We start from the raw sequence: 57,671 nt of genomic DNA, 5'->3' as shown, positions 1-57,671 counted from the left end.
CCGAGCTGCGGCTGCACCTCATCGAGGGCCGCCGCGAGACCTGGCTGCACCACGCCGTCACCGAGTCCGAGTACCTCGGGCGCTCGGTGACGCTCGTCGACCCGTCGTCGCTCGCCGGGCTGCTCGCGCCGCCGCAGCGCGACGGGCTCCTGCAGGCCGTGTGGCTCCTCCTCGGCGACTCCAAGACCAGGGCGCCGAGCGCCGCGATCACGCTGACCCTCGGCCCCGTGGCCGCCGTCACGCAGTCCATCGCCTCCCTGGCCGGCCGCAGCGTCGAGGTCCCGATCGTCGTGTCGACCACCGGCATCCGGCGCAACCGGGTCACCCCCGCCACGTGGAGCGCCCTCGAGCGCGTCGGCGAGTACTCGGCCTCGACGCACGAGTCCAGCCTCCGGCTGCGCATCCACTGCATCGTCGACAACCCCGCCGAGTCGTGACCGCACGCGACAGGGCTGTCTGCAGCTCGACCAGTCCGTCTAGCATGGACACCACCTCCTCAGAAAGAAGGACCGCCCCGTGACGACTCCCGACGACCGCATCCGTCTGGCCCTGGTCGACGACCACAAGATGCTCCTCGGTGCCCTGAGCGAGTGGATCCGGGGCGCGGCCAGCGACATCTCCATGGTCGCCGCCGTCGCGTCCTGGCCCGAGCTGCTCACCCACCCTGAGTTCCCCGTCGACGTCGTGCTGCTCGACCTCGACCTCAAGGACAACATCCCGATCTCGCTCAAGATCAACACCCTGAAGACGACCGGCGTGAAGACCGTGCTGATGAGCACCTACTCCGAGCCCAACGTCGTCCGCGAGGCCCTCGCCGCCGGGGCGCTCGGCTACCTCGTCAAGAGCGAGGACGCCGAGATGATCGTCGAGGCGATCCGGGCCGCCGCCAAGGGCGAGTCGTACATCTCGGCCGAGCTCGACCTCGCGCTCAACGCCGCCGAGATCGGCGGGGTGCCGAAGCTCAGCGCGCAGGAGCGCCGCGTCATGGCCCTCTACGGCGGCGGCGAGCCGGTCAAGGCCGTCGCCTACCAGCTCGGCATCAGCGAGGAGACGGCGAAGAGCTACCTCAAGCGCATCCGCGAGAAGTACCGCGTGGCCGGCTACGACGTCGGCACCAAGGTGGCCCTGCGGAAGCGAGCCATCACGGACGGCATCCTGCTGCAGACCGACATGCCGGCGCAGACCAGCTTCTAGCCACGACGTGACGACGGCCCGGCCCCCTCGAGGGTGCCGGGCCGTCGTCGTCGGCCGCTAGCGCCCCTGCACCACGAAGACGGACCCGGTGTCGGTGTCCTCCTTGTGGTCGGCCTCGCTGGCGGCGGCGCAGAGCGCGGCCTGACGCGCGTCGCCCGACCTCTGCAGCCGGAAGCTGATCACGGTGAGCACGACGCCGACGAGCGCCAGCGCCACGCCGACCCAGCCCGGGGCGGCGAAGCCGAAGCCCGCCGCGATGACGGCCCCGCCGAGGTAGGCGCCCGCGCTGTTGCCGAGGTTCATCGACGAGTGGTTCAGCGCGGCGCCGATCACCTGGCTCTCGCCGGCCACCTCCATCAGGCGCGACTGGACCGACGGCCCGATCATCGAGCTGACGAGCCCGAGGAAGAACGTGGTCACGAAGATGCCCACGATGCCGTCGACCGACAGCGCGTACGCGACGAGTGCGGTGATCAGCCCGACGAACCCGACCGTGAGCGCGGCCTTGAGGTTCTTGTCGCTGGCCCAGCCGCCGATCACGTTGCCGATGGTCATGCCCACGCCGACCCCGACGAGCACCCACGGCACGACGCTCTCGTCGACGCCCGCGCCCTCGGTCACCGCGTTGGCGATGTAGCTGTAGACGGCGAAGAACCCGCCGAAGCCGATGGCGCCGATGCCCATGACGAGCCACACCTGGGGCTTCTTGAAGGCGCTCAGCTCCCGGCGCATCGAGGCGGACGAGTCGCCCTCCATCCGCGGCACGGCGAGCGCGACGGCGACGAAGGTGAGCGCGAAGATCGCGGCGACGGCGAGGTAGGCGGCGCGCCAGCCCTGAGCCTGGCCGAGGGCCGTGATGGACGGGACGCCGATGACGTTCGCGATCGTCAGGCCGCTGAGCACGAGGGCGACGCCCTTGCCCCGGTTGCCGGGGCCCATGATGGTGGCCGCGACGATGGAGGCGATGCCGAAGTAGGCGCCGTGGGGCAGGCCCGCGAAGAAGCGCGCCCCGAGCACCCAGCCGAACGTCGGCAGCACCGCCGACAGCACCGTGCCGACCACGAACAGGGCGAGGAGCCCCATCAGCAGCTTCTTCTTCGGCAGGTGCGACGACATCGCCGCGATGGTCGGGGCGCCGACGACGACGCCGAGCGCGTAGGCGCTGACGAGCCAGCCCGCCTGGGCGATGCCCTCGTCGGACGACCGCGCGTAGAGGCCGGGCAGCAGGTCCTGCGCGATGTTCGGCAGCAGGCCCATGGCCACGAACTCGGTCGAGCCGATGCCGAACCCGCCGAGCGCGAGGGCGATCAGGGCGAGGGTCTTGCGACGGGTGGTGAGGACGATCACGGGCGGCTGCCTCCAGGTCGAGGGGCGAGGTGCGGATGCGGTGGGGCAGGGTGCTCGCCGTCGAGCTCGTGCGCTGCGGGCCCGCGCACGCGATCGCATCGATTCGATGACCCCGGACGGACCCGAGCGACGAGTCTACGGGCAGCAGGCGCGACCTGCCCCGCCTCTTCCGCGAGGTGCCGGACGAGCGATCGCGTACCCGTCGGTATCGATTCGGACACGACGTCTCCGTCTCGGCCCGCCGGGCCGCTCCCCTGCCCTAGTGTCTGGTCGTCCACCTCGGTGCCGATCCGCGGCGCGGGAGGACGAGACCCCCGACCACTCCTCCCCCGAACGGACCCCGTGAAGATCACGAAGCCCCTCGCCCTCGCCGTCGCGACCCTCGCCGCCGGCAGCTCCCTCCTCCTCTCGTCCGGCGCTGCCTCCGCCGCCGGCGCCGACGCCGACGCCGACGCGACCACGCAGTACGTCAACGACGTCGCTCAGATCCAGGACTACGACTTCGGCGGCCAGGTGGCCGCGGGCACGTGGGTGGCCGACATCGAGTCCACCACGAAGGAGGACGCCTTCACGTTCGGCCCCGACGGCCTCTCGACCGACGGCACGACCGGTGCGTACCTGCTCACCGGCACCCGCGCCTCGGTGCCCGTCGCATCGCTCGCGGAGCTCATCGCCGAGGCCGACTTCGTCTCGACCGGCACGGCGAAGTTCGGCTTCGTCATCCAGACCGACGGCCCGGACCTGCGCTTCAGCACGGCCACGGGCACGACGGGGCTGGAGGCAGACGCCACCTACGGTCTCGGCACCTCGGACGGCGGCGCGATGACCGCCGACCAGATCGAGGAGGACTACGCCGGCACGGACGCGACCGTCAGCGCCTACGGGTTCCTCCTCAGCTACCCGGAGCGCACCCCCGCGACCGTGTCCAGCATCACGGTCGACGGCGTCACCACGCGCTTCACGCCCACCCCGACCTTCACGGTCGCCCCCGGCACCGTCCCCGCCGCGGCCCTCCGCACCACGGGCGTCGCCGTCTCCGCCACCGGCTTCCTGCCCGGTGAGACCGTCTCGACGGGCTACGGCACCGGCCGCACCGGGAACGCGCTCGACACCACGTTCGTCGCCGACGCTGACGGCGCCGTCACCGGGACCCTCGTCGTCCCCGCCGACGCCGCGGGAGGCGACTACACGCTGACGCTCCTCGGCACGACCTCGGCGCTCCGCCTGCAGGCGGCCCTCGTCGTCACGGCCGACCCTGCGGCCCCTGCTCCGGCAGCTCCCGCCGCGGGTGCTGCGCCCTCGGCCGTCGCCCCGGTCGCGACGCCCGTCCGGGCCACCGCCTCCTTCACCGGCTGACGCGACCCGCGCCCGGTGGCACGCCTGTCGAGCCGCTCGCGACCCCCTGTCCTCCTCGAGGGCAGGGGGTCTCGTCGTCCGCCCGAGGAGCTGTCCGCCCAGGACAGGCCCTGGCCGAGGGTCTGCTCCCGACCGCGCGCACCAGCAGGTCTCCCCCTCACGGGCCGACCCTCACCGGCGCGCGGCCGCCATCGCTCGGCGATACCAAGCCGGGAGGAGGAACGGGGGCAGCATGAAGGCCCCGACGACGCCGAAGAGGCCCACGCCCATCCCGACGAGCTGGAGGACTCCCCCGACCGACTCGTTCCCCGCGACGCCGATCATGCCGCCGCTCCCCGCCACGATGATCCCGAGACCCGCCCACGCGACGCCGAACGGCCAGTGCAGGAACGTGTGCGTCGACCAGCTCCGCCAGACGCCGCTGTAGGCGAGCAGGCCCACGACGAGGAGCACGACCCCCGGTGGGACGAGCGTCACGAGGCGTGCTGACCCAGCGCCTGCTCGAGCCGCTCGACCTTGCCGTCGAGCTCGCCGGTGCGGCCCGGGCGGATGTCGGCCTTCAGCACCAACGAGACGCGCGTGCCGTAGCGGCCGACCGCCTCCGTCGCTCGCTTGACGACGTCCATGACCTCGTCCCACTCCCCCTCGATCTCGGTGAACATCGAGGAGGTGCGGTTCGGCAGCCCGGACGCGCGCACGACCGCGACGGCCGCGGCCACCGCCTCGTGCACCGAGTCGCCGTGCGCCTCGGGGTCGAGGGACCCGGCGGACGAGCCGCCGCTGGGAGACACGGAGAAGGCGACGATCATGCGGTCATCCTCGCACCGTCAGGGCCGGGACGGCACCCTGCGCCCTGGACACCCGTAATTTGAGAGGGATGCAGGCGTCCGAGGCCAGTTCTGCCTGCTCCACGTGACTCGCGAGAGCGGATCCGTCTCGCTTTGCGGCGGCAGCTCGGAAATGCCGACCGGCGAGCCTCCTATACGTGGATATCCGGGTGCGGCGTGGCACGCCCGGCCTGATCTGTCGGGTTCTGCAGCGTTCTGGCTGCCTCAGCTGGATCCCCTGCCCGCCCAGACGACCCGGCCCGCGCCGACGACCCGACGCGCCACAGCTGCACGAGCGCGACGACGAGCAGCGCCACCTCGCCGAGGTTCCGCACGGTGATGAGCACGAGCATCCACGGCTCGACGCCGAGCAGGGCCTGGTACTCCCACGGGTAGATCACCTGCGTGAGCGCGGCGATCCCCACGGCCAGCACCGCCGGCACCGCCGCGGCAGGCACGGCACGGGCAGGCCCGGCCGCAGCAGACCCACCCGCCGCCGCCGCGCCCCCGCGCCGCGCCAGCACGAGCCAGAGCACCACCGGCGGCGCGAGCCAGGAGACGAACTGCGGCGAGCCGACCTTGTTCGTGACGATGAGGGCCGTGACGAAGGCCAGCGACAGGGGCGCGAGCAGGTTCACGGCCGACGCGCCCCTCCGCACGGCGCGCAGCCCCAGCAGCAGCACGAGCAGCACGACGAGCCCCATGAGCACGGTCGTGAGGCGAGCCGCGGTGCCCACCCCGTCGCCCTCGACCTGGTACGTGAGGATCTGGTGGTCGTAGTAGACGAACGCCCCCGGGATCCCGGCGGCGGCCCGCCACAGCCAGGCGGTGGCGGTGGGCGACTCGACCTGCAGCCCGCGACCGGCCTGCTCCCCCACGAAGCCGAGCACGGTGGCCCCGCTGCCGAGCACGAGCGAGATCGCGACCACGGTGACGGTCGTCGCGACGGCGCCCACGACCACGTCGCGCCGGGCCCGGCCGCGCAGGGCCACGACGGCGGCGACGACGAGGGCGGCCGGCCACACCTTGATCCACGCGGCGACCGTCAGCAGCACGGACGCGGCCGTCGGCCGCGACGAGAGCAGCAGCAGCCCGACGATCGCGAACGGCACGGTGACCGCATCGATGCGCCCGACGGCGATCGGCCCGAGCGCGAGCAGGAACAGCAGCCACCACCAGGCCGGTGCGACGTGCCGCCGCCCGCGCAGCCCGCCGGTCAGCACCGCGAACGCGCCGGCGTCCAGGAGCAGCACGATCGTCAGCCAGGCCTGGCCGTAGTGGGCGTCGCCGCCGACGCGGGCGAGCAGCATGGGCACGGCGGCGAGCAGCGGGTAGACCCACGGCCGGTCCACGCCCACCCAGTCGCCGCCTCCCACGCCCTGCTGCATCCAGGTGCGGTAGACGCTCCACACGTCGCCCATCGGCTGGTTCGGCCCGGTGAGCGCCGCGTGGCCGACGACGAGGTGGACGATCACGAACGCCGACCAGAGCACGGCCGGGTGGGCCGCGACGCGTGCGGGCAGGCGGCGGGAGGCGCCGTCCGCGCCGGGTGCACGAGGAGGTGCGGCGACGGTCATGCGGGCAAGGCTAGCCGTCCGGCGTCACACGAGGCCTCGGTGCCGCCGCGCGGGACCGCGGACGGATATCCTGCCCCTCATGCCCCGCACCCGTCCCCGTCTCGCGGCCGCCGCCGTCTCCGTCGTCGCCGCCGTCGCCTCCCTGTCGGCCTGCGCCCCCACGTCCGGCTCCGGCGGGTCCGGCGACGGCCTCGTCACCGAGGGCAAGCTGACCGTCGCGACCGGCGAGCCGGCCTACAGCCCGTGGGTCGAGGACGACGACCCGACCACCGGCCAGGGCTTCGAGGCCGCGCTCGCGTACGCCGTGGCCGACCAGCTCGGCTACGCCGAGGACGACGTCGTCTGGGTGCGCTCGACCTTCGACGAGGCGATCGCGCCCGGCCCCAAGACGTTCGACCTGAACCTGCAGCAGTTCTCGATCACCGAGCAGCGCGCGAAGGCCGTCGACTTCTCGTCGCCGTACTACGAGACGCGCCAGGCCGTCGTCACCCTGCCCGGCAGCGCGGCCGAGGGCGCGACGAGCGTCACCGACCTGCAGGGCCTCGCCATCGGCGCCCAGAGCGGCACGACCAGCTTCACCGCGGCGGAGAAGGTCATCGACCCCGAGGGGGGCGTCCAGGCGTACAACTCCAACGACGACGCCAAGGCGGCGCTCGAGGCCGGCCAGGTCGACGCGATCGTGCTCGACGTGCCGACCGCCACCTACTTCGTCGAGGGCGGCGTCGTGCTCGGCCAGCTCGCCGCCGAGGACGGCGCGAGCGACGAGCTCGGCATCGTCCTCCCGCTCGGCAGCGCGCTCACCGGCGACGTCACCGACGCGGTCGACGCCCTGCGCGCCGACGGCACCCTCGACCAGCTGCAGCAGGAGTGGCTGGCCGACTACGACGTGACGGAGCTGTCGTAGCCCGCACCGCGCTCGCGGTCGACGCCCACCCCGTCAGCGACCTCGAGCTCGGCCGGCGCGCTTTCCGGCGTCGGCAGTCGGGGCGCTCGGTCGCGATCGCCGCCGTCAGCACGATCGCCTTCGCGGCCCTGGCCTGGTGGGCCGTCACGAGCACGCCCGGCTGGGACAGGGTGCGCTTCAGCTTCTTCGACGGCCCCACCCTCGTCGCCGCCTGGCCGCGGGTGCTCGAGGGACTCTGGCTGAACGTGCGGGTGCTCGTCGTGGCGCTGGTCGGCGTCGCCGTGCTCGCGACCCTGCTCTCGGCCCTCCGCACGCTGCGCGGCCCCGTCTTCTTCCCGGTGCGCGCCCTGGTGCGCGGCTACACGGACCTGTTCCGCGGCCTGCCGCTGATCATCGTGCTCTACCTCGTCGGCTTCGGGGTGCCCGGGCTCGGCCTCGGCATCCCCCGCCTGCCCGCGGAGGTCTGGGGCACGGTCGCGCTCGTGCTCACCTACTCGGCCTACGTCAGCGAGGTCATCCGCGCCGGGCTCGACGCCGTGCACCCGTCCCAACGGCTGGCCGCCCGCTCGCTCGGCCTCAGCCACGCCGCGACGCTGCGGCTGGTCGTGTTCCCCCAGGCGATCCGCAAGGTCACGCCGGCCCTGATGAACGACGTCGTCTCGATGCAGAAGGACGTGGGGCTCATCTCCGTTCTCGGCGCCGTCGACGCCGTGCGCGCCGCCCAGATCGAGACCGCGACGGCCGCGAACTTCACGCCCTACGTGCTCGCCGGGCTGCTCTTCGTGCTGCTGGCCCTGCCGACGGTCTGGCTGACCGACTGGCTGTCGGCCCGCCTCCGTCGTCGTGAACAAGCCGGGAGCGTCGTGTGAACGAGCAGAGCGACGGCCACGGTCAGGCACGCGGGCACGGGCACGGGCACGGCCACGGCGAGCCGGGGGCCGACCCGACCGCAGGAGGCGCGGCGCAGTCCGCCGAGGTCGTCCTGCGCCTCGAGGGCGTGCGCAAGTCGTTCGGCGGCACCACCGTGCTCGACGGCATCGACCTCGACGTGGCCCGCGACGAGGTCGTCGCCCTGATCGGCGCGAGCGGGTCGGGCAAGTCGACGCTGCTGCGCACGGTGAACCTGCTCGAGCAGGTCGACGACGGGCGCATCGTGCTCGGCGGCGAGGACATCACCGATCCGCGGGTGCGGGTCGACGCCGTCCGGGCCCGCATCGGCGTCGTGTTCCAGCACTACAACCTGTTCCCGCACCTCACGGTCCTCGACAACGTCTCGCTGGCCAGCCGCCACGTGCTGCGGCGCCCCCGGGCCGAGGCCGAGGCGCGGGCCCTCGAGCTGCTCGAGCGCGTCGGGCTCGGCGACAAGGCCCGGGCCTACCCCGACCGCCTGTCGGGCGGCCAGCAGCAGCGCGTCGCGATCGCGCGGGCCCTCGCCCCGAGGCCCGCCGTGCTGCTGCTCGACGAGGTGACGAGCGCCCTCGACCCCGAGCTCGTGGGCGAGGTGCTCGACCTCGTCCGCACGCTCAAGGAGGTGGGGACCACCATCCTGATGGCGACCCACGAGATGGCGTTCGCCCGCGACGTCGCGGATCGGGTGGTGTTCCTCGACGCCGGCCGCATCGCCGAGCAGGGCCCGCCGGCCCAGCTCTTCGGGTCGCCGCGCACCGAGCGGGCGAGGGAGTTCCTCGCCCGCGTCTCGGGCTGAGGCGCCGGCGACCCTGTCGAGACCGCCGGCGCCCCCCGTCCGACCTCAGTGGCGCCGGCGCTTGCTGTACACGTCGAACGCGACGGCGAGCAACAGCACGAGCCCCTTGATGACCTGCTGCCACGCGGCGTCGACCGAGAGGATCGACAGGCCCTGGTTGAGCACGCCCATCACGAGGCCGCCGATCACGGCCCCGACGACGGTGCCGATGCCGCCCTGCACGGCGGCGCCGCCGATGAACACGGCCGCGATCGCGTCGAGCTCGAAGCTCTGGCCCGCCGAGGCGACCGCACTGCCGGCGCGGGCCGTGCTGACGACGCCGGCGAGCCCGGCGAGCAGGCCCATGTTGACGAAGATGCCGAAGGTGACCCACTTCGTCTTCACGCCCGACATCATCGCCGCGTAGAGGTTGCCGCCCATGGCGTAGACGTGTCGGCCGAAGACGGTGCGCGTGAGCAGGAACGAGTACAGCAGCACGAGCGTCGCCAGGATGATCAGGATGATCGGCGTCCCGCGGTTGTAGGCCAGCAGGTAGCAGAGGTACATGATCGCGGCGACGGCGATGGCGATCTTCAGCACGAACGAGACCGCCCGCTCGCGGGGCAGCTCGAGGCGCCGCAGGTTCGCCCGGGCGCGCAGCTGCTGGGCGACGAGGCCCGCCGAGGCGAGCAGGCCGATGCCGAGCGTGAAGAGGTCGGGCTGGCCGGTCGTCGGCAGCGTTCCCGAGCCGATCGAGTTGAAGGCGCGGGGAAGGCCGCTGATGGTGCCGCCGGTGAGCAGCACGAGGGCCACGCCGCGGAACACCAGCATGCCGGCGAGCGTGACGATGAACGCCGGGATGCCGACGAAGGCGATCCAGAAGCCCTGCCACGCCCCGATCAGCGCGCCGACGAGCAGCGACAGCGCGACGGCCACGCCCCAGGGAAGCCCCCAGTCGTTCATGGCCAGCGCGGCGACGGCGCCCACCGTGGCGACGACCGAGCCGACCGAGAGGTCGATGTGCCCGGCGATGATCACGATCACCATGCCGATCGCGAGGATCAGCACGTAGGCGTTCTGCTGGATCAGGTTGCTGACGTTGCCGGGGTAGAGCAGTCGGCCCTCGGTCAGCACCTGGAACAGCAGCACGATGACGAGCAGCGCGGCGAGGATGCCGTACTGCCGCATGTCGATGCGCAGGCGCCGCTTGGAGCCCGGCATCGGCCCGGACGCAGGAGGCGGTGCGGACGGACGAGGAGGTGCGGTGGTGGTCACGAGGCTTCTGCTCCTAGGTTCCTGGTCGCGGTCATGTGGCGCATCAGCTCTTCCTGGCTGGCGTCGGCGCGCGAGAGCTCGGCCGTGAGCCGCCCCTCCGCGATGGTGTAGATGCGGTCCGACAGGCCGATCAGCTCGGGGAGCTCGCTCGAGATGACGATGACCGCCTTCCCCTGGGCGGCCATCTCGGCGATGATCCCGTAGATCTCGTACTTCGCCCCGACGTCGATGCCCCGGGTGGGCTCGTCGAGGATGAGCACGTCGGGGCCCGAGTAGATCCACTTGCTCAGGACGACCTTCTGCTGGTTGCCGCCGGAGAGGTTGCCCACGACCGACGAGACCGACGGGGTCTTGATGTTCATCTGTCGGCGGTAGTCGTCCGCCACGGCGTACTCGCGGTTGCGGTCGATGACGCCGAGCCGGGCGAGCTTGCCGAGCGCGGCCGCGGAGACGTTGACCGTGATGCTGCCGATCAGGTTCAGGCCGTAGCGCTTCCTGTCCTCGGTGACGTAGGCGATCCCGTTCTTGATCGCCTCGCCGACGGTGCGCGTCTGGATCTCGACTCCGTCCTTGTAGACGCGGCCCGAGATGTCGCTGCCGTACGAGCGCCCGAACAGGCTCATCGCGAGCTCGGTGCGCCCTGCCCCCATCAGGCCCGCGAAGCCGACGATCTCGCCGGCCCGCACCGTGAAGGAGGCGTCGTCGACGACCACGCGGTCGGCGTCGACCGGGTGGTGCACGGTCCAGTTCTCGACGCGCAGCTTCTCGGCGCCGATGTCGGGCACCCGCGGCGGGAACTGGCTGTCGAGCGGGCGACCGACCATGGCGCGGATGATGCGCGTCTCGATCTCCGGGGTGTCCTCGACCGCGAACGCCTCGATCGTCTTCCCGTCTCGGATGACCGTGACGGTGTCGGCGATCGCCCGGATCTCGCCGAGCTTGTGGCTGATGATGATCGCCGTGATGCCCTGGTCGCGCAGCTGGTCGATCAGGCCCAGCAGGTGCGCCGAGTCGTCGTCGTTGAGCGCCGCCGTCGGCTCGTCCAGGATCAGCAGCTTCACCTCCTTCGAGAGCGCCTTCGCGATCTCGACGAGCTGCTGCTTGCCGACGCCGAGCTCGAGCACCTTGGTGACCGGGCTCTCGGCGAGGCCGACCCTCTGGAGCAGGGCCGCCGCCTCCAGGTTGGTGCGGTTCCAGTCGATGACGCCGCCGCGCTGCACCTCGTTGCCGAGGAAGATGTTCTCGGCGATCGAGAGGAACGGGCTGAGCGCGAGCTCCTGGTGGATGATCACCACGCCGTCGCGCTCGCTGTCGTTGATCGACGAATAGCGGACGGGCCGGCCGTCGAGCTCGATCACGCCGCCGAAGCTGCCGTGCGGGTACACGCCCGACAGCACCTTCATCAGCGTCGACTTGCCCGCGCCGTTCTCGCCGCAGATCGCGTGCACCTCGCCGCGCCGCACGCTGACGGAGACTCCGTCGAGCGCGCGGACGCCGCTGAACTCCTTGACGATGTCGGTCATCTGGAGGATGACGTCGTCCATGTGGTCCTCGTTCCGTTCAGGGGTGACGGAGCCGGCGGCGGCCCCGTGGGGACCGCCGCCGGCTGCCGGGTGGTGGGGTCAGAGACCCACGTCGCCGGCGTCGACGAAGCCGGACTCGACGAGGACGGACTGCACGTCGTCCTTCGTCACGACCACCGGGTCGAGCAGGTACGCCGGCACGACCTTGACGCCGTTGTCGTACGTCTCGGTGTCGTTCGTCTCGGGCTCCTCGCCCGCGACGATGGAGGCGATCATCGCCTGCACCTGGGTGCCGAGCTCACGCGTGTCCTTCCAGACCGTCATCGACTGCTGGTCGGCGAGGACCGCCTTGACGTTCGCGACGTCGGCGTCCTGGCCGGTGATGATCGGCCAGTCCGTGCCGGCCTGGTAGCCGGCCGCGTCGAGGCTGGCCTCGATGCCGAGCGCGAGGCTGTCGTTCGGCGAGAGAACGACGTCGACCTTGTCGCCGCCCGTGTAGAACGACTGGAGGCGGTTGTCCATCTCGGCCTGGGCGTCGTCCGAGCCCCAGCCGAGGATGCCGATGGCCTTCCAGCCGTCGTCGTCGGCCGGTGCCTTGCCGCTCGGCACGGTCAGCACGCCGCTCTCGACGTAGGGCTGCAGGACGTCCCACGCGCCGGCGAAGAAGAAGCCGGCGTTGTTGTCGTCGGGGCTGCCCGCGAAGGGCTCCATCGTGAACGGGCCCTTCTCGCCGTCGGCGAGGCCGAGCTGCTCCTCGATGTACTGGCCCTGCAGCTGGCCGACCTTGTAGTTGTCGAACGTCGCGTAGTAGTCGACCGCCTCGGTGCCGTTGATGAGGCGGTCGTAGGCGATGACGGTGACGTCCTGCGAGGCCGCGTCCTCGAGCACGGGGCCGAGGGTCTGCCCGTCGATCGCGGCGACGACGAGGATCTTCGCGCCTCCCGCGACCTGGTTCTGGATCTGGCTGATCTGCTGGTCGGTCTTGTTGTCGGCGTATTGCAGGTCGACGGTGCAGTCGTCGCCCTCGAGCTTCTCCTTGAGGCCCTCGCCGTCGTTGATCCAGCGCTCGAGGCTGCGCGTCGGCATGCTGATGCCGACGTTGCAGTCGGTGCCGGCGGCGTCGTCCCCGCCGCCGGAGGAGCCGCCCGAGGAGCCGGCGGGTGCGCAGGCCGCGAGGCCGGCCACGAGGCCGAGCGTCAGGGCCGCCACGGAGAGCGTGCGTGCTGTGGTCATGGTGCGGATCCTTCCGATGGGATCTGCCCGGGCGACGGGTCGCGGCTCCCTCCGGGTGCGTGGGGAGCGTCGTGGCCGTGGTTCGTCGTCGAACCGGTCCAGATCGAGCTGTACTTCGCTGTAGTGCTCGAGGCCGACGAGGGTGCGTCGGCTATTTGTTGGCTCTCGGAACATATAGCCGAGAGGAGGCGCGCGCCAGGGCGAGGAGGCGTCGTTACCGAATCGAGATGAACGATGCTCGCATCTGCCCTGGTCGAGGGGCGGTTGCCGCGCCTGCACCTTCCCAGCGCCGTCCTAGGGTGACGCGTCATCATCCTGGGCAGGCGCCTCCTCCGTGCCGACCAGCCCGAGCAGCACCCGAGCCGACCCCAGGAGACACACCATGAAGAAGAAGACCGGAATCGTCCTCGGAGTCGCAGCGGTCGTGGTGGTGGGCCTCGGTGTCACCGCCGCGGTCGCCGGCCCCGCCTTCTACCGCGACGTGATCGTCGGCGAGCCCGAGGCCGCCCCCACCGTCTCCGTCACGCCCGGCGCGACGACGATCGACACGAGCGACCTCAGCGGCGCCTGGACCGTCGGCGACGGCAGCACCGCGGGCTACCGCGTCGACGAGGTGCTGAACGGCACCGACGTCACCGTCGTCGGCACGACCGACCAGGTCACCGGCACCGTGACGGTCGAGGGCGACTCGGTCACGGCCGCCACGATCGACGTCGACGTGGCGAGCATCGCCACGGACAGCGGCAACCGCGACGGCTACTTCCGCGACGACGCCATGGAGGCCTCGACCTACCCGACCGCGACCTTCGTGCTGACCCAGCCCATCGACGCCGGCGTCCCCGCCGACGGCGACGTCGAGACCGTCGAGGCGACGGGCGACCTGACAATGCACGGCGTCACGCAGAGCGTCACCGTCTCGCTGCAGGCCGCGCTCTCGGGCGACGGGGTGCAGATCAGCGGCTCGGTGCCGGTGACCTTCAGCGACTACGGAGTCGAGGCGCCGAGCTTCGGCTTCGTCCAGGTCGAGGACTCGGGCACGGTGGAGTTCCTCGTCTCGGCGACCCCCGCCTCCTAGGGGCCGCCCTCTCGGCGGGGGCCGCCCTCCCGGCGGGGCCGCCCTCCCGGCGGGGGCACGTCGTCCAGCCGCCTCCCACCGGCGAGGAGGTGTGGTGTGTTCTCCCTGAGGCTGATCCGTCACGTGACGGAGCGCCAACCTGTCCCCCGATCCGTCACGTGACGGAGCGTCGGCCCGTCCCGTGATCCGTCACGTGACGGAATAGGCTCCACGCGACTCTGCCCCTCCTGCTCCGACGCGCAGCAGGGCGGCGATCGTCGCCGGCAGCGCGTCGACGAGGCCCAGCACGGTGAGTGGCCCTCCGGCGCTCGCACGCTCGGCGGCCAGGCCGTGGACGACCGCGGCGGTGGCCGCGAGGCGGGCCAGGGCGTCCTCCCGTGCGAGCGCCTCGTCCGCGTGGGTGGCGACGAGCGCGCCCAGCACGCCGCCCAGCGCGTCGCCCGCACCGGCCGTCGCGAGCCAGGTCGGCGCGCTCTCGGCCACGAGCCGGGTGCCGCCGGGCGAGGCGACGTGCGTGCGGTGGCCCTTGACGAGCACCGTGCACCCCCACTCCCCCGCCGCCCGCACCGCGGCCTCGGCCGGGTCGGCGGCGACCTCGTCGACCGACCGACCCGAGGCCCGCGCCAGCTCGCGGAAGTGCGGCGTCAGCACGACCGGCCCCGTCGCCCGCTCGCGCAGCGAGAGCGCACCCGCGTCGAGGACGAGGGGCAGCCCCGAGGAGGCGGCCGTCTCGAACCCCTCCGCGGTCTCGTCGTCGAGGTGGTCAGGGTCCACCCCCGAGCCGAGCAGCCACGCCTGCACCCGGCCGGGGCTCGTCACGGCCTCCGGCCGTCGGTGCAGCACGAAGTCCGAGGCGCGCGACGGGCCGAGATAGCGGAGCATGCCGACGCCGGTGTGCAGCGCGGCCTCCACGCCGAGGACCGCGGCCCCCGGGTACGCGGTCGAGCCGGTCACGACGCCGAGCACGCCGCGGCTGTACTTGTCGTCGTCGACCGCCGGGACGGCGATCCAGGCAGCGGCGTCGGCGGGCGTCCAGGCGGTGAGGCGGGAGTCGGCGGGGCGCGAATCGGCGGGGCGCGAATCGGCGGGGCGCGAATCGGCGGGGCGCGAATCGGCGGGGCGCGAATCGGCAGGGCGGGAGTCGGTGGTCACGCCCCGACGCTAGTCGGGCTCGCGACGCCGGCGTCCGGGCCCCCGCCCGAGCCGAGACGGCCGGGGCCGCCGATACGGTGGGTCGATGAGCATCTCGATCCCCGGCCGCACCGTCGTCTTCGACTACGGCGAGGTGATCTCCCGGTTCCCCGACGACGCCTCGCGTCGGCGCATCGAAGAACTCGCCGGGGTCGAGCCCGCCGCGCTCTGGGCCAGCTACGGCACCCACCGGCACGCCCTCGACCACGGCCGGCTCACCGCCACGGGCTACTGGCGGGCCGTCGAGGCCGACACCGGCGCCGACTGGTCGCGCACCCGGGTGCACGAGCTCTGGGCAGCCGACTTCCCGTCGTGGTTCGTGCCCGAGCCCGGCACCCTCGACGTCATCGCCGACCTGGCCGACGGCGGCACCCGCCTGGCGATCCTCTCGAACGCGGGCCAGGACTTCGCCTCGCCCTTCAGGCACTCGCCCCTCGGCGACCTGTTCGAGCAGGTGTTCGTCAGCGCCGAGCTCGACGACCTGAAGCCATCGGCCTCGATCTTCCGGCACGTGCTCGCCGAGCTCGGAACAACCGCAGCCGACACGGTGTTCATCGACAACAGGTCCGACAACGTCGAGGCCGCCCAGGCCCTCGGCATCACCGGGCACCTGTTCACCGGCCCCGAGCCGCTCCGACGATTTGTCGAGGGGCTCGCGGGCCACCCCACCGAAAGGCGATGACCGCTCTCGTGACCCAGACGGACGCTGCACCCTCGACCACCCCCGACATCTCTCCCGCCTCGACGCAGGGCGGCTCCCCCGTCGGCCTCTTCGACGCCGTCACGCTGCGCGGCCAGACGTTCCGCAACCGGCTCTGGGTCGCGCCCATGTGCCAGTACTCGGCCGAGAAGGAGGACGGCGTCGCCACCGACTGGCACCTCGTGCACCTCGGCTCGCTGGCCCGAGGAGGCGCCGGCGCCGTGATCTCGGAGGCCGCGTCGGTCACCCCCGACGGCCGCATCTCGCCGCAGGACCTCGGCATCTGGAACGACGAGCAGGTCGAGGCACTCAAGCCGATCACCGCGTTCGTCCGCTCGCAGGGCTCGGTCCCCGGCATCCAGCTCGCGCACGCCGGGCGCAAGGCGTCCACGTTCCGCCCCTGGAGCGAGGCCCAGGGCTCCGTCCCCGAGGCCGAGGGCGGCTGGCCGACGGTCGCGCCCTCTGCGGTCGCCTTCGAGGGCTACGCCGTGCCGCGGGAGCTGACCCGTGACGAGATCGACGGGCTCGTGGAGGCGTTCCGCGCCGCCGCCCGCCGCTCGGTCGAGGCCGGCTTCGGGCTGATCGAGCTGCACGCGGCCCACGGCTACCTGCTGCACCAGTTCCTCTCGCCGCTCAGCAACGAGCGCACCGACGAGTACGGGGGCTCCCTCGAGAACCGGGCGCGCCTCCTCGTCGACGTCGTCCGCGCCGTGCGGGCCGAGGTCGGCGACGACCTGCCGCTGCTCGTCCGCTTCTCGGCCACGGACTGGGCCGAGGGCGGCTGGGACGAGCACGAGACGGCCACCGTCGCCGCCTGGTCGCGCGACGCCGGCGCCGACCTGTTCGACATCTCGACCGGCGGGCTCGTCGCCGGGGTGACGATCCCGGTGGGGCTCGGCTACCAGGTGCCGTTCGCTCAGCACGTGCGCGAGACGGCCGAGGTCGAGACCGGGGCCGTCGGCCTCATCGTGTCCGCGCAGCAGGCCCAGGCCGTCGTGGCCGAGGGCCGGGCGGACGTCGTGCTGATGGCCCGCGAGTTCCTCCGCGACCCGCACTTCCCGCTGCGCGCCGCGGCCGAGCTGGGCGTCGAGCTGGACTACTGGCCCGAGCAGTACCTCCGGGCGCCGTTCCGCACCGCGTAGCCCCGCGGACGACGACGGCCGCGCCGACCCCTCGGGGTCGGCGCGGCCGCCGTTCGTGCCGGGCTACGACCGCCTGGTCGCGTCCTGCACCTCGCCGATCAGCTCTTCGAGGATGTCCTCGAGGAACAGCACGCCCCGGGTGTCGCCCCGCTCGTCGAACGACCGGGCGACGTGCACGCCGCTCCGGCGCATCGTCGCGAGGGCGTCCTCGAGGTCGGTGCCCTGGTAGATCGAGATCAGCTGGCGGATGCGCTTGGGCGGCACCGGGTCGCCGAACTCGTCCTCGTCGAGGTCGATGACGTCCTTGAGGTGCAGGTAGCCCGTCGGGTCGCCGCCGTCGTCGACGAGCACGTAGCGCGAGAAGCCGTTCTGGGCGACGGCCCGCTCGACGTCGCCCGGGGTGGCGTCCTCGGGCAGGGTGACGAGGCCCGACATCGGCACCGCCACGTCGTCGACCGTCTTCTCGGTGAACTCGAACGCCGCCTGGAGCGTGCCGCTGCCGTCGCGGAGGGTGCCCTCCCGCTGCGACTGCGCCACGATCGTGGCCACCTCGTCGACCGTGTAGGCGCTGGCGGCCTCGTCCTTCGGCTCGACGCGGAACGCCCGCAGGACGGCGTTGGCCGACCAGTTGAGCGACACCACGACGACGTGCAGGAGGCGCGCCACGGCCACCAGGGGCGGTGCGAGCAACAGCGCGGCCTTGTCCGGCAGCGAGAACGAGATGTTCTTCGGCACCATCTCGCCGAGCACGACGTGGAGGAAGGACACCAGCAGCAACGTGATGACGAAGCCGACGACGCTCACCAGCTGCTCGCTGAGCCCGGTCAGGCCGAGCGGGCCCTCGAGGAGGTGGTGGATGGAGGGCTCGGAGACGTTCAGGATGAGCAGGGAGCAGATCGTGATGCCGAGCTGGGTCGTCGCCAGCATCATCGTCGCGTGCTCCATGGCCCAGAGGGTGGTCTTGGCCGCCCTGCTGCCGGCCTCGGCCTTGGGCTCGATCTGAGACCGGCGCGCCGAGATGACGGCGAACTCCGCCGCCACGAAGAACGCGTTGCCCATCAGCAGCAGCACGAGCCAGACGATGCCCCACCAGTCGCTCATCGGGCCGACTCCTTCTGGCGGGCGTCGACGCCGCGCATCGAGGCCGGCGCGTCCGACCTGCCCGCCCGCTCCGCCCGGCCCGGGCGCTCCGAGCGACCACCGCGCTCGGGCTGCTCGACGACCTCGTCCTCGGGCGTCGGCGTGAACCTGATCCGGTCGATGCGCCGTCCGTCGAGCCGCTCGACGCGGAACGTGCCCGCCTCGGACTCCACGACGTCGCCGACGACGGGCAGGCGCCCGAGCTCGCTCATCACCCAGCCGCCGACGGTCTCCCAGGGGCCGTCCTCCGGCACCGAGACCGACGCGCGCTCGAGCAGCTCGTCGGGGCGCAGCAGCCCGGGGAACGTCAGCCAGTTGCGCGAGCGGACGACGTCGACGCGGCTGCGGTCGTGCTCGTCAGACACCTCGCCGACGAGCTCCTCGATGAGGTCCTCCAGGGTGACGACGCCCGCCGTGCCGCCGTACTCGTCGACGACGACGGCCATCTGGTAGCCGCGGCCGCGGACCTCGCCGAGGAGGTTGTCGAGCGTCATGGTCTCGGGGACGCGCACGGCGTCGGTGAGCAGGGCCGAGACCGGGACGTCGGCCCGCTTCTCCCGCGGAACGGACACGGCCTGCTTGACGTGGACGAGGCCGACCACGTCGTCGATGCCGTCGTCGGTCACCGGGAACCGCGACAGGCCGGTGCGCCGGGCCAGCTGCAGCACGGTCTCGGCCGAGTCGGTGCGCGTGACGGTCGAGAGGCGCGGCCGCGGCGTCATGACGTCGGAGGCCGTGTGGTCGCTGAACGCGAGGGTGCGCGCCAGCAGGGTCGCCGTGTCGAGGTCGAGGCTGCCCTCGAACGCCGAGCGGCGCACGAGCGACGAGAGCTCCTCGGCGGTGCGTGCGCCGGACAGCTCCTCCTTGGGCTCGATGCCGACACCCCGCAGGATGGCGTTCGCCGTGTTGTTGAGCAGGGCGACGGCGGGCCGGAACACCGTCGTGAAGCCGACCTGGAACGGGATCACGAGCTTCGCCGTCCGCAGCGGCAGCGCCAGCGCGAAGTTCTTGGGCACGAGCTCCCCGACGATCATCGAGAGCAGGGTCGCGACGACGATCGCGACGACAGGCCCCGCGACCGTGACCACGGGCTCGGGCAGGCCCACCCCGAGGAGGGGCGGCGCGAGCAGCCGGGAGATCGCCGGCTCCATCGTGTAGCCGGTCAGCAGCGTCGTGAGCGTGATGCCGAGCTGGGCGCTGGAGAGGTGCGTCGACGTGATGCGGAGGGCGCCGATCGTCGGCGCGAGCCCCTTCTCGCCCTTGGCCTGACGGGCCTCGAGGTCGGAACGGTCGAGGTTGACCAACGAGAACTCGCTGGCGACGAAGAGGCCGGTGCCGATCGTGAGGACGATGCCGATCGCGAGCAGGATCCACTCGTTCACGAGGACGGAGCACCCCCCCAGGGAGCGGGATGGTGGGAGGGTGCAGCGGGCTGAGACGGAGGGTCATCCATAGAGAGGGAATCTTAGCCGCTGGACGCCCCGTCCGTCACCGGTCGGCCCCATCTCGTCACGAGCGGCCAGGGAGCCTCGTCACCAGCTGACGGGGAGCGCCTTGCCCTCCTCGTAGCCCGCCGCCGACTGGATGCCCACGAGGGCCCGCTCGGCGAACTCGGGCAGGGTGCGCGCACCCGCGTAGGTGAACGAGCTGCGGACGCCGGAGGTGATCATGTCGAGCAGGTCCTCGACGCCGGGCCGCAGCGGGTCGAGGTAGATGCGCGACGACGAGATGCCCTCGGCGAAGAGCGTCTTGCGGGCGAGCTCGAAGGGGTCGAGGCGGCCGAATCGGCCCTGGACGGCCTTCGTCGACGCCATGCCCCAGCTCTCCTTGTAGAGGCCGCGGTCGTCGGTCGCCAGCTCGCCGGGCGCCTCCACGGTGCCGGCGAACCACGAGCCGATCATCACCGACGACGCGCCCGCGGCGAGGGCGAGGGCGACGTCGCGCGGGTAGCGGACGCCTCCGTCGGCCCAGACGTGCGCGCCGAGCGACCGGGCTGTCGCCGCCGTCTCGAGGACGGCGGAGAACTGGGGGCGGCCCACGGCGGTCATCATCCGGGTGGTGCACATCGCCCCGGGGCCGACGCCGACCTTGATCACGTCCGCGCCCGCGCCCACGAGGTGGCGCACCGCCTCCTCGGTGACGACGTTGCCGGCGACGATCGGCAGGCCGAGCTTCGCCGCGGCGACTGTCTTCACCGCGGCGACCATGCCGTCCTGGTCGCCGTGCGCGGTGTCGAGCACGAGCACGTCGACGCCCGCCGCCGCGAGCGCCCGGGCCTTCTGCTCGACGTCGCCGTTGATGCCGACGGCGGCCGCGACCCGGAGGCGGCCGTCGCGGTCGAGGGCCGGCTGGTAGATCGTGGAGCGGAGCGCGCTCTTGCGGCTCACCGTGCCGACGACCTGGCCGTGTCGCAGCACGGGCGCGAAGTCGATCTCGGCGGCGACCATGCGGTCGAAGGCGGCCCGAGGCGAGTCGACGTCGTCCGCGTCGAGCGAGGTGAGGGCGCCGTGCAGCAGGTCGCCCAGCACGGCGTCGCGCGGCGCGGTGGCCAGCCGGGAGGCGGCGATGCAGCCGAGGAACCCGCCGTCGGCGTCGTGGAGCACGATGCCGTGCCCCTCGACGGCGGGCACGCGGGTGAGGGCCGTGGCCACGGTCTCCCCCGGGTCGAGCGACCAGGGGGTGTCCCACTCGACGGGCTGCGACTTGACCCAGCGGATGGCCGCGTCCAGCTCCTGGAGCGGCATGTCCTGCGGCAGGACCCCGAGGCCGCCGCGCCGGGCGAGGGTGGCCGCGAGGCGGGGGCCGGTGACGGAGTTCATGTTGGCCGAGACGATCGGGACGGTCGCGCCCGTGCCGTCGCCCGGCGCCAGCGAGACGTCGAGCCTGCTCGTCACCGACGAGCGGCTGGGCACCAGGAACACGTCGGAGTACGTCAGGTCGTGGGTCGGCGTCGTCTCGTAGAACCTCATGGGCCAACGGTAATCCCTGCGGGTCGTCGGGACGCGGCCAGGCGGACGTTGTTAAGCTGGTCCTCGGCGGGCGCCGCTGCCCGCCGTGACATCGAACGATCAACGGAGAGTGGGCGATCGGCTGTGACGAGCCACGTGACGGGAACGACCGACGAGGGTGCCTTCGGGGCCAACGAGTGGCTGGTCGACGAGCTCTACGAGAAGTGGGTGGTCGACAAGTCCGCGGTCGACGAGTCGTGGTGGCCCGTCCTCGAGGCCTACACGCCCTCCAGCGGCTCCGAGGCCGCGACGACGGCCGAGGCCCCCGCCTCCGCACAGGCCCCCGCCTCCGCCGAGGCACCCGCCGCCGACCAGGCGTCCGGCGGCGAGGCGCAGGTGCCCGACGAGGTGACCGGCGCCCCCGGTGAGAACGAGCCCGCCGCGCCCGCGCCTGCCCCGGCCGCCCCCGCCGGCAAGAAGGCCGCCAAGACCACCTCCGTCGAGCCGTCGGAGAAGCCGATCCCGGCCGAGTCGCCCGCCAAGGCCCCCGAGAAGCCCCGCAGCAGCGCCGAGCCCGCGCCGGAGCCCGAGGCGAAGGTCGCTCCCCTCCGCGGCATGGCCAAGTCGCTCGCCACGAACATGGACGCGAGCCTGAGCGTCCCGACCGCCACCAGCGTGCGCACCGTCGCGGCGAAGCTGATGATCGACAACCGGATCGTGATCAACAACCACCTGAAGCGCGCCCGCGGCGGCAAGGTCTCGTTCACGCACCTCATCGGCTGGGCGCTCGTCCAGGCCCTCAAGGAGTTCCCGAGCCAGAACGTCTTCTACGACGAGGTGGACGGCAAGCCCTCGGTCGTCACTCCGGCGCACATCAACCTCGGGCTCGCGATCGACATCCCGAAGCCCGACGGCACGCGGGCCCTGCTGGTCCCGGGGATCAAGAAGGCCGACGAGATGACCTTCGCCGACTTCCTGTCGGCCTATGAGGACGTCGTCCGCCGCGCCCGCGACAACAAGCTGACCGCGGCCGACTTCCAGGGCAACACGATCTCGTTGACGAACCCGGGCGGCATCGGCACGGTCCACAGCGTGCCTCGCCTGATGAAGGGCGCGGGATCGATCATCGGCGCCGGCGCGCTCGACTACCCCGCCGAGTTCCAGGGCACGTCGTCGAAGACGCTCGTCGAGCTCGGCATCGGCAAGACGGTCACGCTCACGAGCACCTACGACCACCGCGTCATCCAGGGCGCCGGCTCGGGCGAGTTCCTCAAGAAGGTCAACGAGCTGCTGATCGGCCAGCGCGGCTTCTACGAGCAGATCTTCGCGGCCCTCCGCATCCCGTACGAGCCCATCCACTGGAACCCCGACATCAACGTCAACCTCGCCGAGCGCGTGGGCAAGACGGCCCGGGTGCAAGAACTCATCAACAGCTACCGGGTCCGCGGCCACCTCATGGCCGACATCGACCCGCTGCAGTACCGCCAGCGCAGCCACCCCGACCTCGCCATCGAGAGCCACGGCCTGACCTTCTGGGACCTCGACCGGGAGTTCGTCACGGGCGGCCTCGGCGGCCACACCTCCGCGCTGCTGCGCGACATCCTCGGCATCCTCCGCGACTCGTACTGCCGCACCATCGGCGTCGAGTACATGCACATCCAGGATCCCGCGCAGCGGGCCTGGGTGCAGCAGCACGTCGAGGTGCCCTACGTGAAGCCGTCGCACGACGAGCAGATGCGCATCCTGGCGAAGCTCAACGAGGCCGAGGCGTTCGAGACGTTCCTGCAGACGAAGTACGTCGGCCAGAAGCGCTTCAGCCTCGAGGGCGGCGAGTCCGCCATCGCCCTGCTCGACACCGTCATCCAGCAGGCGGCCCGCGAGGAACTCGAGGAGGTGGCGATCGGGATGGCGCACCGTGGCCGCCTCAACGTCCTCACCAACATCGCCGGCAAGACCTACGGGCAGATCTTCCGCGAGTTCGAGGGCACGCAGGACCCGAGGACGGTCCAGGGCTCGGGCGACGTGAAGTACCACCTCGGCACCGAGGGCGAGTTCACGAGCGCCACGGGCGAGACGATCCCCGTCTACATCGCCGCCAACCCGTCGCACCTCGAGGCCGGTGACGGCGTGCTCGAGGGCATCGTGCGCGCCAAGCAAGACCGAGGCCCGAAGGGCGTCTTCGGCACGCTCCCCATCCTCATCCACGGCGACGCGGCGATGGCCGGCCAGGGCGTCGTGGTCGAGACCCTGCAGATGTCGATGCTGCGCGGCTACCGCGTCGGCGGGACCATCCACGTGGTGATCAACAACCAGGTCGGCTTCACGACCCCGCCGTCCGAGTCGCGCTCGTCGATCTACTCGACCGACGTGGCGAAGACGATCCAGGCGCCGGTGTTCCACGTCAACGGCGACGACCCCGAGGCCGTGGCCCGGGTCGCCGAGCTCGCGTTCTCGTACCGCCAGCAGTTCAAGCGCGACGTCGTCGTCGACCTGATCTGCTACCGCCGCCGCGGCCACAACGAGGGCGACGACCCCTCGATGACGCAGCCCTTGATGTACAACCTCATCGAGGCCAAGCGCAGCGTCCGCACCCTCTACACCGAGGCCCTCGTCGGCCGCGGCGACATCACGCAGGAGGAGTACGACGGCGCGCACCGCGACTTCCAGGACCGCCTCGAGCGTGCCTTCCAGGAGACGCACGCGGCCCAGACCGGCTCGATGCCCGTCATCACCGACGACGGCGGCGACGTCGACGACCTCGAGCGACCTCGGTCGCAGCGGGACGACGCCTCGGGCGAGCCCGAGAGCACGGGCGTCGACCTCGACCTGATCCACGCGATCGGCGACGCGCACGACAACCCGCCCGAGGGCTTCTCGGTGCACCCGAAGCTGTCGCAGCTGCTCAAGAAGCGCGTCGACATGAGCCGGAACGGCGGCATCGACTGGGCCTTCGCCGAGCTGCTGGCGATGGGCTCGGTCCTGACCGAGGGCACCCCGGTGCGCCTCGCTGGCCAGGACAGCCGCCGCGGCACCTTCGTGCAGCGCCACTCGGTGCTGCACGACCGGGAGAACGGCCAGGAGTGGCTGCCCCTGCAGAACATCACCGACGACCAGGCGAACCTCTGGATCTACGACTCGCTGCTCAGCGAGTACGCGGCGATGGGCTTCGAGTACGGCTACTCGGTCGAGCGGGCCGACGCGCTCGTGATGTGGGAGGCGCAGTTCGGCGACTTCAGCAACGGCGCGCAGACGATCATCGACGAGTTCATCTCGAGTGCCGAGCAGAAGTGGGGCCAGCGCTCGAGCGTCGTCCTGCTGCTGCCGCACGGCTACGAGGGGCAGGGGCCCGACCACTCGTCGGCCCGGATGGAGCGGTTCCTCCAGATGTGCGCGGAGGACAACATGACCATCGCACGTCCCTCGACCCCCGCCTCCTACTTCCACCTGCTGCGCCGCCAGGCGTACGCGCGCCCCCGCCGCCCGCTGGTCGTCTTCACGCCGAAGGCGATGCTGCGCCTCCGCGGCGCGACGAGCGGCGTCGACGCGTTCACGAGCGGCCGCTTCGAGCCGGTGCTCGACTGCACGCGCGTCCAGGACCCGTCGGCGACGAAGCGGATCGTGCTGCACTCGGGCAAGATCCACTACGACCTCACGGCCGAGCTCGACAAGCGCGGCGTGCAGGACGACATCGCGCTCGTCCGCCTCGAGCAGCTCTACCCGCTGCCTCTCGACCGCATCCGCGAGGTGCTGTCGCGCTACCCCTCGGCCGAGATCGTCTGGGCCCAGGAGGAGCCGGAGAACCAGGGCGCCTGGCCGTTCGTGGTGCTCGAGCTGCAGAAGCACCTCGACCGCCGGATCGCGGTCGCCTCGCGACCCGCGTCGGCCTCGCCGGCCGCGGGCTCGACCAAGGCGAGCGCGGCCCAGCAGGCCGAGCTGATCGCGGCGGCGCTCACGCTCTAGCGTCCACGCCCCGCACCGACGAGGACGGCCGCCCTCCCGCAGGAGGGCGGCCGTCGCCGTTCGCGGTGCGGCGGTGTCGAGGGGTCAGACGAGCTTCGAGTAGCGGACGCCGGCCTCGTGGTAGCCGCGCTTGCGGTAGAAGCGGTGGGCGGAGTCGGTGGCGGCGGCCGAGACGGCCTCGAGCGTGCGGGCTCCGTGGCCGCGCGACCACTCCTCGAAGTGCTGCAGGAGGTGCGAGCCGGTGCCGTCTCGACGGGCCGCCTCCCCGACGACCAGCAGCAGCAGCTGCGCGGTCGGGGCGTCGGCGTTGTAGGCCCAGCGCACGTGCGCCCCCGCGACGGCGACCACGCGGCCGTCGTCGCCCCGCACGACCCAGGTCTCGTGGCCCGCGGCGGCGGTCAGGTGGGACAGGCGGGCCGAGAGCACCTCGGCGTCGAGCGAGTGGCCGAGCAGCCCGATGAGGGCCACCAGGTCGTCGAGGTCGTCGGACGTCGGGCTGGCGAGGATCTCCACCGTGGCGGTCATGCGACGACGCTAGCGCAGGTCGACGACCTGTGACGTCGGACGATAGGGTCGATCGTCATGGGTCTCTTCACACGGAACTCGACGCCCGAGCAACACGTCGCCGACGAGGCAGCCCGCTTCGTCAAGTCGGTCGCGAAGGGCGGGCACCGCGACGACGTGGCCTCGCTCGACTTCAGCCCGGGCTCCGTCCGCTCGCTCGACGCGGTCCTCGCCCGCCACCGGGGCGACGTCGACGTCGACGGGGTGCCCGACGCGGTCTCGCTCGGCGCCGCCTGCTACTTCTTCGAGACGGTGCGCCGCGAGTACGGCGGCCGGCTCTGCTCCGGCACCGGCAGCGACCCGCTCGTGCTGGTCGTCGGCGAGCCGGACTTCCGGCTCTGCGTGCCGGCCGTCTCGAAGGTCGTCCAGCGCACGGGCGACGCGGGCGACCCCTCCCTGCAGCTGCTCTGGGACGACGTCGTCGCGCACGCGGCACGTCGCGAGGACGCGACGCTGGCCTGACCGGCCAGCTGCCCAGGGTCCGGACGGGCTCCGCGGCCTAGTGCGAGGCCTGCAGGTCGCGGATCCGTGCGAGCACGGTCGAGCGCAGGTCCTCGGGGGCCGTCTCCTTGCAGGCGCGCTGCACCGCCTCCGTCAGCACGATGCCGACCTTGTGCTCACCCGAGCAGTCGGCGCAGGTGGCCATGTGCTCCCGGATGTCGGCGGCGTCCTCACGGCAGAGCTCGTCGTGCAGGAACTCCTCGAGCTCGGCCTTCGCCTTGTCGCAACCGCAGTCGGTCATTTGGTGCTGCCCTTCGATGTCGTGCCGGCCGGCACCGCGATCCCACGGTCACGGGCGTAGTCGGCGAGTAGTCCCCGGAGGAGTCGGCGGCCGCGGTGCAGACGGCTCATCACCGTGCCCACGGGGGTCTTCATGATGTCGGCGATCTCCTGGTACGAGAAGCCCTCGACGTCCGCGAAGTAGACCGCCATGCGGAAGTCTTCCGGCACTTTCTGGAGGGCGTCCTTGACAGCGCTGTCCGGGAGGTGGTCGATCGCCTCGGCCTCGGCCGAGCGGGTGGAGCCGGAGGTGCGGGTCGCCGACTCGGCGCCGCCCATCTGCCAGTCCTCGAGCTCGTCGATGGTGCCCTGGTACGGGTCGCGCTGCTTTTTGCGGTACGTGTTGATGAACGTGTTGGTCTGGATCCGGTACAGCCAGGCCTTCAGGTTCGTGCCCTGCTGGAACTGCCGGAACGCCGCGAACGCCTTGACGAACGTCTCCTGGACGAGGTCGGAGGCGTCGGCCGGGTTGCGCGTCATGCGCATCGCCGCCGCGTAGAGCTGGTCCATGAACGGCAGGGCCTGTTCCTCGAACAGTGCGCGCAGGTCGGGCTCGCCCTCGTCCGACGCCTCGACGGCCGCCACGGCCTCGACGGTCGCCTCGGCGACGCCCACGCCGGCCTCGACGGGGTCGGGTGCGGTCGCGCTGGTCGCGGGTGTGGGCTCGTCGCCCTCGGGGGTGATCATCACGGCCGATTCTAGTTCGGCCACGGTGATCCGCCTCGGTGCAAGTGCTGTGGGCACGTGTCCTCCAGGTCGTCGCTGCATTACCCTGGTGAACCGATGCAGGTGTACAGGTATTCCGGGCCCGAGTTCTCTCCCTACGACGACGGCGGCGTTCCGCCCACGGTCGACGACGGGCGCTGGGTCGCGCCGCGCGCCGCCGGCCCGCTCCGCGCCTCCCTGTCGCTGCCCGGGTCGAAGTCGCTGACCAACCGCGAGCTGGTGCTCTCGGCCCTGGCCGACTCCCCCTCGACGCTGCGGGCTCCCCTGCACTCGCGCGACACCTCCTTGATGATCGCGGCGCTGCGGGCCCTCGGCACGACGATCGACGAGCTCGAGTCGGGCGAGCCCTTCGGCCCCGACCTCGTCGTCACGCCCGGCGAGCTCACCGGCGGCGCTACCGTCGACTGCGGCCTGGCCGGCACCCTCATGCGGTTCCTGCCCCCGGTGGCGGCGCTCGCCCTCGGCCCGGTCACCTTCGACGGCGACGAGGCCGCGCGACGTCGGCCGATGCGCGCGACCCTCGACTCGCTGCGCGCCCTCGGCGTCGACGTCTCGGACGACGGTCGCGGCTCGCTGCCGTTCAGCCTGTACGGCACGGGCGAGGTCGAAGGAGGCGACGTCGAGATCGACGCGTCCGCCTCCAGCCAGTTCGTGTCCGGCCTGCTGCTGTCGGCGCCGCGCTTCTCGCGCGGGCTGACGCTCCGCCACACCGGCGACGTGCTGCCCAGCACGCCGCACATCGAGATGACGATCGACGCGCTCGCGCAGCGCGGCGTGACCGTCGCGACGCCCGAGCCCGGCGAGTGGCAGGTGCCGCCCACGGCGATCGCCGGGCGCGAACTGACCATCGAGCCCGACCTGTCGAACGCCGCGCCCTTCCTCGTCGCGGCCCTCGTCGCCGGCGGCACCGTCTCGATCTCGCACTGGCCGGCCGAGACGACGCAGGTCGGCGCCGACCTGATCGAGCTGCTGCCGCTCTGGGGCGCGACCGTCTCGCTCGTCGACGGCGTGCTGACCGTCGACGGCGGCGACGGCCTGGTCGGCGGCGGCTCGCTGCCGGGCGTCGACGTCGACCTGTCCCGCGGCGGCGAGCTGGCCCCTGCCCTCGTCGCCCTGGCCGCCCTGGCGTCCGGCCCCAGCACCATCACGGGCATCGGGCACCTGCGCGGGCACGAGACCGACCGCCTCGCGGCCCTCGCGAGCGAGATCTCGGCGCTCGGCGGCCTCGTCACCGTGCTCGACGACGGCCTCCGCGTCGAGCCCTCGCCCCTGCACGCCGGTCAGTGGCGCACCTACGGCGACCACCGGATGGCGCACGCCGCGGCGATCATCGGCCTCGCGGTCGACGGTGTCGAGCTCGACGACGTCCGCGTCGTGTCGAAGACGCTGCCCCAGTTCGTCGAGCTCTGGGACGACCTGCTCGGCCGCCGCGTCGTCGAGCGCCCGGCCGACATCGACCTGCTCGGGTTCCTGTAGGCCCCCGGTGAGCTGGTGGAGCGACGGCGACGACGCCGTGGAGGACGAGGCCTGGGGCCAGTACGACGAGAGCTCGGTGCGGCAGCGCCCGAACCCGAAGGCCAACCGGCCTCGCACCAAGCAGCGTCCGGCCTACGCGGACGCCGAGGAGGGGGTCGTCTGGACCGTCGACCGCGGCCGCTACGGCGTGCTGATGGACGCCGGCACCCCCGACGAGCGCGAGATCACGACCGCCCGCGCCCGTGAGCTCGGCAAGAAGAGCGTCGTCACGGGCGACCGGGTCGGCGTCGTCGGCGACACGAGCGGGGCGGAGGGGTCGCTCGCCCGCATCGTCAAGGTGCAGGAGCGGACCACCCTGCTGCGCCGCAGCGCGGACGACAGCGACGCCGTCGAGCGCGTGATCGTCGCCAACGCCGACCAGATGCTGATCGTCGTCGCCGCGGCCGACCCCGAGCCGCGCCCGCGGCTCGTCGACCGCTACATGGTCGCCGCCTTCGACGCGGGGGTCGAGCCGATCCTCTGCATCACGAAGACCGACCTGGCCGACCCCGCACCGTTCGCAGCCCACTTCTCGTGCCTCGACCTGCGGATCGTGACGACCACCTCCACGTCGTTCGACCCGCTGCCCGACGTGTCGCCGTCGCCGGTGCTCGACGAGCTGCGCGAGCTGCTCGACGGGCACGTCACCGTGACCGTGGGGCACTCGGGCGTCGGCAAGTCGACGCTCGTCAACGCCCTGACGGGGTCGCAGCGCGAGGTCGGCGTCGTCAACGCGGTGACCGGGCGGGGGCGGCACACGTCGTCGTCGACCGTCTCGTTCAAGGTGCCGAGCGGCGGCTGGATCGTCGACACCCCGGGCGTCCGCTCGTTCGGGCTCGGGCACGTCGACCCCGAGAACATCCTGCGGTCGTTCGCACGGCACGCCCGCCCCTCCGACAAGCCGTCGCGCGACGGCATCCCGCTGGCCGAGGCGCACGACTGGGAGATCGTCGACCGCGTCGAGGCCGGCGAGCTCGGCGACGTCGGGCGGGAGCGGCTCGCCTCGCTGCAGACGCTGCTCGCCTCCAAGGGCGGGGTCAGCGGCCGCGAGCAGGCCGCCCGCGACGAGGACGCCCGTTCGGACGAGCAGCCGCAGCGCTAGCTGGCTGCTCGCGCGCCAGCCGCAGCCCCGTGCCAGGTCGGACCCGCAGATGCCGACCCAGCACCCTTTAACAACGGGATTCTCCTGTTCTGCGGCGGTCCGCGTCGCCTCCTGGTCGGCATGTGCGGGCTGTCTTCTCACATTTGAGAGTGATCCACCGCCGCCGAGGCAGTTCCTGGCCGGAGGCGGCACGCACGAGGCAGGATCACTCTCGCTTTGCGATTCCCGCGCCCGCGAAGTGACCGACGGGCAATGCAGAGACGAGGAGGCGCGGTGCCCGCCGGGCACGCTCGGTACGCTGGCAGCGTGACCGACCCGACCCGCGCCTCCTCGTCCGACGCCGCCGACGCCGCCGCTGCGAGCGACACGAGCGCCGCCGACGGCGGCGCCCGCTGGGCGGCCGACCTGCGGCTCGCGCTGACGCTCGCCGACGCGGCCGACTCGATCAGCACCGAGCGCTACCGTGCTGCCGACCTGCACGTGTCGCTGAAGCCCGACCGCACGCACGTCACCGACGCCGACCAGGCCGTCGAGCGGGCGATCCGGGCCGGGATCGAGTCCGAGCGCCCCGGCGACTCCTTCTACGGCGAGGAGTACGGAGACGACGCAGCCGTGAACGACGCAGCCGGGAACGACGCCGCAGCCGGCACCGCCCACGCAGCACCCCGCCGCCAGTGGATCGTCGACCCGATCGACGGGACGGCGAACTTCCTCCGGGGCGTCCCCGTCTGGGCGACCCTCATCTCGCTGGTCGTCGACGGTGTCCCCGTGCTCGGAGTCGTCAGCGCCCCGGCCCTCGGACGCCGCTGGTGGGCCAGCACGGGCGGCGGGGCGTTCTCGTCCGAGCACGGCGCCGCTGCCCTGCGCGTCTCGGGCGTCCGTGATCTTGCCGACGCGTCGCTGAGCTACAACGGCCTCGAGTACTGGCGCGAAGCTGGCCGGCTCGAGCAGCTGCTCACGCTGACCGACCAGGTCTGGCGGACGCGCGCCTACGGCGAGTTCTGGTCGTACGTCCTCGTCGCCGAGGGCGCTCTCGACGTGGCGGGCGAGCTCGGCCTCGAGCCGTACGACATGGCGGCGCTGATCCCGATCGTCGAGGAGGCGGGCGGCACGTTCACGAGCGCCGACGGTGAGCCGGGCCCCTGGCACGGCAGCGCCCTCGCGACGAACGGCCTGCTGCACGACGACGTGCTCGCGATCGTCCGGGAGCCCTCCGCGCCGCGCCCCTGACCCTCCCGCGAGCCCGCCCGCCTCGCGCCCGCCCGCGCCCCCGCCGAGCGACGAGTTGCCCCGAAGTGCTACCCGGGCGGCGGCGGCCGGAGTTCCGGGGCAACTCGACGCCGTCGCACGCGTCTCATCCCCTCGGCGTAGGCGTGGCCGCTGAGGACGGTCCCTTCGGTTGACGCTGACGAGACACCCTCTCGGCTTGACTGGCCGCAGGCAGTCGCCGCACCCCGGAGGGGTCCCGTCGCAGGACGGGCGAGCGCGCCAGGAGCCCCGCGGTCCGTCGTCACCTCGACGGGCCGCGGCGGCCCCGCCAATCAGACCGTCCCGCACCATCTCGCTGAGGAGCCCCCATGTCCGTCGTCACCGCCGCCTCCGTCGTCGCCGCCCACACGAGCACGATCGCCCGCGTCGACCCCGCGGCCGTCGACCTGCCCCGTACGCTCGCCGTCGACATCACCGCGTGGCTCGACGCCGCGGCCGCGGAGTCCCCCGCCGCGTAGCCGCCGTGGCCCCGCCGCCTGGTCCCCGCCAGCGCCCACGACGCCGCCGGGAAGCGACGCGAGAACGAGAAAGCGACGCAGAACATCGCGTCGCTTTGTCGCCTTCGCGCAGGTTCGTGGCCTCGCGTGCCCTCGGGCCGGGTCAGGCCGGGCCAGACCACGTCTCCCCTAGGAGGCGTCGGCCGCCTCGCCCACCCGCCCCTGCTTGCGTGCACGCAGGTCGAGCAGCGCCAGCACGAGCGCTCCCGCCACCAGGGCGATGGTCACCAGGAACCCGCTGCGGTACGCCTCGTGGTAGATGTCGAGGGTCGAGCCCTCGCTGCGGCCGGCGATGACCGAGTAGAAGGTCGAGACCGCCGCGGCCGTCCCGATGGCGGTGCCGGCGCGCTGGCCGACCTGGCCCATGGAGCCGGCGACCCCGCCCATCTCGACCGGCACCTCCGCCAGGGTCAGGGTCTGGTTCGGCGAGATGACGAAGCCTCCGCCGGTGCCGGCGACGAGCATGCCGCCCGCCATCGCCCACGGCGTGTACTCGGGCGGGGTGAGCGTCGCGGCGAGCAAGAGCACGACGAAGCCGACGCCCACGAGCACGAGGCCGAGCACGACGAGGCTGCGCCCGTACTTCTCGACGATGCGCCCGCCGTAGAAGGCGGCCACAGCGCTGGTCAGCGCGAACGGGATGGTCACCATGCCGGCGTAGACGGGCTCGAGGCCGAGCCCCTGCTGCAGGAAGAGCGTCGTGAGCAGGAACGTCGCCGGCAGCGCGCAAAAGTACACGGTCGCGATGAGCGTGCCGTTGCGGTACGACGCGAGCGAGAACAGCGAGAAGTGCACCACCGGCGACTTGCCGCGGGCCTTGTAGCGCTGCTCCCACCAGACGAAGAGGGCGCCGAAGCCGGCGAACCCGATCAGGAACAGCCAGCGCAGCGGGTCGTCGCCCTGACCGGTCGTCAGCACGAACGGCAGCATCAGGGTGAGGATCGTCAGGCCGAGCAGCACGATGCCCATGAGGTCGAGCTCGTTGTGCCCGCTCGGGGCGGTCGAGGTGCGGGGCAGCAGCTTCAGGGCGAAGACGATGGCGACGATGCCGAGCGGCACGTTCATCCAGAACAGGAGGCGCCAGCCGTCCTGGGCGCCGCCCACCGCGATCAACAGGCCGCCGATCGTGGGGCCGAACGCGGTCGAGACGCCGATGACCGCCCCGAACAGGCCGAAGGCACGGCCGCGCTCGCGTCCCTGGAACAGCTGCTGGATCAGGCCGAGCACCTGCGGCATCTGGATCCCCGCGGCGACGCCCTGCAGGATGCGCGCGGCGACGAGGAGCTCGACGGTGGGAGCGATCGCGCAGAGCACGCTGGCCACGGTGAACGAGCTGAGGCCGATGACGAACATCAGGCGCCGCGACTTGAGGTCGCCCAGGCGGCCCGACGGCACGAGCGACAGGCCGAAGGCGAGGGCGTAGCCCGCGACGATGAGCTGCAGCGCGGTCGGGCCAGCACCGAGCGACGCCTCGATGCTCGGCAGGCCCACGTTGACCTTCGACAGGTCGAGGATCGTCAGCGCCGCGACGCCCACGCAGACCCAGAACGCCTGCCACTTCTGACGCTCGTCGTACCCCGACGACGAGGAGGAGGTGGGCACGGAGGAGGTGTCGGGCGCGTTCGTCATGGAGGTTCCGTCATACACCTGCAGAGACTGCACGGCTCTCACCGGGGATGCCTGGCCCGTTTGCGAGCGTGCGCCCATTCGGCGGTCCTCGCCCCTGTTGCGCCTCCCTGATCCGTGTGAAGATCACTCAAGTCGACGCCGACCTGTCACCTGGGCCGGCCCTCACGGATCAGGACCCCCATGCGCAGCGTCACGACACCCCGTGGCCGGCTCACTCGGACGCTCGTCGCGTTCGCGGTCGCCGCGGCCGCCGTCTCCCCCGCCCTCCTCGTCGCCGGGCCGGCCCACGCCGCCGGCACGCCCCTCCTGACCGAGTCCTTCAGCGGCAGCTCGATCGCCGACCCGGCCTGGCGCGGCCTCAACGACGCCTGCCTCACCGGGGCCACCGCGGCGGCCCCGGCCGGCAGCAGCAACCTGTCGCAGTGCTCCGACCGGAGCGGGTCGCCCGCGGTCGGCACCCCCGGCTTCCTCCAGCTGAACGCCGAGAGCGGCTTCCGTCGCGGCGGCGTCGTCTACAACCAGGCCATCCCCGGCAACGGCGGCCTCGTCGTCGAGTTCGACCAGTGGCAGTACGGCCCCGACGGCGGCGACGGAGGCGACGGGATCGGCTTCTTCCTCACCGACGGCGGCGAGCAGCTCACCATGACGGGCGCCGACGGCGGCTCGCTCGGCTACGGCAACCGCAACGGCGACCCCGGCGTCGTCGGCGGCTACGTCGGCATCGGCCTCGACGCCTACGGCAACTACGCGAACCCCACCGAACTGCGCGACGCGACCTGTACCCCGCCCGAGGTCGGCCCCGGCTTCGTGCCGAACGCCGTGTCGCTCCGCGGCCCCGGCAGCGGCACCACCGGCTACTGTTGGCTGGCCGGCACGGTGGGTGCGAACACCGGCGGCGACCGGTTCGCCTCGACGTTGCCGGGCTCGCTGCGCGGCACCGGCGCCGACGACACCAGCCGCGACTCCGTCCGCGTGACCCTGAGCCCGGACGCGCTCCCCCTCGTCACCGTCGACGTCGACTTCCACGACGGCCGCGGCTACCTGCGCGTGCTCGAGCACCAGATGACCGACGCCGCCCCCGACACCTACAAGCTCGGCTTCCTCGGCTCGACGGGCGGCGCGACCGACGTGCACCTGATCCGCAACCTCTCCGTCTCGTCGGTGCAGGAGCTCGGCGCGCTCAACGTCGTCAAGTCCGTCTCGAGCTCGACGCCGACCGAGGGATACGCCGTCGGCGACCGCATCGACTACTCGTTCACCGTCAGCAACACCTCCGTCGTCAGGCTCGACGCCCTGTCGATCGCCGACGCCCTCGCGGACGGCCTCAGCTGCCCGACCACGACCCTCGCCCCTGTCGGCCAGCCGGGAGCCACGACCGTCTGCACGGGCGGGCACACGGTGACCACCGCCGACGCGCAGACCGCGACCTTCACGAACACGGCGACCGCCCGCGCGGTCGACGCCGGCAACGGGGCGCCGATCGTCAGCGACCCGTCGACGGCCACCGCGCCGCTCGACCAGCTGCAGCCCGCCGTGGGCCTGACCCAGACCGCCGAGCTGATCGACGCGGACGGCGACGGTGTCGCCGGCCCGGGCGACACGATCCGCTACCGCTTCACGGTGACCAACACGGGCGAGACGCCCCTCGGCGGCCTCGCCGTCGACACGGGATCCGCCCCGGCCGTCGACACCACCGGGGTCGCCCTGGCGGTGGGCGGCACCCGCACCTTCACGTCCGACCGCCCGGTGACCCAGGCCGACGTCGACGCCGGCGGCCCGCTCGTCAACACCGCCTCCGCCACGGGGTCGTCGCCCTCGGGGCTGACGGCCGCCAGCGGCCCCTCGGTCGCCGAGACGCCCCTCCTCACGGCCTCCGACCTGCTCGAGTTCGGCGTCGAGCAGGCTCTGACCACCGACGCGAACGGCGACGGGCTGGCCGATCTCGGCGATGTCGTCACCTACACGTACACGGTCACCAACACGGGCACGAGCACCCTCACCGGCGTCGCCCTCGCCCCGACGCGCGGCACCGGAGTCGTCGTCCTGAGCGGCGACCCGGCGTCCCTCGCCCCGGGCGCCTCCGTGACCTACACGGCCACGACGACGATCACCCAGGCCGACGTCGACAGCCCGGCCCCCGTCACGGAGACGGCCACCGCCTCCGCCACGGGGGTCGACGGGCCGCTCACCACCGCGCCCGCCTCGGTGCAGACCCTCACCGCCGCGGCCGACGACGCGCTGGCGGTCGACGTCGTGCCCGTTCTCGACGACACGAACGGGAACGGCCTGGCCGACCCGGGCGAGACCATCTCGTACGAGTACGTCGTGACGAACGCGGGCAACACGAGCCTGACCGGCATCGTCATCGCCGGCCCGGGCGTGCTGCGGCCCGAGCGCGTCGGCGACGGGACCGCCGCCCCCGACGGCACCGTCCGCTTCACGTCCGCTCCCCGCACCGTCACGCAGGCCGACGTCGACGCGGGCGACCCTCTCGTGGTCACCGCCACGGCGACGGGCACGACTCCGGAGGGCACCACGATCGACAGCCCCGCGGCCTCGGGCAGCACGCCGCTGCTCGCTGCCGTGGGCGGCCTCGACCTCGAGCTCACGGCCGTGCTCGACGACGCGAACGGCAACGGCACGGCCGACGCAGGCGAGACGATCACCTACACGTACACCTCGACCAACACGGGCACGGCGACGCTGACCGGCCTGGGCGTGACGGCGCCGCGCACCCCCGTCACGACGGCGCCGCCCGCGTCGCTGGCACCGGGAGCATCCGCCACCGTGACCGGCAGCTACGTGGTCACGCAGGCCGACGTGGACGCCGGCACCGACCTGGGCGCCGCGGCGGTCGCCACGGCCACCGACCCGGCAGGAGGCGCGGTGACGTCACCCGAGGTCGCCCTCGCGATCCCGACGCCGGTCGCCCCCGGCACCGCCGGCCTGTCGATCGAGGTGACGGCCGTGCTCACCGACACCAACGGCAACGGCGTGGCCGACGCAGGCGAGGTCGTCACGTACCGCTACGTGGTCCGGAACGACGGCACGCTGAGCCTCACCGGCGTCTCGGTCGCGGACCCTGACGCTCAGGGGCTGACCCCCGAGTCCGCGGACCTCGCCCCGGGCGGGTCGGCGACCTTCACCGCCACGCGGACGGTGACGGACCGCGACGTGCTCGCCGCCGCAGCCGGCGACGGGACCGTGCCGACGACCGCCCGCGCCACGGGGACCGCGCCCGACGGGACGCTCGTCACCTCGGCGGCCGACGTCGTCGCGGTCGAGGCCGGAGCGGTGCCGACGGCGCCGACCGATCCCTCGACGCCGCCCGTCGATCCGGGGTCGGGCCCCGTCGGGCCGGGCACCGTCACGCCGGTCGCGCCCGGTCCGGGAGCAGGCACGGCACCCGGCGTCGGGAACGGCGGCAGCACGCCGGCCGGTCGCGCCGGTCTCGCGTTCACGGGCTCGGAGAGCGCCTGGCTCGCGAGCATCGCGGCCATGCTCCTCGTGGCCGGCATCGGTGCGGTCTCGGTCGCGCGCCTCCGGACGGGCGGCGGTCGACACCAGCGTCGCTGACCGAGCGGCGACCGGACGGGCACGGCGAACTCGCCGTGCCCGTCCTGTGTCCCCCATCTGGACCACCCGGCTCGTCACCCGTTCGAGGGCCGAGACCATCCGGCGGACCACCCGACGGACCCGGAAATGCGGGCCGGATCTCCTTAGGCTCTCCACAGGGGCCTCGTCTGGGTGCCCCACGCATGTCCCCCGGCGCTGGGCTAGGGCGATGAGCACTGTCGCTCCATCTCCTACAGAAAGCACCAGGTACGTGATCACCAAGTTCTCTTGGCGTCGCGCGCTCGCCGTTCCGGCTGCGCTCTCGCTCGCCCTCGGTGGGGTCCTCCTCACCTCCACCGCCGCCTCCGCCGCCGTCGGCGACCTCGTCGTCACGAGTCCTGCGGAGGGGTCGACCACGACCTCCCGCGACGTGGACATCGTGGGCTCGGCCGTCGCCGGTTCGTCCATCCGTGTCTTCAGCGACACGACGCGCACCACCCTCCTCGGCTCGGCGACGACCGACCGCACCACCGGTGCCTTCACGGTCGACCTGCCGGCCTACGCGGAGACCGCGTCCTCGCGACAGAGCGTCTTCGTCGACGGCATCGCCGGTGGCAGCGGCTTCTCGGACGCCAAGACGGTGGCCTTCCGCCTCCCCATCTCGAAGTTCCTCACCGTCGCGACCCCGACCGAGGGCCAGGTGCTCGACACGCGCACCGTCACCTTCTCGGGCACCGCGTCCGAGGGCTCGACGGTCGTCGTGAGCAACGCCGCGGGCGAGCTCGGACGCCAGAACCTCGGCAACGCCACGTCGTACGCGATCACGTACACCTACGCCGACACGTCGGCGGCGGCCCAGTCGGTCACCGTGAACGGCACCCTCGGCGGCAGCGGCATCACCCCCGTGACCCGTGCGTTCTCGATCCCGGCGCCCGTCGTCGCTCCGGCTCCCGCCAAGGTCGTCGCACTCGACACCCCCGTCGCGGGCACGACGACCGCGAGCCGCACCGTGACGTTCTCGGGCACGGCGCCCGTCGGCTCCACGGTCGTCGTGAACGGCCCGACCGGTGAGCTCGGCCGCCAGAACCTCGGCAGCGGCTCGACCTTCTCGATCGTCGTCACCTACTCGGACACCGCCCCCGTCGCGCAGACCGTCACGGTCAGCGGCTTCGTCGGCGGCAGCGGCTTCGACAACACCGTCACGCGCTCGTTCATCTTGCCTGCCGTCGCGGCCGTCCCGGTCACCCCGACCGTGCTCACCCCTCCGGTCATCACGTCGCCGATCCCCGACCAGGTCATCGTCGGCTCCGACGTCGTCATCTCGGGCACCGGCACGCCGGGCGACAACATCGCCTACGTGGTCTTCCCGAAGGGCCAGACGCCTCAGTCGTCCGATCCCTTCGAGGAGGCCATCGCCGACGAGAGCATCGTCGTCGACGCGGCCGGCAACTGGACCACCACCCTCCGCAACGTCGAGGCCGGCAGCTTCACCGTCGTCGCCTTCGCGTTCACGGTCGACGCCGACGGCGTCCTGACCGGCATCTCCGGCGACTCGAACTCGGTCGACTTCAGCGTCGTCGCCGCCACAGCGGTCGCCGCTGCCGTCACCCCCGTCCGCGCCCCGGGCGGCCTCGCCTACACGGGTTCGGACAACCAGGGTCTCGCGCTGGGCCTGGGCGCTGCCCTGACCCTCGCCGGCGCCGGTCTCGCGTTCGCGGCTCGTCGCCGCGCGAAGCTCGCGACCGTCACGGGCTCCGACTCGGAGTAGCTCGAGGCTGCAGCACGCGACACCGCACCACGCACACGGAGAAGGCCCCCGACCACACCGGTCGGGGGCCTTCCTCGTGTGCCGGCACCGCGCCTCCTGCGGGCTGCCCTGCGGTGTGCCGCGGGCCGTGCGCCCACGGAACGACGAAGGCCCCCTCCCGATGCGGGAGGGGGCCTTCGTCGTCGCGACGACGGAACAGAGTGTGACGACGACCCGATGGTGGAGATGGGGGGAATTGAACCCCCGTCCATCGCTGAGATTGCACGCATTCTACGGGCGTAGCCAGATGAGACGTTCTGCTCGGCCCCGACCTTCGCTACTGGCTCCTAGGTCGACGGGCCCAGCCCGAGTGGAAGTCCCGCGTGACCCTCAGGCGTAGTCACGCAGCAAGCCCTCTAGATGACGTCAGGCTCTGGTTAGAAGGCGGTCACCAGACTGACGGACTCCATGTGGCTCTACTGCTTACGCAGCGAGAGCGAAGTCAGTGCGCTTGTTATTGGCACTTATTGTTTTCCAGAGATCGTTTACGAGATAACCCTGGATCCTCGGCCCGCTTCTCGTTCGCACACAGGCGATGTCGAAACCGATCATCCCCATGAGGGGGCCGTTGTCACACTCTGTTGTCTTGTGAAGAACCGTTGTCGCTGTGGTCCAGTCTACTCGCCCGACGCTGTCCGCTCTACTCGCCGAGGTGCTTCCGGGCCGACATCGCCGACTGCGCCTCACGGTTCGCCGTGCGCTCGCGCAGGGTCTGCCGCTTGTCGTACTCGCGCTTGCCCTTGGCGACCGCGATCTCGACCTTCGCCCGACCGTCGCTGAAGTAGATCTTGAGGGGGATGACGGTGAAGCCGCCCTCCTTCGTCTTCTGCCCGATCTTCACGATCTGCTGCTTGTGCAGCAGCAGCTTCCGCTTGCGCCGGGGCGCGTGGTTGTTCCACGTGCCCTCGGTGTACTCGGGGATGTGCACCGCGTCGAGCCAGGCCTCGCCGGCGTCGACGAAGGCGTAGCCGTCGACGAGCGACGCCCGCCCCTGCCGCAGCGACTTGACCTCGGTGCCGCTCAGCACGATGCCGGCCTCGTAGGTGTCCTCGATCAGGTAGTCGTGGCGCGCCCGACGGTTGGTGGCCACGACCTTCTCGCCGCGTTCTTTCGCCACGCTCTGCCTCCGGTCGTTCGTGGGATGGTCTGCCCGCGATCAGGCAGCCTGTCAGTCTACACAGCCAGGCAGCGAAGGAGGCGCGGTGCAGGCTGACCTGCACCGCGCCTCCTGCAGGCACCTGCCTCGCGACGCCGCGGCGTCGCTAGACCTTGAGGTACCGCCTGATGGCGACGTTGGCCGACAGCGCCGCCAGGGCGATGCCGATCACGACCACCACCGGCACGACGATCGCGGTCTCGCGCAGCCCGATGAACGGCGTCGAGGCGAAGGTCGTCACGAGGTAGCCCTTGACGAAGAAGTTGACGATCGCGATCAGGGCACCGCCCGCCAGCACCGAGCCCACCAACGCGGCGATCACGCCCTCGAGGATGAACGGCGTCTGGATGAACCTGTTCGACGCGCCCACCAGCCGCATGATGCCGAGCTCCCGCCGTCGGCTGAAGGCGCTGAGCCGGATGGTGGTGGCGATCAGCAGCACCGCCGCGATGAGCATCAGCACCGCGATGCCGATGGCCGTGTAGCTCGCGGCGTTGAGGACCGAGAAGATCGGGTCGAGGTAGCCGCGCTGGTCGACGACGCTCTGCACGCCGGCGAGGCTCGAGAGGCTCTCGGTGAGGACGTCCGACTGCGTCGGGTCCTTGAGGTTCACCCAGAAGGTCTCGTTGAGGTACGACGGCTGCACGAACTCGGTCGCGGGGCTGTCCGCGAACTGGGTCGTGAAGCGGGCGTAGGCCTCGTCCTGCGTCTCGAAGTACGACCGGTCGACGAACGGCGCCAGCACCTGGCTGCTGAGCTGGGCCTCGACGCCGTCGATCTGGTCCTGCGTGGCCTTGGCGCCCGTGCAGTTGCCGGTCGTGTCGGTCTCGGTGCAGAGGTAGACGGCGACCTGGGCCTTGTCGTACCAGTAGCCCTTCATCTGGTTGATCTGCAGCTGGAGCAGGGCCGCGGTGCCGACGAAGGTCAGCGAGATGAACGTGACGAGCACGACCGCGACGACCATCGAGACGTTGCGCCGGAGGCCGCTGCCGACCTCGCCGAGGACGAGTCCGAGTCTCATTCGTCCGCTCCCCTCAGGCTGAGGTCTTCCACACCGATGGCCTGGATGGGCACCGCCTGCGTCTGGTAGCCGCCGTGGCGCTCGTCGCGGAGGATGTTGCCGGCGCTCAGCTCGATGACCCGACGCTGCATCTGGTCGACGATGCCGGCGTCGTGCGTCGCCATGATGACCGTGGTGCCGCCGGCGTTGATCCGCTCGAGCAGTGTCATGATGCCCGCGCTGGTCGAGGGGTCGAGGTTACCCGTGGGCTCGTCGGCCAGCAGGATCGAGGGCTTGTTGACGATGGCGCGGGCGATGGCCACGCGCTGCTGCTCGCCGCCCGAGAGCTCGTGCGGCAGGCGCTGCTGCTTGCCCACCAGGCCGACCATCTTCAGGACGTCGGGCACCGCCTCCTGGATGAAGCCCTTGCTCTTGCCGATCACCTGCAGGCTGAAGGCGACGTTGTCGAACACGCTCTTCTGCGGCAGCAGGCGGAAGTCCTGGAACACCACCCCGAGGTTGCGGCGGAAGTACGGGACCTTGCGGCTCGAGAGCACGCCGAGCTTCTGCCCGAGCACGTGGATCTGGCCCTTCGAGGGCTTCTCCTCCTTGAGCACGAGTCGCAGGAAGCTGGACTTGCCGGAGCCGGAGGCGCCGACGAGGAACACGAACTCGCCCTTGAGGATCTCGAGGGTGACCGAGTTCAGTGCCGGCCGGGGGTTGCCGGAATACACCTTGGTGACTTCATCAAAACGGATCATGACGGGGATCACCCTAAGCGCGGGCTGCTCCGATCGCGGTCGCGACTCGCCCCTCGAACGGGCCTATGGAAGCGCTGGGAGGGCGCGGAGGAGGCGCGGTGCCGTCGCGCACCGCGCCTCCTCCGTGACTCCCCCGCGCCTCGTTCGCGCCCTGCTCAGTCGTCGTCGCGCTTGCGCCAGCGGATGCCCGCGGAGATGAAGCCGTCGAGGTCGCCGTCGAACACGTTCGACGGGTTGTTGACCTCGTGCTCGCTCCTCAGGTCCTTCACCATCTGGTACGGCGCGAGGACGTAGCTGCGGATCTGGTCGCCCCAGCTGGCCGTGATGTTGCCGGCGAGCTCTTTCTTCTTCGCGTTCTCCGCCTCCTTCTGCAACAGCAGGAGGCGCGACTGCAGCACGCGCATCGCCGCGGCCCGGTTCTGGATCTGGCTCTTCTCGTTCTGCATCGAGACGACGGTGCCGGTCGGGATGTGGGTCAGGCGGACGGCCGAGTCGGTCGTGTTGACGCTCTGGCCGCCGGGGCCCGAGGACCGGAAGACGTCGACGCGGATGTCGTTCTCGGGGATCTCGACCGCCTCCGTCTCCTCCATCAGCGGGATGACCTCGACGGCGGCGAAGCTCGTCTGGCGCTTGCCTGCCGCACCGAAGGGGCTCATGCGGACGAGACGGTGCGTGCCGGCCTCGACGCTGAGGGTGCCGAAGGCGTAGGGCGCGTCGATCTCGAAGGTGGCGCTCTTGATGCCGGCTTCTTCGGCGTAGCTCGTGTCCATCACCGTGGCCGCCATGCCGTGCTTCTCGGCGTAGCGCAGGTACATGCGGAGCAGCATCTCGGCGAAGTCGGCCGCGTCGACGCCGCCGGCCCCCGCACGGATGGTGATGACCGCGGGCCGCGGGTCGTACTCGCCGTCGAGGAGCGTCTGCACCTCGAGCGTGTCCATCATCTTCTGCAGGCTCTTGAGCTCGGCCTGCGCCTCGTCCGCTGACTCCTGGTCGTCGCCGTCGTTGGCCATCTCGACGAGCACGCCGAGGTCGTCGAGGCGCTGCTCGGTGGTCTCGAGCTTCTCGAGCTCGGCCTGGCGGTGGCTGAGCGCGCTGGTGACCTTCTGCGCGTTCTCGGTGTCGTCCCAGAGGTCGGGCGCCGACGCCTGCTCGCTGAGCTGGGCGATCTCGGCGACGAGCCGGTCTTGCCCGATCACGGCCCGGATGTCCTCGAACGTGGCCCGGAGGGCGGCAATCTGCTCAGAGAAGTCCAGTGCGATCATGGTGGTCGAGCTTACCGGGCCGGGGCGCACGGGGCCTGCGCGTCGGGGCTGCCGCCGCTGTGGGCGTCGGGCATCGGGCGTCGGGTGTCAGCGTCAGCGTCGGCGTCGGCGTCGGCGTCGGGCTCAGCGGTCCGCGCTGCCCCGGGGCCGCGCGACGCCTGCCTCGCGGAGGGCGACGTCGGCGAGACGGCGGACCACGGCCGGGTCGCCGGACCGCCACCCGGCCACGGGGTCGGGTGCCACGGCGAGCGCCGCCCGCACGTCGCGACCGGTGAGGGCGCGCAGCGCGAGCAGGTCCTCTCCTCCGGGCAGCGTGAGCAGCCCCCGCACCGAGGAGGCGCGGCGCACGAACGCGACGCGCCCGCGCAGCCAGGCCCACAGCACCACGATGCTCGGCAGCCCGCCGACCAGCAGCCCGGCCACGAGCGCGGCGCGCCCCACGTCGTCCTGCTGCTGGCGGCCCGCGTCGACGAGCGTCTGGCCGGCTCCGGCCGCCCCGTCGAACGGTGCCGACGCGGCGCCTCCCAGCAGCGGGATGCCGCCCAGGACGCGCGACGCGTCGTCCATCGTCCCCTGGAAGCCGGCGCCCGCCTCCTCGATCTGGCGCCCCAGCTCGGCGAGGCCGCCGACGAAGGCGGCGACCGCGAGCCCGAGCGCCACGAACACCACGACGAGCCCGACCGCGACGACGTCGCCGGCGACCTGACGAGCACGGACGGCGTTCGACGCCGAGTAGATCTGCATCCCGACAGTCTGCCCCGTGCCTTCGTCGCCGGGTCCTCTCGTCCCGTCCGTTCCCGCAGGCGAGCGCATGCCGTCGTCACCGTTCGAGAGAGCGTCGCAGACGCGCGAGCAGTTGACCGGAGAGGGGGTGCTGCAGATGACGATCGGTGACCCGGTGGTACGACCACCCGTGGTCCACGAACCTCTCCCTGCGATCGATGTCCCGCTGCCACTGCGTCCTGTCGGTGCGATGACCATCTCCCTCGAAGTCGACCGCCGCCTTCTCGACCGTCCAACTGAGATCTGGCTTGCCGAGGTACAGGCCGTCAGCCGTCCTCCGCTTGACGTTCACCTCCGGCTCCCGCAGACCGGCACGGACGATGAGCAGGCGGAGCCGGGTCTCCTGCGGGGAGTCGACACGTTCCCGGACGAGCATCGAGGCCTGGCGCACTCGGGTCTGACCTGGCCGCCGACGAGCCGCTGTCGAGGCGTCGACCAGAACGTCGAGGGCGATGCCACGTGCCCTCGGGTCGGTAGACCAGGAACCCGCGAGCGAGTCTCCGAGCTGGACGATCTCGTCGAGGCCGAGCATCGCGGCCGACTCGATCCACGCCTCGACGGGCGACGCCACCATGAGGGAGCCGACCGTCCAGCGAGGCGTTCCCGGCAGGAGACGGTGGCCGATCACGCCCCGACGGCGGCGCTGCCGCGACGTCGTGCCCGCGACGTGGAGGGGACCGTCCTCCCATCGGGCGGGGAGCGGGAGACCCCAGAGCGCCAGCGCGGTCGTGTGGCTGAAGAACTCGTCCGCGGCGAGCAGAGGCGCGAGGGCCTCGGCCCGCGCTCGCACCCCGTCTGGTGCGTCCCTGGCGCGGGCACCGCGATGCGGGATCACCAGGTCGGACGCCCGCAGACGGTCGGGCGTGATTCCCGCCCGCAGTGCCTCTTTGACCGAGAACGGGCGCTCGTCGAACGGAACGGGGAGCGGGCTCGGCAGACGCATCACCCGATGTTGGCAGGCACCGCCAACTCGAACGAGTCGTCGACGACGCGCCCGGGACGAATGCTCGCGACCTCCGCCTGTTGAGGAACCATCGGGCGTGGCTACGGGGGGAGGCCTTGCCACTTGGCGGGGCTCCACGACGAGAATGGCCCCGCGAAACGGCAACCCACTTGTGCGGTCGCGCGGTTCAGCGGCGCGTAGGGGGGCTGCTTGCCACTTCGCGGGGGTTCTGGTGCGCCGGTGGGCCCGCGAAGTGGCAAGTCACCGGGCGAGCGGGCGACGGACGTAGGTAGGCGAGCGACCGGGCGCACGCGAGTCGCGCGGACGCAAGCGCGCGGGGGCGCGGGGGCGCGGGGGCGCGGGGGCGCGGGGGCGGGCTAGCGCGCGAAGGAGGCGGGCGCGTGCGCGGCGTAGCCGGCGCGGGTCGCGCGGGCGACCGCGTCCGGCAGGGCGGCGAGCAGCGCGTCGACGTCGGCCTCCGTGCTCGTGTGGCCGACCGTCATGCGCAGCGCGCCCCGCGCCTCCTCGTCGGTGAGGCCCATCGCGAGCAGGACGTGCGACGCCTCCGGGATGCCGGCCTGGCAGGCGGACCCGGTCGAGACGGCGACGCCGGCCGCGTCGAGGAGGAACAGCAGCGAGTCGCCCTCGCACCCGGGGAAGGTGAAGTGCGCGTTGCCGGGGAGGCGGTCGACCGAGTCGCCCCGCAGCACCGCCGACGGGACGGCGGCCTGCACCCCCGCGACGAGGCGGTCGCGCAGCGGCTCGTACGCGCGGTGCGGCTGCTCGGCGGCGACGGCGAACGCGACCGCGGCCGGGCCGTCCTGGGTGCCCGAGCGCACCTGGCGCTGCTGGCCGCCCCCGTGGATCAGCGGCTCGACGGTCGCGGTGCGCGCGAGCACGAGGGCGCCGATGCCGATCGGACCGCCGATCTTGTGGGCGCTGACGCTGAGGGCGGCGAGGCCGCTCGAGCGGAAGTCGACAGGCACCTGTCCGTACGCGGCCACGGCGTCGCAGTGCACCGGCACGCCGTGCGCGGCGGCGAGCGCGACGACCTCGTCGACGGGCTGCAGCGTGCCGACCTCGTTGTTGGCCCAGAGCAGGCTGACCAGCGCGACGTCGTCGTGCTCGTCGAGCGCCGCGGCGAGCGCGTCGACCCGCAGCCGGCCGTGCTCGTCGAGCGGCAGCCAGGTCACGACGGCACCGTCGTGCCGCTCGAGCCACTCGACGGCGTCGACCGTGGCGTGGTGCTCGCCGGCGGGCACGAGGAGGCGCGGGCGCGGCCGGTCAGCCTGCCTCGCCCACCAGAGGCCCTTGACCCCGAGGTTCACGGACTCGGTGCCGCCGGAGGTGAAGACGACCTCGATCGGCTCGCAGCCGAGGGAGGCGGCGACGCGCTCGCGCGCCTCCTCGAGCACCCGTTTGGCGCCCTGGCCGGCGGAGTGGATCGACGAGGGGTTGCCGACCGTGCCGAGGGCCGCGGCGTACGCGGCGATCGCCGCGGGGTGCATCGGCGTCGTCGCCGCGTGGTCGAGGTAGACGACCATCGGGGCGCCTCCTGTCGGTCGGTCGTTCGGTCGGCGCGAGGGCCGTGCCGACCCTCGTCGCGGGCCCGTGTCGGCCCTCATCTACTGTAGGTCCCGTGCCCGACATCGACCCCCTCGCCGACCTCGGAGTGCGCCAGGGGCCGGACGGGCCGACGCTCCGCGTCTTCTCGTCGTCCGCCGAGCGCCTCGAGGTCGTGATCGACGACGCGCCGCACGACCGGGTCGTCCCCCTGACCCGCGACGAGCACGACGTGTGGAGCGCCGCCGACGCGGCGCTGACGCCGGGCCGGCGCTACTGGCTCCGCGTCGACGGGGCCGACCGCTCCGACGGGCCGGCGGGCGACACGGCCCGTGCCGACGGCGTCGGACCGCCCGCCCTGCTCGACCCCTATGCCCGCGGCCTCGGCCGGACAGGCCGCGGCGAGCACCGCACCACCGTGATCGACGAGTCGTTCGACTGGGGCGGCGTCGAGAAGCCGCGCACCCCGCTCGACCGGGTGGTCGTCTACGAGGCCCACGTCCGCGGCCTGACCCGGCTCGCGCCGTTCGTCCCCGACGAGCTGCGCGGCACCTACGCCGGGCTCGCCGCCGACACGACGATCGCCTACCTGAAGGGCCTCGGCGTCACCGCCGTCCAGCTGCTGCCGGTGCACCAGCACGTCGACGAGCAGCGCCTCGTCGCGCAGGGCCTCGAGAACTACTGGGGCTACAACACGCTGTCCTATTTCGCGCCGCACGCCGCGTACGCGAGCCGCGACGCCCAGCTGGCGGGCGCCTCCGCCGTCGTGCGCGAGTTCAAGGGCATGGTCAGGCTGCTGCACGAGGCGGGCATCGAGGTCTGGCTCGACGTCGTCTACAACCACACCGCAGAAGAGGGCGAGGACGGCGGGCCCGTCACGAGCCTCCGCGGCCTCGACTCGACCGCCTACTACCGGCACGACTCCGAGGGCCGCCCCGTCGACGTCACCGGCTGCGGCAACTCGCTCGACACGAGCCACCCTGCCGCGCACCGCCTCGTGCTGGACTCGCTCCGCTACTGGGCGAACGAGATGCAGATCGACGGCTTCCGCTTCGACCTCGCCGCGACGCTCGGCCGCGACGCGGGCCACGTCTTCGACCCCGAGCACCCGCTGCTGCACGACATCGTCTCCGACCCGGCCCTGGCGGGCGTCAAGATGGTCGCCGAGCCGTGGGACGTCGGCGCCGGCGGCTGGCAGACCGGCGCGTTCCCCGACGGGTGGATCGAGTGGAACGACCGGTTCCGCAACCGGGCCCGCGACTTCTGGCTGACCGACGTCGCGACCGCCAGGGCGCAGGGCGCTCCCCCCACCGGCGTCGGCAGCTTCGCCTCGAAGCTCAGCGGGTCGAGCAACGTCTTCAGCCACGGCCGCGGGCCGCTCGCCGGGCTCAACTTCGTCACCGCGCACGACGGCTTCACCCTGCTCGACCTCGTCTCGCACGACGCCAAGCACAACCTGAGCAACGGCGAGCAGAACCGCGACGGCACCGACGACAACCGCTCGTTCAACCACGGCGTCGAGGGCCACAGCGACAACCCGTGGATCAGCGACGCGCGACGCCGCTCGATGCGGAACCTGCTGGGGACCCTCTTCGTCTCGCCGGGAGTGCCCATGCTGACGGCCGGCGACGAGCGCGGCCGCACCCAGCGCGGCAACAACAACGGATACTGCACCGACAGCGAGCTGACCTGGGTCGACTGGGCGACGCAGCCCTGGCAGCAGGGAATCCACGACGACGTGGCCGCGCTCGCGCGGATCCGCCGGGAGAACCCCGCGCTCCGCCCGATGCGCTTCGGCGTCGAGGGCGCCTGCACCCTCAGCGCGAACGACATCACCTGGGCCGACGCGTCCGGCGCCGAGATGCGCCAGGACGAGTGGGAGGACCCGCGCGTCCGCACCCTGCAGTACGTGGCCCGCTCGACGCCTGAGCACGAGGCGCCGAACACGGTGCTCGTGCTGGTCCACGGGGCCGAGTCCGCGGCGGCCGTCACGCTCCCCCGTGCCGAGGGCGTCGCCGGCTGGGAGCCGCTCTGGTCGAGCGACGACTCCGCCGAGCTGCACCCCCTCGAGCCGGGCGACGAGGTGCTCGTCTCGGCCCCCACGGTCGTGATCTTCCGGGCCGTGTCGTGAGCGGCGGGCGCACCCCGTCGGCCGCAGGCGCGGGCAGGGGCGTCGGCACCCCGGCGACCGTCGCGCTGACCGCTGCGGGCATCCCGTTCACGGCGCACGCCTACGAGCACCACGACACCGCGACGAACTTCGGCGAGGAGGCGGCGGCCGAGCTCGGCCTGTCGGAGGACCGCGTCTTCAAGACGCTCGTGGCCTCGGCCGACGACGAGCTCGTCGTCGCGGTGGTGCCCGTCGCCCGCCGCCTCGACCTCAAGGCCCTCGCCGCCGCCCTCGGCGCGAAGAAGGCCCGGCTCGCCGACCCCGCCGTGGCCGAGCGACGCACGGGCTACGTCGTCGGCGGCATCAGCCCGGTGGGCCAGCGCACGGCGCTGGCGACCGTGGTCGACGCGAGCGCCGCCTCCTTCGCCACCGTCTTCGTCAGCGCCGGGAGGCGCGGGCTCGACCTCGAGATCGCACCCGACGACCTGGTGCTCGCCACCGGGGCGCGGCTGCTGCCGATCGCCCGGGACTGACCTGGCCACCGTGACCGACCTGGCCAGCATGACGGACCCCACGACCCTCTGGGCCGTCGTGGCCGTCGCCGCGGCGCTGCTCGCGCTCAACGGCGTGACCGTCCTCGTCTACGCGCTCGACAAGCGGGCCGCCCGGCGCGGGGCTCGTCGGGTGCCCGAGCGCACACTGCTGACGCTCGGCCTCGCCGGAGGCTGGCCGGGCGCGATCGTGGCGCAGCGGCGGCTGCGGCACAAGAACCGCAAGCGGTCGTTCCAGTCCTCGTTCCGGCTGACCGTCGCCCTCAACCTCGCGATCGTCGTGGTCGTGGTGCTCGTCGGGCGCCTGCCGGCGGGCTAAGACCTACGCCGGCACCTCCTCCTCGGCCCAGTGGCACGCGGCCGTGTGGTCCTCGCCCTCGCGGCCGTGCGGCAGCATCGCGGGGACGTCCTCGACGCAGGCCCGCTTCTTGTCGTCGGGCAGCAGCGCGAACAGCGGGCAGCGACTGCGGAACCGGCAGCCGGTCTGCTGCACGGTCGGGCTCGGCGGGTCGCCGGGCAGCAGGATGTGCTCCCGGGCCCGCTCGACGACCGGGTCGGGCACGGGCACGGCCGACAGCAGCGCGCGCGTGTACGGGTGCAGCGGGTGCTCGAAGACGTCGTCGACCGGACCGGTCTCGACCGTGCGCCCGAGGTACATGACGCTGACGCGGTCGGCGACGTGGCGGATCACCGCCAGGTCGTGCGACACGAACAGGTACGACAGGTCGAGCGTCGCCTTGAGCTCGGCGAGCAGGTTGAGCACGCCCGCCTGGATCGACACGTCGAGGGCGGAGACGGGCTCGTCGAGGACGACGAGGGCCGGGTCGGCGGCGAGCGCCCGCGCGATCGAGATGCGTTGGCGCTGGCCGCCCGAGAACTCGTGCGGGTAGCGGGTCGCGGCGGCCGGCTCGAGGCCGACGAGCCGCATCAGCTCGGGCACGCGACGTGCGATCTCGTCGGACGATCGCCCGGCCGCGCGCAGCGGCTCGGCGACGATGTCGCTCACGGGCTGCCGGGGGTCGAGGCTCGCCATCGGGTCCTGGAACACCATCGAGACGGTGCTCCGGAGGCGCGCGACCGTCGAGCGGTCGAGCCGGCCCGACGAGAGGTCGGTCCCCAGCAGCTCGATGGTGCCGGCCTCGGGCCGACGCAGGTCCATGATCTCGTGCAGCGTCGTGCTCTTGCCGGAGCCCGACTCCCCCACGAGGCCGAGCGTCTCGCCGCGGCGGACGTCGAGGTCGACGCCGTCGACGGCCCAGACGGTGCCGACCCGGCGCTTGAACACCGCGCCCTTCGTGATCGGGAACGTCTTGACGAGCCCGTCGACGTGCAGCACGCGCTCGCGCTGCTCGCGGGCGACGCGCGACAGGGCCGACCGCGGCGCCTCGGGCAGGTCGTAGACCTCCTCGGGCTCGGTGCCCTCGCCGACCAGCTCGTCCGAGTGCAGGCAGGCAGCCGCGTGTCCTGCCTCGACCGACGGCGCCTGCTCGAGGGGCGGCTCCACCGCACGGCAGTCGTCGCGCACGAGCGGGCACCGGGCGGCGAAGGGGCAGCCGGAGGCGAGCGACAGCAGCGACGGCGGCGTGCCGGGGATGGGCACGAGCGGCTGGTCGCTCCGCTGGTCGAGGCGCGGCAGCGCGCCGATCAGGCCGACCGTGTACGGCATGCGCGGATGGGCGAACAGATCTTCCGCCGTGGCCGTCTCGACGACCCGCCCCGCGTACATGACGGCGATGCGGTCGGCGAAGCCGGCGATGACGCCGAGGTCGTGGCTGACGAAGACGAGGGCGGCCCCGGTCTCGCGCTGGGCCGTGCGCAGCACCGAGATGACCTGTGCCTGGATCGTCACGTCGAGGGCCGTGGTCGGTTCGTCGGCGAGGATGACGTCGGGGTCGTTGGCGATCGCCATGGCGATCATGGCGCGCTGGCGCATGCCGCCCGAGAACTCGTGCGGGAACGAGTCGACGCGCCGCTCCGGCTCGGGGATCCCCACGAGGCCGAGCAGCTCCACGGCCCGGGCGCGTGCCTCCGCCTTGCTGCCCCCGCGGTGGATCAGCACCGTCTCGGCGATCTGCTGCCCCACCGTGTAGACGGGCGTGAAGGCCGACAGCGGGTCCTGGAACACCATCGCGATGCGGGCGCCCCGGATGGTCGACATCGCCTTGTCGCCCTTGCCGAGCAGCTCCTCGCCGTCGAGCCGGATCGACCCGGTCACCTGCGCGGTCGACGGCAGCAGGCCGAGGATCGCCGTGCTCGTCACGGACTTGCCCGAGCCGGACTCGCCGACGATGCCGAGCACCTCTCCCCGGCGCAGGGTGAGGTCGATGCCGCGGACGGCCCGGACGGGCCCGTCCGGCGTCGGGAACGTGACGTGCAGGTCGCGCACCTCGAGCACCGGAGCCGAGGAGGCGCGGGTCGGGACGACGGGATCGGCGAGGGTCATCGGGTCTCCCCCGTGGGTCGGGTCGCGGCGGTGGGGACGGTCGCGCCGGGCGCGGCGGGCGCGTCCTCGGACAGCGCGGCGGCACGCCCGACGGGGGCGGCGCCTCCTCGTCCTCGGCCGCCCGCGCGCAGGCGACGACGGCGACCGGTGCGGCCTGCCGTCGAGGTGGGGTCGAGCGCGTCTCGGAGGCCGTCGCCGAGCAGGTTGCTCGCGAGGGCGAAGACGATCAGCGCGCCGGCGGCGAAGAAGAAGAGCCAGGGCTTGGTCGTCGCCACGTTCTGGTTCTGGGCGATCAGCGTGCCGAGCGAGACGTCGGGCGGCTGCACGCCGAAGCCGAAGTACGACAGCCCCGACTCGGTGAGCACGGCGGCGCCGATCGCGATGGTCGCGTCGATGACGAGGAACGACGCGACGTTCGGCAGGATGTGCCGCGTGATGATCGTGAAGTGGCCGATGCCCATGTAGCGGGCGGCGCGGATGAACTCCCGCTCCTTGATGCTGAGCGTGAGCGAGCGCACCACTCGCGCCGTGATCATCCAGCCGAACAGGGCCAGCAGCGCGACGAGGATCAGCCAGCCGAACTGCTTGAGGCGCGGCGACAGGATCGCGATGATGAGGAACGACGGCAGCACGAGCAGCAGGTCGACGAAGATCATGACGACCCGGTCGACCCAGCCGCCGAAGTAGCCGGCCACCGCGCCGAGGAACCCGGCGATCGCAGTCGAGAACAGGGCGACGAGCAGGCCGATCAGCAGCGATTTCTGCATGCCGCGGGCGGTCTGCGCGAAGACGTCCTGACCGATGTTGTTGGTGCCGAACCAGTGCGCGCCGGTCGGGGGCGACGACAGTGCCGTGTAGTCGATGTAGTCGTAGGCCCACGGCGAGACGAGCGGCCCGAGGAACGCGAAGGCGAACAGCAGCAGCACGGTGACGAGGCCGACGGTGGCGCCCCGGTTGGAGAAGAGCCGGCGCATCGTGAGCACGAAACGGTTCGGCGAGGCTGTCACCGCCTCCTCACGGGTGGCGGGCAGCACGTCGTCGGCGCCGCCGTCGAGCAGCTCGGGACTGAACCTGGTCATGGTGGCTCCCCTTACTTCTGGCTGCGCACGCGCGGGTCGAGGACGGCGTTCAGCACGTCGCTGACGAAGCCGGCGAAGAGCACGACGACAGCGCTGTAGAGCGTGTAGGCCACGACGACGTTCACGTCGTTGCCCTGCACGGCGTCGATGAACCAGGCGCCGAGGCCGTTCCAGCCGAAGATCTTCTCGGTGAAGGTGGCGCCGGTCAGCACGCCGAGGAACGCGAAGGCGAAGAGCGTCGTCATCGGGATGAGCGCGGTCCGCAGGCCGTGCTTGACGATGGCGGGGCGCCTCCGGAGGCCCTTGGCCCTGGCGGTGCGGATGAAGTCCGCCTGCAGCACGTCGAGCATCGTCGACCGCTGGTACCGGCTGTAGATCGCGATGAGCCCGGCGGCGATCGAGATGGTGGGCAGCAGGAGGTGCACGGCACGGTCTCCGATGATCGTCGCGAAGCCGCCCCCGAGCCCCGGCGTGGCCTCGCCCGTGAAGCTGATCAGCTGGAACCCGAGCACGCTGTTGAGCTGCGTGGCCCCGATCTTGAGCAGCACCGCGGAGAGGAAGACCGGGGTCGAGATGAGGACGAACGAGAGGATCGCCGAGACTCGGTCGGAGAGCTTGTACTGCCGGACGGCGTTCCAGGTGCCCACGGCGATGGCGAGCACGATGCCGATCACGGACCCCGCGAGCAGGAGGCGGAGGCTCACCCCGAGACGCGGCCAGAACTCCGTGTCCACCGGCTTGTCCTGGATCGTCCTGCCGAGGTCTCCGGTCACTGCGCCGCCGAGCCAGGAGGCGTAGCGCTCGACGACCGGGACCTTGTCGTTGACGCCGATCGAGTCGAGCTTCGCGTCGATCACCTGCTCGGTGGGTCGTGGGTTGCGCTCGGCGTAGGCGGACCGGGGGGTGAACGTCGCCGACGCCAGGAAGTACGTCAGGGACGTGGCGATGAAGACGAGAGCGACGTAGTACACCAGCCGCCGCGCGAGATAGCGGGCCATGGAAGAACAACATAGACGTACCCCGAGGGCATCGGTGCCGTGACGTTTCAGGCGTGTAACGAAGTGGCAGAAAAGTTCGCATCGAGTGCACGGATCCGTAGCGTGGCACTCGTCGGTCCCGGACGAGGGGGGCCCCGGCTCGCGATCACCGGGCGGGACAGCACCTCGGACCACTGGGTTGACCGGCGTTTTTCACACCATCTAGTTCGGAGTGCCATGAAGAACACGAAGAAGGCCGGCGTCGTCGCAGGCCTCGCCGCACTCGCTCTCGTCGTCACGGCGTGCAGCGGCGGAGGCGGCCAGGACGGCGACGGCGCACCCAAGAACGGCGAGCTGTCCCCCACCGGCGACATCAACGCGACGGCGGCCGGCGACGTCGAGCAGGGCGGCACCCTCACCCTCCCGCTCTCGCAGCTGCCCTCGCAGTGGAACTACGGCCAGCTCGACGGCGCGCTCGTCGACGCCGCGCTGATCGAGAGCGCGATCCTGCCGCAGCCGTTCCGCATCGACGAGGAAGGCGTGCCGCAGATCGACGAGGACCTCGTCACCAGCGCCGAGGCCACCAGCGACGACCCTCTCGTCGTCACCTACGACATCAACCCCGACGCGACGTGGAACGACGGCACCCCGATCACGGTGGCCGACTTCCAGGCCTGGTGGACGGCCCTCAAGGGCACGAACGCCGAGTACCTCGTCGGCAGCACCCTCGGCCCCGACCGCATGGCGAGCGTCGAGCCCGGCACGAGCGACAAGCAGGTCGTCGTGACGTACTCGGAGCCCTTCTCCGACTGGAAGTCGATGTTCGCGCCGCTGTACCCGGCCAAGATCTACAACGACCCGACCGCGTTCAACACGGCCTACGTCGACGCCGTGCCGATCTCTGCCGGCCCGTACAAGATCGACGAGATCGACCAGACGGCCCAGACCGTCACGATGGTGCCCGACGAGAACTGGTGGGGCGACGCCCCCAAGCTCGACACGGTGATCTTCCGCGCTCTCGACGGCGACGCCGACATCGACGCGTACCTCAACGGCGAGATCGACCAGGTCTACGCGAACTCGTCCGACCGGTACGACCGGGTCAAGGACGCCGACGGCAGCGAGCTCCGCGCGGCCCCCTCGGCTCGCTACACCCACGTCGACTTCAGCACGAAGGGCCTCCTGGCCGACGAGGCCGTCCGCCAGGCGATCCAGCACGCGGTCGACCGCGACGCGCTCGGCAAGGTCATCACGGGCACGCTGCCGTACGAGGTCTCGACGCTGAACAACCACCTGTACCTCAGCACCGACGGGGCGTACCAGGACAACGCGGGCGAGACGGGCGACTACGACGTCGAGGAGGCCGGCAAGATCCTCGACGACGCGGGCTGGGAGATGGACGGCGACGTCCGTGCGAAGGACGGCGAGCAGCTCGCCATCTCGATCACCATCCCCTCGTCGGCACCGGTGTCACAGCAGCTCGCCGAGGTGATCCAGAGCCAGCTGACCGCGGTCGGCATCAAGCTCGACATCAACGCGGTCGGCACGGACGCCTTCTTCGAGGACAACGTCACGCCCGGCAACTACGACATGACGATCTTCGTCTGGGCCGGCACCGGCTACCAGGCCTCGGGCGTCAGCATCTACAACCAGGACGAGCAGGGTCAGAACTACGGCCGCGTCTCGAGCGACGAGATCAGCTCGCTGCTCGACGAGGCGGTCGCCGAGGGCGACCCCGACACCGCGGCCGACCTGTACAACCAAGCCGACGAGGCGATCTGGGAGATCGGGCACTCGATGCCGATCATCCAGCAGCCGCTCGTCTCGGCGCAGAGCCCGAAGCTCGCCAACTACGGCGCCCGCGCCGGGGCGTCGGACCTCGACTGGACGATCGTCGGCTTCACGAAGTAGCACCGGCCGCCCCTGACGGGACGACCACGAGCCCCGCTCGGACCACGCCTCGGCGCGGGACGGGCGGGGCCTCGTGCTGTGCGGCGCGGGTCGCAGCGCCGCGCCGCGCCGCGGAGGGCGCTCGGGACCGCGAGCGGGGGCCGCTGCCGGCGACCGGACCGGTTCGGGCCGGGTCCGGGCGCGCTGCAGCAGCGTCCCGTGACGGCACCACGGCGATCGACCGGGGTGACGGCAGGACGGTGCCCGTCGTGCTGACGAGCGTGTCGAGGGCGCCGGGCTCTCGGGGCGGATCGCACCCCGGGCGGGCAGGCCGCGTCGACAGATCCGACTGTACCGGTCCCCCTGATGGCGGACAAGACATTTCGATGCGATCGCATCCACCCAGTTGGAGGGTCAGCGGTCTCGACGCAGGCTGGGCGTCGCACGCCACCCGGCGATCCCCCGCCGTCCCCGACGGAGGCGGTACGCGGGGCCTCGAGACCGGGTAGCGTCGCCCCCGTGGCGACAGCATACGAACCCAGAGTCGGGCGGATCCCCGTCACGGCGCTCTCCCCGACCACCCCCGACCGGGACTTCCCGACGAAGGCCTTCGCCGGAGAGGTCGTGCCCTTCGGCGCGACCGTCTTCCGCGAGGGGCACGACGTCGTCGGCGCCGACCTGGTCCTGACCGACCCCTCCGGGTCCGAGTCCCGGCACCCGCTCGTCGCGGGCCTGCCCGGCACCGACCGCTGGACGACGGAGGTGCAGCTCGAGACGGAGGGCGACTGGACCTGGCAGGTCGAGGCGTACACCGACGACTGGGCCACCTGGCTGCACACCGCCGAGATCAAGGTCCCGGCCGAGCTGGACGTCGAGGTGACCTTCGCGCTCGGCAGCCGCCTCCTCGCCGCCGCCGCCCCCGGCTACCCCGACACGACTCTCGTGCGGGACGCGGCCAAGGCCCTCGCCAACGAGGCGCTCTCCCCCGGCTCGCGGCTCCGCGTCGCGACCGATCCGCGCCTCGCCGCCGTCTTCGCCGCCAAGCCGATGGCCAGCCTGGTCACGCGCAGCGCCCCGGAGGAGCTGCGCGTCGAGCGCAGCCGCGCCGCGGTAGGCAGCTGGTACGAGTTCTTCCCCCGCAGCGAGGGCGCCAAGAAGCTGCCCGACGGCACCTGGAAGAGCGGCACGTTCCGCACCGCGGCCCGCCGCCTCCCCGCGATCTCGCGGATGGGCTTCGACGTGCTCTACATCCCGCCCGTGCACCCCATCGGCACGACGTTCCGCAAGGGCCCGAACAACACCCTGACCGCCGGTCCGAACGACCCCGGCTCGCCCTACGCGATCGGCTCGCCCGACGGCGGCCACGACGCGGTGCACCCCGATCTCGGCACCCTCGCCGACTTCCGCTGGTTCGTCGACACCGCCAAGAACACGGGCCTCGAGCTGGCGCTCGACCTGGCCCTGCAGTGCTCGCCCGACCACCCGTGGGTCACCGAGCACCCCGAGTGGTTCACGACGCTGCCCGACGGCACGATCGCCTACGCCGAGAACCCGCCGAAGAAGTACCAGGACATCTACCCCCTGAACTTCGACAACGACTACGAGGGCGTCAGCCGCGAGGTGCTCCGGATCGTGCGGCACTGGATCGAGCTCGGCGTCACGATCTTCCGCGTCGACAACCCGCACACGAAGCCCGTCCGCTTCTGGGAGTGGCTGCTGCACGAGGTGCGGCAGACCAACCCCGAGGTGGTGTTCCTCTCCGAGGCGTTCACCAAGCCGGCCATGATGCAGGCGCTCGCCCGTGTCGGCTTCCACCAGTCGTACACGTACTTCACCTGGCGCAACGAGAAGTGGGAGCTCGAGGAGTACCTCGACGAGCTGTCGAAGGAGACGAGCGCCTGGCTGCGCCCGAACCTGTTCGTCAACACCCACGACATCCTCACCCCCTACCTGCAGTACGGCGGTCGCCCGGCGTACAAGGTGCGGGCCGCGATCGCCGCGACGGCGTCGCCGACCTGGGGCGTGTACTCGGGCTACGAGCTCTTCGAGGACGTCGCCCGTCCGGGCTCGGAGGAGAACATCGACAACGAGAAGTACGAGTACAAGCCGCGCGACTGGGCCGGCGCGGAGGCGGAGGGCGCGACCCTCGCCCCCTACCTGACCCAGCTCAACCGCATCCGCAGCTCGCACCCGGCCCTCCGTCAGCTCCGCAACCTCGACCTGCACTCGAGCGACGACGACGCCGTCCTCGTCTACTCGAAGTACCTGTCGCGGGCGCACACGCGCAGCGGCAGGGCCGACGCGATCATCGTCGTCGCCAACGTCGACCCCCACTCGGCCCGCGAGACCACCGTGCACCTCGACGTCACCAAGTTCGGCCTGCAGCCGGGCGGGACGTACACGGTGCGCGACCTCATCACCGGCCAGTCGTGGACCTGGGGCGACGACAACTACGTCCGCCTCGACGCCTTCGTCGAGCCCGTGCACGTGCTGTCCGTCGACCTCACCCGAGCGCCGTAGGAAGGCGACCCACCATGAGCATCTTCTCCCGCCACGGTTCCTCCCGAGACGGCGACCGTCGCGAGCCTGTCCAGCCCGAGCCGGTCGCCCCGGAGCCCGTCGCCCCTGAGCCC

General features: G+C 72.1%; 48 protein-coding genes and 1 other RNA gene (2 of these 49 cut by a window edge). 23 read left to right on the top strand and 26 right to left on the bottom strand.

Going from position 1 to position 57,671, the window contains the following annotated elements:
* Together ACZZ97_RS04640 and ACZZ97_RS04635 are read left to right on the top strand one after the other, a co-directional pair.
* Window positions 1-437 carry the final stretch of a hypothetical protein gene (locus ACZZ97_RS04640; RefSeq protein ID WP_463472411.1) on the top strand. 823 nt of this gene lie to the left of the window's left edge, so the window shows 437 of its 1,260 coding nt (coding positions 824-1,260); the start codon falls outside the window, past its left edge; its stop codon occupies window positions 435-437.
* A 79-nt stretch (window positions 438-516) separates the two neighbouring features.
* Window positions 517-1,194 (top strand): response regulator transcription factor, encoded by a 678-nt coding sequence (locus ACZZ97_RS04635; RefSeq protein ID WP_123546384.1) that lies wholly within the window; start codon window positions 517-519, stop codon window positions 1,192-1,194.
* A 57-nt stretch (window positions 1,195-1,251) separates the two neighbouring features.
* Here the strand turns inward: ACZZ97_RS04635 and ACZZ97_RS04630 are convergent, their stop codons facing one another.
* Entirely contained in the window at window positions 1,252-2,541 is a 1,290-nt protein-coding gene (locus ACZZ97_RS04630; RefSeq protein WP_463472410.1) for an MFS transporter, read from the bottom strand.
* 342 nt (window positions 2,542-2,883) lie between these two features.
* Between ACZZ97_RS04630 and ACZZ97_RS04625 the strand changes: the two genes are divergently transcribed.
* Complete coding sequence (locus ACZZ97_RS04625; protein ID WP_463472409.1) at window positions 2,884-3,897, top strand: hypothetical protein; 1,014 nt, start codon at window positions 2,884-2,886, stop codon at window positions 3,895-3,897.
* Window positions 3,898-4,068: 171 nt separating this feature from the next.
* On the opposite strand, the gene ACZZ97_RS04620 is transcribed toward ACZZ97_RS04625, so the two are convergent.
* The 3 genes from ACZZ97_RS04620 to ACZZ97_RS04610 all read right to left on the bottom strand — a co-directional run bounded on the left by ACZZ97_RS04620 (window position 4,069) and on the right by ACZZ97_RS04610 (window position 6,301).
* Window positions 4,069-4,374, bottom strand: coding sequence for a hypothetical protein (locus tag ACZZ97_RS04620; RefSeq protein ID WP_314100927.1), 306 nt, complete (start codon window positions 4,372-4,374; stop codon window positions 4,069-4,071).
* On the bottom strand, window positions 4,371-4,706 hold the full coding sequence (locus ACZZ97_RS04615) for a thiamine-binding protein (RefSeq protein ID WP_463472408.1): 336 nt from the start codon (window positions 4,704-4,706) through the stop codon (window positions 4,371-4,373). Before ACZZ97_RS04615 ends, ACZZ97_RS04620 begins: the two co-directional genes overlap by 4 nt.
* Before the next feature lie 170 nt (window positions 4,707-4,876).
* Window positions 4,877-6,301: a glycosyltransferase 87 family protein gene (locus ACZZ97_RS04610; protein WP_463472407.1), complete on the bottom strand. Its 1,425-nt coding sequence runs from the start codon at window positions 6,299-6,301 to the stop codon at window positions 4,877-4,879.
* A gap of 79 nt (window positions 6,302-6,380) precedes the next feature.
* Here ACZZ97_RS04610 and ACZZ97_RS04605 point away from each other — a divergent pair, with 79 nt between their 5' ends.
* The 3 genes from ACZZ97_RS04605 (at window position 6,381) to ACZZ97_RS04595 (ending at window position 8,910) form a co-directional block, all read left to right on the top strand.
* On the top strand, window positions 6,381-7,205 hold the full coding sequence (locus tag ACZZ97_RS04605) for an ABC transporter substrate-binding protein (RefSeq protein ID WP_463472406.1): 825 nt from the start codon (window positions 6,381-6,383) through the stop codon (window positions 7,203-7,205).
* The gene (locus ACZZ97_RS04600; RefSeq protein ID WP_314100920.1) at window positions 7,169-8,074 is read left to right on the top strand and encodes an amino acid ABC transporter permease; all 906 of its coding nucleotides are present in this window, start codon (window positions 7,169-7,171) and stop codon (window positions 8,072-8,074) included. Before ACZZ97_RS04605 ends, ACZZ97_RS04600 begins: the two co-directional genes overlap by 37 nt.
* A 113-nt stretch (window positions 8,075-8,187) precedes the next feature.
* Window positions 8,188-8,910: an amino acid ABC transporter ATP-binding protein gene (locus ACZZ97_RS04595; RefSeq protein ID WP_463473760.1), complete on the top strand. Its 723-nt coding sequence runs from the start codon at window positions 8,188-8,190 to the stop codon at window positions 8,908-8,910.
* Between the two features lie 45 nt (window positions 8,911-8,955).
* Here ACZZ97_RS04595 and mmsB read toward each other — a convergent pair whose 3' ends face one another.
* The 3 genes from mmsB to chvE all read right to left on the bottom strand — a co-directional run bounded on the left by mmsB (window position 8,956) and on the right by chvE (window position 12,920).
* Window positions 8,956-10,110: a multiple monosaccharide ABC transporter permease gene (mmsB, locus tag ACZZ97_RS04590; protein WP_463473759.1), complete on the bottom strand. Its 1,155-nt coding sequence runs from the start codon at window positions 10,108-10,110 to the stop codon at window positions 8,956-8,958.
* A 50-nt stretch (window positions 10,111-10,160) separates the two neighbouring features.
* Window positions 10,161-11,708: a multiple monosaccharide ABC transporter ATP-binding protein gene (gene mmsA, locus ACZZ97_RS04585; RefSeq protein WP_209560566.1), complete on the bottom strand. Its 1,548-nt coding sequence runs from the start codon at window positions 11,706-11,708 to the stop codon at window positions 10,161-10,163.
* Between the two features lie 78 nt (window positions 11,709-11,786).
* Window positions 11,787-12,920: a multiple monosaccharide ABC transporter substrate-binding protein gene (gene chvE, locus ACZZ97_RS04580; RefSeq protein ID WP_314100917.1), complete on the bottom strand. Its 1,134-nt coding sequence runs from the start codon at window positions 12,918-12,920 to the stop codon at window positions 11,787-11,789.
* Between the two features lie 382 nt (window positions 12,921-13,302).
* Here chvE and ACZZ97_RS04575 point away from each other — a divergent pair, with 382 nt between their 5' ends.
* The gene (locus ACZZ97_RS04575) at window positions 13,303-13,995 is read left to right on the top strand and encodes a YceI family protein (protein ID WP_192041950.1); all 693 of its coding nucleotides are present in this window, start codon (window positions 13,303-13,305) and stop codon (window positions 13,993-13,995) included.
* Between the two features lie 189 nt (window positions 13,996-14,184).
* Here ACZZ97_RS04575 and ACZZ97_RS04570 read toward each other — a convergent pair whose 3' ends face one another.
* Window positions 14,185-15,147, bottom strand: coding sequence for an ADP-dependent NAD(P)H-hydrate dehydratase (locus ACZZ97_RS04570; protein WP_463472405.1), 963 nt, complete (start codon window positions 15,145-15,147; stop codon window positions 14,185-14,187).
* A gap of 85 nt (window positions 15,148-15,232) precedes the next feature.
* On the opposite strand from ACZZ97_RS04570, the gene ACZZ97_RS04565 reads away from it, so the two are divergent.
* Complete coding sequence (locus ACZZ97_RS04565) at window positions 15,233-15,868, top strand: HAD family hydrolase (RefSeq protein ID WP_463472404.1); 636 nt, start codon at window positions 15,233-15,235, stop codon at window positions 15,866-15,868.
* A complete protein-coding gene (locus ACZZ97_RS04560; protein ID WP_463472403.1) occupies window positions 15,865-17,028 on the top strand; it encodes an NADH:flavin oxidoreductase/NADH oxidase in 1,164 nt (387 codons plus the stop codon). The genes ACZZ97_RS04565 and ACZZ97_RS04560 overlap by 4 nt, the downstream gene beginning before the upstream one ends.
* 63 nt (window positions 17,029-17,091) lie before the next feature.
* Here the strand turns inward: ACZZ97_RS04560 and ACZZ97_RS04555 are convergent, their stop codons facing one another.
* From ACZZ97_RS04555 to guaB1, 3 genes are all read right to left on the bottom strand, one after another.
* Entirely contained in the window at window positions 17,092-18,129 is a 1,038-nt protein-coding gene (locus ACZZ97_RS04555) for a hemolysin family protein (protein ID WP_314101768.1), read from the bottom strand.
* Window positions 18,126-19,550, bottom strand: coding sequence for a hemolysin family protein (locus ACZZ97_RS04550; RefSeq protein WP_314101770.1), 1,425 nt, complete (start codon window positions 19,548-19,550; stop codon window positions 18,126-18,128). The genes ACZZ97_RS04555 and ACZZ97_RS04550 overlap by 4 nt, the downstream gene beginning before the upstream one ends.
* A gap of 150 nt (window positions 19,551-19,700) precedes the next feature.
* Window positions 19,701-21,137, bottom strand: coding sequence for a GMP reductase (gene guaB1, locus ACZZ97_RS04545; protein WP_463472402.1), 1,437 nt, complete (start codon window positions 21,135-21,137; stop codon window positions 19,701-19,703).
* A gap of 123 nt (window positions 21,138-21,260) precedes the next feature.
* Between guaB1 and ACZZ97_RS04540 the strand changes: the two genes are divergently transcribed.
* Entirely contained in the window at window positions 21,261-25,076 is a 3,816-nt protein-coding gene (locus ACZZ97_RS04540) for a multifunctional oxoglutarate decarboxylase/oxoglutarate dehydrogenase thiamine pyrophosphate-binding subunit/dihydrolipoyllysine-residue succinyltransferase subunit (protein WP_314101774.1), read from the top strand.
* Window positions 25,077-25,160: 84 nt separating this feature from the next.
* On the opposite strand, the gene ACZZ97_RS04535 is transcribed toward ACZZ97_RS04540, so the two are convergent.
* Window positions 25,161-25,601 carry a GNAT family N-acetyltransferase gene (locus tag ACZZ97_RS04535; RefSeq protein WP_314101776.1) on the bottom strand — a complete coding sequence of 147 codons (441 nt, stop codon included), beginning with the start codon at window positions 25,599-25,601 and terminating at the stop codon, window positions 25,161-25,163.
* 57 nt (window positions 25,602-25,658) lie between these two features.
* On the opposite strand from ACZZ97_RS04535, the gene ACZZ97_RS04530 reads away from it, so the two are divergent.
* Window positions 25,659-26,102, top strand: coding sequence for a hypothetical protein (locus tag ACZZ97_RS04530; protein ID WP_463472401.1), 444 nt, complete (start codon window positions 25,659-25,661; stop codon window positions 26,100-26,102).
* 37 nt (window positions 26,103-26,139) lie between these two features.
* Here ACZZ97_RS04530 and ACZZ97_RS04525 read toward each other — a convergent pair whose 3' ends face one another.
* Together ACZZ97_RS04525 and ACZZ97_RS04520 are read right to left on the bottom strand one after the other, a co-directional pair.
* Window positions 26,140-26,382 (bottom strand): zf-HC2 domain-containing protein, encoded by a 243-nt coding sequence (locus tag ACZZ97_RS04525; RefSeq protein WP_123546403.1) that lies wholly within the window; start codon window positions 26,380-26,382, stop codon window positions 26,140-26,142.
* Window positions 26,379-27,164, bottom strand: a complete 786-nt coding sequence (locus ACZZ97_RS04520; protein ID WP_463472400.1) for a sigma-70 family RNA polymerase sigma factor — start codon at window positions 27,162-27,164, stop codon at window positions 26,379-26,381. The genes ACZZ97_RS04525 and ACZZ97_RS04520 overlap by 4 nt, the downstream gene beginning before the upstream one ends.
* A 39-nt stretch (window positions 27,165-27,203) precedes the next feature.
* Here ACZZ97_RS04520 and aroA point away from each other — a divergent pair, with 39 nt between their 5' ends.
* From aroA to ACZZ97_RS04500, 4 genes are all read left to right on the top strand, one after another.
* Window positions 27,204-28,622 carry a 3-phosphoshikimate 1-carboxyvinyltransferase gene (aroA, locus tag ACZZ97_RS04515; RefSeq protein ID WP_463472399.1) on the top strand — a complete coding sequence of 473 codons (1,419 nt, stop codon included), beginning with the start codon at window positions 27,204-27,206 and terminating at the stop codon, window positions 28,620-28,622.
* 7 nt (window positions 28,623-28,629) lie between these two features.
* Window positions 28,630-29,763 carry a ribosome small subunit-dependent GTPase A gene (gene rsgA, locus ACZZ97_RS04510; RefSeq protein WP_463472398.1) on the top strand — a complete coding sequence of 378 codons (1,134 nt, stop codon included), beginning with the start codon at window positions 28,630-28,632 and terminating at the stop codon, window positions 29,761-29,763.
* 405 nt (window positions 29,764-30,168) lie between these two features.
* Entirely contained in the window at window positions 30,169-30,993 is an 825-nt protein-coding gene (locus tag ACZZ97_RS04505; protein WP_314101789.1) for an inositol monophosphatase family protein, read from the top strand.
* Between the two features lie 347 nt (window positions 30,994-31,340).
* A complete protein-coding gene (locus tag ACZZ97_RS04500) occupies window positions 31,341-31,490 on the top strand; it encodes a hypothetical protein (protein ID WP_314101785.1) in 150 nt (49 codons plus the stop codon).
* 168 nt (window positions 31,491-31,658) lie between these two features.
* On the opposite strand, the gene ACZZ97_RS04495 is transcribed toward ACZZ97_RS04500, so the two are convergent.
* Complete coding sequence (locus tag ACZZ97_RS04495) at window positions 31,659-33,158, bottom strand: MFS transporter (protein WP_314101786.1); 1,500 nt, start codon at window positions 33,156-33,158, stop codon at window positions 31,659-31,661.
* Between the two features lie 180 nt (window positions 33,159-33,338).
* On the opposite strand from ACZZ97_RS04495, the gene ACZZ97_RS04490 reads away from it, so the two are divergent.
* Window positions 33,339-36,734: a DUF7507 domain-containing protein gene (locus ACZZ97_RS04490; protein ID WP_463472397.1), complete on the top strand. Its 3,396-nt coding sequence runs from the start codon at window positions 33,339-33,341 to the stop codon at window positions 36,732-36,734.
* A 250-nt stretch (window positions 36,735-36,984) separates the two neighbouring features.
* Entirely contained in the window at window positions 36,985-38,481 is a 1,497-nt protein-coding gene (locus ACZZ97_RS04485) for a hypothetical protein (protein WP_463472396.1), read from the top strand.
* Window positions 38,482-38,698: 217 nt separating this feature from the next.
* Here the strand turns inward: ACZZ97_RS04485 and ssrA are convergent.
* From ssrA to ACZZ97_RS04445, 8 genes are all read right to left on the bottom strand, one after another.
* Window positions 38,699-39,076: a transfer-messenger RNA gene (ssrA, locus tag ACZZ97_RS04480) on the bottom strand.
* 84 nt (window positions 39,077-39,160) lie between these two features.
* Window positions 39,161-39,637, bottom strand: a complete 477-nt coding sequence (gene smpB / locus ACZZ97_RS04475) for an SsrA-binding protein SmpB (RefSeq protein ID WP_209560535.1) — start codon at window positions 39,635-39,637, stop codon at window positions 39,161-39,163.
* Between the two features lie 145 nt (window positions 39,638-39,782).
* On the bottom strand, window positions 39,783-40,697 hold the full coding sequence (gene ftsX / locus ACZZ97_RS04470) for a permease-like cell division protein FtsX (RefSeq protein WP_314103679.1): 915 nt from the start codon (window positions 40,695-40,697) through the stop codon (window positions 39,783-39,785).
* On the bottom strand, window positions 40,694-41,437 hold the full coding sequence (gene ftsE, locus ACZZ97_RS04465; protein WP_123547268.1) for a cell division ATP-binding protein FtsE: 744 nt from the start codon (window positions 41,435-41,437) through the stop codon (window positions 40,694-40,696). The genes ftsX and ftsE overlap by 4 nt, the downstream gene beginning before the upstream one ends.
* 155 nt (window positions 41,438-41,592) lie before the next feature.
* Window positions 41,593-42,699 carry a peptide chain release factor 2 gene (gene prfB / locus ACZZ97_RS04460; protein WP_314103676.1) on the bottom strand — a complete coding sequence of 369 codons (1,107 nt, stop codon included), beginning with the start codon at window positions 42,697-42,699 and terminating at the stop codon, window positions 41,593-41,595.
* Window positions 42,700-42,822: 123 nt separating this feature from the next.
* Entirely contained in the window at window positions 42,823-43,443 is a 621-nt protein-coding gene (locus ACZZ97_RS04455; protein WP_463472395.1) for a hypothetical protein, read from the bottom strand.
* Window positions 43,444-43,519: 76 nt separating this feature from the next.
* Window positions 43,520-44,425: a hypothetical protein gene (locus tag ACZZ97_RS04450; protein ID WP_463472394.1), complete on the bottom strand. Its 906-nt coding sequence runs from the start codon at window positions 44,423-44,425 to the stop codon at window positions 43,520-43,522.
* Between the two features lie 377 nt (window positions 44,426-44,802).
* A complete protein-coding gene (locus ACZZ97_RS04445) occupies window positions 44,803-45,969 on the bottom strand; it encodes a cysteine desulfurase family protein (RefSeq protein ID WP_463472393.1) in 1,167 nt (388 codons plus the stop codon).
* Window positions 45,970-46,064: 95 nt separating this feature from the next.
* Between ACZZ97_RS04445 and glgX the strand changes: the two genes are divergently transcribed.
* From glgX to ACZZ97_RS04430, 3 genes are read left to right on the top strand one after another with little or no spacing between them, the layout of a single operon-like run.
* Window positions 46,065-48,119 (top strand): glycogen debranching protein GlgX, encoded by a 2,055-nt coding sequence (glgX, locus tag ACZZ97_RS04440; RefSeq protein ID WP_463472392.1) that lies wholly within the window; start codon window positions 46,065-46,067, stop codon window positions 48,117-48,119.
* Entirely contained in the window at window positions 48,116-48,631 is a 516-nt protein-coding gene (gene ybaK / locus ACZZ97_RS04435) for a Cys-tRNA(Pro) deacylase (RefSeq protein ID WP_463472391.1), read from the top strand. The genes glgX and ybaK overlap by 4 nt, the downstream gene beginning before the upstream one ends.
* Window positions 48,632-48,641: 10 nt before the next feature.
* Window positions 48,642-48,968, top strand: a complete 327-nt coding sequence (locus tag ACZZ97_RS04430) for a DUF1294 domain-containing protein (RefSeq protein WP_463472390.1) — start codon at window positions 48,642-48,644, stop codon at window positions 48,966-48,968.
* Window positions 48,969-48,971: 3 nt separating this feature from the next.
* Here ACZZ97_RS04430 and ACZZ97_RS04425 read toward each other — a convergent pair whose 3' ends face one another.
* The 3 genes from ACZZ97_RS04425 to ACZZ97_RS04415 are packed head-to-tail and all read right to left on the bottom strand — an operon-like array spanning window position 48,972 to window position 53,169.
* A complete protein-coding gene (locus tag ACZZ97_RS04425) occupies window positions 48,972-51,092 on the bottom strand; it encodes a dipeptide ABC transporter ATP-binding protein (protein ID WP_463472389.1) in 2,121 nt (706 codons plus the stop codon).
* Window positions 51,089-52,171, bottom strand: a complete 1,083-nt coding sequence (locus tag ACZZ97_RS04420) for an ABC transporter permease (RefSeq protein WP_463472388.1) — start codon at window positions 52,169-52,171, stop codon at window positions 51,089-51,091. The genes ACZZ97_RS04425 and ACZZ97_RS04420 overlap by 4 nt, the downstream gene beginning before the upstream one ends.
* A gap of 11 nt (window positions 52,172-52,182) precedes the next feature.
* Window positions 52,183-53,169, bottom strand: a complete 987-nt coding sequence (locus tag ACZZ97_RS04415) for an ABC transporter permease (RefSeq protein WP_463472387.1) — start codon at window positions 53,167-53,169, stop codon at window positions 52,183-52,185.
* 216 nt (window positions 53,170-53,385) lie between these two features.
* Here ACZZ97_RS04415 and ACZZ97_RS04410 point away from each other — a divergent pair, with 216 nt between their 5' ends.
* The 3 genes from ACZZ97_RS04410 to glgB all read left to right on the top strand — a co-directional run.
* Entirely contained in the window at window positions 53,386-55,059 is a 1,674-nt protein-coding gene (locus tag ACZZ97_RS04410; protein WP_463472386.1) for an ABC transporter family substrate-binding protein, read from the top strand.
* A 498-nt stretch (window positions 55,060-55,557) separates the two neighbouring features.
* Complete coding sequence (locus tag ACZZ97_RS04405) at window positions 55,558-57,558, top strand: alpha-1,4-glucan--maltose-1-phosphate maltosyltransferase (protein ID WP_314102220.1); 2,001 nt, start codon at window positions 55,558-55,560, stop codon at window positions 57,556-57,558.
* A gap of 14 nt (window positions 57,559-57,572) precedes the next feature.
* Window positions 57,573-57,671 carry the 5' end (the start) of a 1,4-alpha-glucan branching protein GlgB gene (gene glgB / locus ACZZ97_RS04400; protein WP_463472385.1) on the top strand. The gene runs 2,556 nt beyond the window's last position, so 99 of the gene's 2,655 nt are visible here — the first part of the coding sequence; its start codon is at window positions 57,573-57,575; its stop codon lies beyond the right edge, outside the window.

The organism is Frigoribacterium sp. AC512, from assembly GCF_979258295.1.
This window is presented reverse-complemented; position numbering and strand designations above follow the sequence as displayed.

Bases quoted from the DNA above. Each gene is read 5' to 3' on its own strand.
- ACZZ97_RS04615 (WP_463472408.1), bottom strand. From the start codon at position 4,706: ATGATCGTCGCCTTCTCCGTGTCTCCCAGCGGCGGCTCGTCCGCCGGG.
- ACZZ97_RS04610 (WP_463472407.1), bottom strand. From the start codon at position 6,301: ATGACCGTCGCCGCACCTCCTCGTGCACCCGGCGCGGACGGCGCCTCC.
- ACZZ97_RS04605 (WP_463472406.1), top strand. From the start codon at position 6,381: ATGCCCCGCACCCGTCCCCGTCTCGCGGCCGCCGCCGTCTCCGTCGTC.
- mmsB (WP_463473759.1), bottom strand. From the start codon at position 10,110: ATGCCGGGCTCCAAGCGGCGCCTGCGCATCGACATGCGGCAGTACGGC.
- mmsA (WP_209560566.1), bottom strand. From the start codon at position 11,708: ATGGACGACGTCATCCTCCAGATGACCGACATCGTCAAGGAGTTCAGC.
- chvE (WP_314100917.1), bottom strand. From the start codon at position 12,920: ATGACCACAGCACGCACGCTCTCCGTGGCGGCCCTGACGCTCGGCCTC.
- ACZZ97_RS04575 (WP_192041950.1), top strand. From the start codon at position 13,303: ATGAAGAAGAAGACCGGAATCGTCCTCGGAGTCGCAGCGGTCGTGGTG.
- ACZZ97_RS04565 (WP_463472404.1), top strand. From the start codon at position 15,233: ATGAGCATCTCGATCCCCGGCCGCACCGTCGTCTTCGACTACGGCGAG.
- ACZZ97_RS04560 (WP_463472403.1), top strand. From the start codon at position 15,865: ATGACCGCTCTCGTGACCCAGACGGACGCTGCACCCTCGACCACCCCC.
- ACZZ97_RS04555 (WP_314101768.1), bottom strand. From the start codon at position 18,129: ATGAGCGACTGGTGGGGCATCGTCTGGCTCGTGCTGCTGCTGATGGGC.
- guaB1 (WP_463472402.1), bottom strand. From the start codon at position 21,137: ATGAGGTTCTACGAGACGACGCCGACCCACGACCTGACGTACTCCGAC.
- ACZZ97_RS04535 (WP_314101776.1), bottom strand. From the start codon at position 25,601: ATGACCGCCACGGTGGAGATCCTCGCCAGCCCGACGTCCGACGACCTC.
- ACZZ97_RS04530 (WP_463472401.1), top strand. From the start codon at position 25,659: ATGGGTCTCTTCACACGGAACTCGACGCCCGAGCAACACGTCGCCGAC.
- ACZZ97_RS04525 (WP_123546403.1), bottom strand. From the start codon at position 26,382: ATGACCGACTGCGGTTGCGACAAGGCGAAGGCCGAGCTCGAGGAGTTC.
- aroA (WP_463472399.1), top strand. From the start codon at position 27,204: ATGCAGGTGTACAGGTATTCCGGGCCCGAGTTCTCTCCCTACGACGAC.
- ACZZ97_RS04500 (WP_314101785.1), top strand. From the start codon at position 31,341: ATGTCCGTCGTCACCGCCGCCTCCGTCGTCGCCGCCCACACGAGCACG.
- ACZZ97_RS04495 (WP_314101786.1), bottom strand. From the start codon at position 33,158: ATGACGAACGCGCCCGACACCTCCTCCGTGCCCACCTCCTCCTCGTCG.
- ACZZ97_RS04490 (WP_463472397.1), top strand. From the start codon at position 33,339: ATGCGCAGCGTCACGACACCCCGTGGCCGGCTCACTCGGACGCTCGTC.
- ftsX (WP_314103679.1), bottom strand. From the start codon at position 40,697: ATGAGACTCGGACTCGTCCTCGGCGAGGTCGGCAGCGGCCTCCGGCGC.
- ftsE (WP_123547268.1), bottom strand. From the start codon at position 41,437: ATGATCCGTTTTGATGAAGTCACCAAGGTGTATTCCGGCAACCCCCGG.
- prfB (WP_314103676.1), bottom strand. From the start codon at position 42,699: ATGATCGCACTGGACTTCTCTGAGCAGATTGCCGCCCTCCGGGCCACG.
- ACZZ97_RS04455 (WP_463472395.1), bottom strand. From the start codon at position 43,443: ATGCAGATCTACTCGGCGTCGAACGCCGTCCGTGCTCGTCAGGTCGCC.
- ACZZ97_RS04450 (WP_463472394.1), bottom strand. From the start codon at position 44,425: ATGCGTCTGCCGAGCCCGCTCCCCGTTCCGTTCGACGAGCGCCCGTTC.
- ACZZ97_RS04445 (WP_463472393.1), bottom strand. From the start codon at position 45,969: ATGGTCGTCTACCTCGACCACGCGGCGACGACGCCGATGCACCCCGCG.
- ACZZ97_RS04425 (WP_463472389.1), bottom strand. From the start codon at position 51,092: ATGACCCTCGCCGATCCCGTCGTCCCGACCCGCGCCTCCTCGGCTCCG.
- ACZZ97_RS04420 (WP_463472388.1), bottom strand. From the start codon at position 52,171: ATGACCAGGTTCAGTCCCGAGCTGCTCGACGGCGGCGCCGACGACGTG.
- ACZZ97_RS04415 (WP_463472387.1), bottom strand. From the start codon at position 53,169: ATGGCCCGCTATCTCGCGCGGCGGCTGGTGTACTACGTCGCTCTCGTC.
- ACZZ97_RS04410 (WP_463472386.1), top strand. From the start codon at position 53,386: ATGAAGAACACGAAGAAGGCCGGCGTCGTCGCAGGCCTCGCCGCACTC.